We start from the raw sequence: 57,473 nt of genomic DNA, 5'->3' as shown, positions 1-57,473 counted from the left end.
TATGCACCTTGCGGGAATGGCTTCCACCGGAAAACATTTTCCCGGCCACGGTCATGTCATCGCCGATTCCCATCTGGAAACCCCGGTTGACGATCGTCCCCAATCCCTCCTGTTCGAACGGGATATACAGCCTTTCCGGCAATTAATCGCCGCTAATTTACTGGATGCGGTCATGCCCGCCCATGTAATCTATACAAGCTGCGATCCTCAACCCGCCAGCGGTTCCGCTTACTGGCTACAGAATGTGCTACGCCGTCAGCTCGGCTTCAAGGGTGCCGTCTTTTCTGACGATCTGGGTATGAAAGGCGCCGGTTTTATGGGCGATTTTGTTAGCCGCAGCGAACAGGCGCTGGCCGCCGGTTGCGATTTACTGCTGCTATGTAATGAACGGGAAGGGGTAATAGAGGTATTGGATCGGTTAAAACTCAACGAAAAACAACCGCACTTTGAACAACGTCAACAGCGTTTACAGCACCTATTTAAGCGTAAAGCGCGAAACTGGACGGAACTGGCCCGAAGCAAACGCTGGGCGGAAAGCAGCAAAAAACTGGAAGCCCTGCAACAGGACTGGCTGTGTGCGCGGGCATAACCATGATTGATTGTCCCTATTATCAACGCAACCAATGCCGTTCCTGCCAGTGGCTGGAAATCCCCTACCAACAACAACTGGCGCAAAAGGAAAAACACCTGAGCGACTGCCTACAAGGGCTTGAGCGCAATGCTTACCGCTACCCGCCTTCCCCTTCCGCACCAAGGGCATTTCGTAATAAAGCAAAAATGGTAATCGGCGGTACGGTAGAACGTCCGCTGCTGGGTATTTTGCTCTCTCAGGAAGAGGGCCAACAGGTAAGGGATCTCACCGCTTGTCCCCTTTATCCGCCCGCCTTCCGCCACTGTTTCCCGGTATTGAAAGATTTTATTGCGCGCGCCGGTTTAACCCCCTATAACATCGAGCGACGTAAAGGCGAGCTGAAATATATTTTGCTCACGGAAAGTCGTTATCGGCAAGAAATTATGCTCCGCTTCGTTCTGCGTTCCGAAACCAAGCTGGCGCTGATACGAAGAGAACTGCCCGCACTGTTGCAAAAATTACCTCAGGTCAAAGTGGTTAGCCTGAATATTCAGCCCCAACATGCGGCTATTTTGGAAGGGGAAAAAGAAATTTTCCTGACCGAACAACAGGTTCTGGAAGAAAGGTTCAACCGGATTCCGCTATTTATCCGCCCGCAGGGCTTTTTTCAAACCAATCCCGAAGTGGCGCAAGCTTTATATGCTACCGCCAGCCAATGGGTGGAAGCGCTACCGATTCGGCATTTATGGGATCTGTTCTGCGGTGTCGGCGGTTTCGGTCTGCACTGTGCCGAGGCCTTAAATAGGCGACAACCGAAGCAACCCGTACGCCTGACCGGGATCGAAATTTCACCTTCGGCTATTTTCTCCGCCGCTCTTTCCACCCGTCGTCTGGGCTTGGATAAAGGAAACGGCGAAGTGAGCTTCCAATCGCTGGATGCCGCCGCTTTCGCCTTAGACCGGAATGAAGCCCCGCCCGAACTGGTTATCGTCAACCCGCCGCGGCGCGGTATCGGCAAACCTCTGGCACAATTTCTAAACCGGATGCCGGCTCGTTTTATTCTGTATTCCAGCTGCAATGCAAGCAGTATGGGGCAGGATTTAAGCGAGCTTTCCGCCTATCGGATACAAAAAATTCAACTGTTCGATATGTTTCCCCATACAGCTCATTATGAGGTACTGACCTTGCTCGAACGCCATCAGGCCTAAAAAAAGTGCGGTTTAAATCACCGCACTTTTTATTATTACGCTCCATTACCGGAACTTTAAACTATCGGCAAAGCCCTTAATGCTCTATCTCTATCCCTATTCCCGACCTGTCAACGCAGTGGAATATTATCGCTCTAAGGAAGTTTAATCCGGTTGTTCACTTAAAAAGCCGCCGCTCTGATGGCGCCATAGTTTGGCGTATAATCCGTTTTTAGCCAGTAATTCGGTATGGGATCCCTGCTCTACGATACGTCCTTTATCCAGTACAATCAGCCGATCCATTGCGGCGATCGTGGATAAGCGGTGTGCAATGGCGATAACGGTTTTATTTTCCATCATCTTATCCAGGCTTTCCTGAATCGCCGCTTCCACTTCCGAATCCAGTGCGCTGGTAGCTTCATCCAACAGCAGAATAGGCGCATCTTTCAGCATAACACGGGCAATGGCAATACGCTGGCGTTGACCGCCGGATAACTTCACCCCGCGTTCGCCCACATGGGCGTCATAGCCGCGCCGTCCTTTAGCATCGCTTAAAAAGGGAATAAAATCTGCCGCTTCCGCACGCTTGGCCGCATTGATCATATCCTCTTCCGTAGCATTCGGACGCCCGTACAGGATATTGTCGCGCACCGAGCGATGCAGTAGCGAGGTATCCTGAGTTACCAAACCAATCTGGCTGCGCAGGCTTTCCTGCCGAATATCCATAATATTCTGCCCATCAATAGTGATGCTGCCTTGTTGTGCTTCATAAAACCGCAGCAACAAATTGACAATGGTGGATTTTCCCGCGCCGGAACGTCCGATCAACCCCACCTTTTCCCCCGGTTTAATCACCAGGTTAAAATCTTTCAATAAAGGTTTACTCGGGTCATAGGCGAAATCCACCTGATTAAACCGAATTTCCCCCCGACTCACTTCCAGTGTTGAAGCATTAGGTTTATCAATAATCGCTTGGTGCTTACACAGGGTTGCCATACCGTCATTAACGGTACCTATATTTTCAAACAGTCGCGCCGCTTCCCACATAATCCAGTGAGATAATCCGTTGACTCGCAACGCCATGGCAACGGCGGTAGCAATGGCACCGACGCCGACCAAACCGTGCTGCCACAGGAAAATACCGAGGATGGCGGTACTCAGGGTCAGAGCCACATTGGCGGCATAGGTTAAGGTATCCAAAGAAGTTCCCAGACGCATCTGAGCATGCACCGTCAGCATAAATTCCTGCATAGAGCGCTTGGCGTATGCGGCCTCGCGCGAACCGTGCGAGAACAGTTTCACCGTCATAATATTGGAATAGGCATCGGTAATCCGCCCGGTCATAAGTGAACGGGCGTCCGCCTGATTTTCTGCGGTTTTCGCCAATTTAGGAATCAGCAAACGTAAAATGGTACCGAAAACCAGTATCCATAGGACAAAAGGCAACAGAAACCAGGCGTCCAGCGCCACCAGCACCACGCCCGAAGTAATAAAGTAAACGGCGATATACACCATCATATCGGCGATGGTAAGTACCGTATCCCGCACAGCCAGTGCCGTTTGCATCACCTTGGCGGAAACCCGTCCGGCAAATTCGTCCTGATAGAAACTAAGGCTCTGTTCCAGCATCAAACGATGAAAATTCCAGCGCAGACGCATCGGGAATACCCCTTGCAGGGTCTGTAAACGTACCGCGGAAGCTAAAAATGACCACAGGATACTCAGCAACAACAGGATCGCCATGCCTATCAATAAATGGGATTTTTCCTGCCATAGCTGCTGCGGCGTATATTTATTCAGCCAGTCAATCAGCACCCCCATAAACTGAAACAGTACCGCTTCCAGTGCGCCGATACCGATCACCAGAATCGTAAGCAGCAGAATCCATTTTTTCATGCCGTCCACACTGGACCAGATAAATTTCAATAGCCCCCTTTCCGGTGTTTTCGGGGCGCTTTCCGGATAGGCATCAAGCCGATTTTCAAACCATGAAAAAATTTTATCGAACATATTTCCTACCTTAAAAAAAACAAAGGCAACATGGGATACGCCGATATTCGATATATTACCGGGTCCCTGACAACTGTTGCCTTAAAACCCGGTTATTATAGCGTTGATTAGTTAAGGGGTACAATAAAAAAGCTCGCCTCCGAATTGTAGGGCGAGCGAGATAAGAGATGCGGCGAATCACACGCCGCTTTATGCGGAATCAGATATAAGCCAGATCCAAATCTTTGGTTTCTTCGGATACATACAGCGCTACAAAGGTTATCAACGCATTGGCGGCCAAATATACCCCAACCCCGATAATACCGTAGGCGGCATTGATTTTAATGGCAAAAATAGCCGCTACTGTAGCACCGATAATAGACGCGAAATTATACGCCAGAGAAGAACCGGAATAGCGCACTTCCGTAGGGAATAATTCCGGCAGCAAGGCCGCCATCGGCCCGAAGGTCATCCCCATTAAAACCATACCCACAATTAAAAACGCCAGTACGCTGAGCGGGGTACCTCCGTCCAGAAATAAAGGCATGGCAAACCCGAACAAGGCCATGCCCGCACTAACCCACAACAGCCATTTACGCCGTCCGATACGATCCGCATAAATTCCCGACAGGCTGACGAAAATCCCGAAAACCACGGCGCTAATCAAGAGGAAGCCGGTAAAGGTATTGGCTTGAATACCCAATCCCATAGCATGGCCGTATTCCGACAAGGTTGCCGGCGTTCTGGAATAAATCTGGGCAAATGCCGTCATAATATAAAACAGAACATAGGTGGCGGTCATAATAAAGGTTCCCAGCACCAAGGGTTTAAAATGCTTGGTAAATACAACGCTTACCGGCGCCTTATGCTTTTTACCCTGCTGTTCCGCTTCTACAAACACGTTACTTTCATGCAGCGTCAAACGTACATAAAGACCTACGACGACCAACAGAATCGAAGAAATAAACGGAATACGCCAGCCCCATGCCACCAGTTGTTCCGCGCCGAAAATATAACTCACTAGGAAAAAAGACACATTGGCTAAAAATAATCCTATCGGCGCACCAAGCTGCGGAAAGGTGCCGTACCAAGCCCGCTTTCCTTCCGGGGCGTTTTCCGTCGCCACTAATGCGGCGCCGCCCCATTCACCGCCCAGGCCTATCCCTTGCCCAATACGACAAATACAAAGCGCCACCGTCGACCAAATACCGATACTCTCGTAAGTAGGCAGCAAACCGATCATCACTGTTGACAGCCCCATCAGCAATAAAGAGGCCACCAGTGTTTTTTTACGCCCGATTTTATCGCCGAAATGACCGAACAGTGCAGAACCTACCGGACGGGCGAAAAATGCCAGCGCCAAGGTGGAAAGAGAGGCGAGATCATTAGACAGGGGATCATCGCTGTGAAAAAATTGTGTGTTGAACACCAATACCGCCGCCGCAGCGTAGATATAGTAATCGAAGAATTCTATGGCGGTACCCACCATAGATGCCAATGCCACTTTACGCGGATCATTCTGGGCATGTGAAGACTTTAATGTTGCCGTCATATTTTGCTTTCCTAAATATTATTGATTTAAATTCGATAAAACGAACTATCGAATCCTATCGGTTTTTAATCCTTTGCGCAATAATGAAAAATCAATTTTTATCAATCAAATCAATCCATTACAAATCATAAAATATTTAATAACGGAAACAATTCAGCAAAATATTTTTTTATTTTAAACGGCGACAGAATTTTATTTTTTAGGATTAGCAGGCGACCGCAAAAAGTGCGGTCGAAATTCGGCAAGTTTTTTTACAGTTATCGGCCGGCTCAGTTCGCCAGCCAGGAGGTCAAAGCAATCACCAACGCGAAAACCAACAGCCAGATCAACTGTAATTTTGCGCTTTTACGGTTAACTTCGCGATTATGCAGCCGACGCTGTTCTAAGCGCTGGCGGTATATTTCCAGATCCGCCTCGGCAAAGGAAAAACCGCAATGAGGGCAAAATTTTGCGCTTTCACTGATCTTTTTACGACATTCGGGGCATCGTTGTAGCGCCATAGTTTTCCTATTTTTTTAATGTTCGATAAGTTAAAAAATAATAACAGATTACAGCGGCAATCACACAAGCGCCCATGGTTAGCAACATCGGTGTTGCACTGTCCATCTTCATCAAGGCAACCAGCGAACCTATAGCCGCCCCCGTGGCAAAACGTACGCTGCCGGCGATAGAATTTGCGGTTCCCGCCATGGTCGGGAATTTTTCCAATATGGAAGCCATGGCATTGGAAGAAATCAATGAATTCTGCCCCACAAACACAGCCACGCCTATTGCCATCGGCCAGAACCCTAAATCCAGCAAAGCTACCGCAATCAGCCATAAACCGGACAACAATTGAATCCCCAGCCCCAGCCGTAACATATTTTCCGCCCCGAGTTTAAATACTATACGTCCGTTCAGAAAAGAACCCAGGGTCATCACCGCAATATTCAGCATAAAGAAATAACCGAACTGCTCCACCTTAACCCCATACAACCCGATATATACAATGGAGCCTGCGGTTAAAAAAGCAAACAGCCCGCCAAATCCCAATGCCGAGGAAAACATATAGCCCAATACTTCTTTACGCTTCCATAAACTGACGAAATTGCGGGCAACCACATTTAAACGCAGAGGAATACGATTTTCTTTTTTATGGGTTTCCGGAACCACAAAAAATACCAGTAATATGCTGAATACCCCCATCATCGCAATCACATAAAAAATTGAATGCCAGTGAAAATGCACCACCAGATAACCACCGATAATAGGGGCGATTAGCGGAGCTATCATCAATACCAAGGTTACCATCGACATCATTCTGGACAACTCGTTTTTGCTGAACAGATCCCGTAATAGCGCGCCGACCAATACCACAGGGGCGGAGCCGAAAAATCCTTGGATAAAACGCAGCAGAGTAAAATTTTCAATGCTGCTTACTCCGGTAAGCACAAAGGCAACCGCCGCAGAAATCGCAACCCCCAGTAAAATAATGGGCTTGCGTCCGTAACTATCGCCCACCGGCCCCCAAAACAACTGTCCCGCCGCCATTCCGAAGGTAAAAAAGGTCAGAGTATGTTGTACCTTTTCCGCTTCGACATTCAGATCCCGGGCGATATTCAAAAACGCCGGCAGATACATATCTATCCCCAGCGGCGGCAACATGGAAAGAATGCCTAAGGTGGCAATAAAAATAAAACTGATCTTAGTTTGTGTTACAGAACTCACATCACCCCCGGTTAAAATAATTTATTTCGTCTGCGGTCAAGGCTCTGAATTCGCCTTCTTCCAATCCCTCGTCCAATATCAGATCGCCAATTCTCCAACGATGTAAAGCAATCACCTTATTCCCCAGAGCGGCGAACATCCGTTTAACCTGGTGATATCGCCCCTCCCGAATGGTCAGATTGACATTATAATCGTCCAGAATTTCCAGTTTTGCCGCCTGCGTGGGCGACTTTTCCCCACGCAGTAAAATCCCCTGCTCACAAGCCTGTACATAATGTTCTTCCACCGGATCCTCCAGCCCCACCAAATAAGTTTTCTCGCAATGATGCTTTGGTGCGGTAATTCGGTGCGACCATTGTCCGTCGTCGGTCAGCAGTACTAATCCCGTAGTGTCCGCATCCAGACGTCCGGCACAGTGCAATTTTGTTGCTAAGGGATAATCAAAAAACTGAAATACCGTCGGATATTCGCCCTCATCATTGGTGCAAATATAGCCCTGCGGCTTATGCAGCATAAAATACTGACCTTTTTCAAGCCATGGCAACAACCTGTCTTCAAAATAAACTTGATCCTGCGGGCTGATTTTGGCGGCACCGTTTTTAACCACCTCGCCATTACAGCAAACAAGCCCCTGACGAATCACCTTAGCGGACTGAGAACGGGTCAGCCCGCTGCTTTCAGCAATAAATTTATCTAAACGCATGGAAAATCCCAAATAAAACGGGAGGTATCCCCCCGGCGGACAATGAAAATATCCCTATTAAAGAGGAGATCCGCCGATAGACGTCCCTCGGCAGACCGGAATTAAGATTAACTTTTATTTTGTGTTTCCGTCGCTATTAGCGCGGAAAACAGAGAAAAGAGAAGAAATTAGTCTTGGGTATTGTAACCATTTTGCGTCAAAAACGATAGCCTGCGCTCTTAAATTGTAATCATTTTGTAAAAAACGGTTATATATCACATTATTTTTTCCCGATTGGCGCTATAATCTTTCCATTCGCTGAATTCATACCCTGCGAGCGAATATCGCGGACGGATTCGGTGTCTTTCCTGCAATAACTCCGAATATAACACGCAAAGAGGTTTATTATGGATGATCAATTACGTCAAGCCGCATTAGATTTCCACCAATTCCCCGTACCGGGAAAAATCGAAGTAACACCGACCAAATCACTTGCCACCCAACGGGATCTAGCCCTGGCCTATTCGCCGGGGGTTGCGGTTCCCTGCTTGGAAATTCAGTCGGATCCCGCCGCTTCTTATAAATATACCTCGCGCGGCAATCTGGTTGCGGTGATTTCAAACGGTACCGCAGTTCTGGGATTGGGTAATATCGGCGCGCTGGCCGGAAAACCGGTAATGGAAGGAAAAGGCGTACTGTTTAAGAAATTTGCCGGCGTCAATGTTTTCGATATTGAAATCGATGAAAAGGATCCGGACAAACTGGTGGACATTATCGCCGCGCTGGAACCTACTTTTGGCGGCATTAATCTTGAAGATATTAAAGCGCCGGAATGTTTCTATATTGAGCGTAAATTACGCGAGCGCATGAATATTCCGGTTTTCCACGATGACCAGCACGGTACTGCGATTATCAGTGCGGCGGCGGTGTTGAACGGTTTGCGTATCGTGAATAAAAAAATTGAAAAGGTGCGTCTGGTCGCCTCCGGTGCCGGCGCCGCTTCCATCGCCTGTCTGAATCTGCTGATTTCACTCGGCATGAAGCGCGAAAATATCACGGTTTGCGATTCCAAAGGGGTTATCTACAAAGGCCGCGACGAACGGATGGATGAAACCAAAAAATCCTACGCCATTGATGATAACGGCAGCCGCACCCTGGCCGACGTTATTCCCGATGCGGATATTTTCCTCGGCTGTTCCGCCGCGGGCGCACTGACCCAGGAAATGGTAAAAAGCATGGGGCCGAATCCGCTGATTCTTGCACTGGCCAATCCGGATCCGGAAATTACTCCGCCGGAAGCCAAAGCCGTGCGTCCGGATGCAATTGTTTGTACCGGTCGTTCCGATTACCCGAATCAGGTTAATAATGTCCTTTGTTTCCCGTTTATTTTCCGCGGCGCACTGGATGTATCCGCCACCACCATTAATGAAGAAATGAAAATGGCGGCGGTTCATGCCATTGCAGATCTAGCCTTGGCCGAACAGAGCGAGGTGGTATCCTCCGCTTACGGCGACAGCGAAGTCAGCTTCGGCCCGGATTATGTTATTCCGAAACCTTTTGATCCGCGCTTAATCGTTCGCATCGCTCCGGCGGTGGCAAAAGCGGCTATGGACAGCGGGGTGGCCACCCGTCCAATCCAGGATTTCGATGCCTATATCGAACAACTGACCCAGTTCGTATATAAAACCAATTTATTTATGAAACCTGTTTTCGCTCAGGCCAAACAGCAGAAAAAACGGGTAATTCTGACCGATGGCGAAGAAAACCGCGTATTACATGCCGTTCAGGAAATCGCCACACTGGGCATCGCCTCACCGGTATTGATCGGTCGTCCCGGCGTAATTGAACAACGGATTAAAAAACTCGGACTGCATATTCAGGCCGGACGGGATTTTGAAGTCGTGAACCCGGAAAATGACGAGCGCTACTACGAATGTTGGTCGGCCTACTACGAGTTGTTGAAACGCCGTGGGGTTACACCTGCCATCGCCAAACGGAAAATGCTGCATAATCCTACTGCAATAGGGGCCATTCTGCTCCATCTCGGCTACGGCGATGCCATGATCTGCGGTCTGGTCGGTTCCTTCTCCAGCCATTTAGGCACCATTAAAGACGTTATCGGTGTAAAAGAAGGGGTAACCGTACCTGCGACCGTAAACGGACTGGTTCTGCCTACCGGTAACCTGTTTATTGCCGATACCTTTGTGAATCAGGATCCTAATGCCCAGGAACTGGCGGAAATCACCCTTATGGCCGCCCAGGAAGTTCGTCGCTTCGGTATCGAACCTCAGGTAGCTCTGGTTTCCCATTCCAATTACGGCGCCTATGATCACCCAAGTGCGGTCAAAATGCGTGAAGTTTTACAAATCGTACGTAATAAAGCGCCGGAGCTGATTATTGACGGCGAAATGCACTGCGACGTGGCGCTATCGCCGACATCACGTCAGGAAATCATGCCGGATAGCCCGCTAAAAGGCGCGGCCAATTTGCTGGTTATGCCGAATATGGAAGCCGCCCGTATCAGTCTTAATTTGCTGCAAGGCACCACAACGCCTATTACCGTCGGCCCAATCCTGATGGGAATGAATAAACCGGCGCATATTCTGACCTCCGTATCCTCCGTACGGCGGATTATCAATATGGTGGCGATTGTTGCGGCAAAAGCACAACAAAACTAATAAAACCTACAGGCATACGATTTCGTATGCCTGTTTTTTTCGTCTCTGGCAAGATAAAATCGCCATTTTTAATGATCTTAATCAAATTTAGTGTTAATATCTTGTTAACTATTGGTGATATGCCAATTTATTATTCATTCAATCAATAAGGAAAAAATTATGGCTTATACTCTACCTGAATTAGGCTATGCCTACGATGCCCTTGAACCGCATTTTGACGCATTAACTATGGAAATTCACCATAGTAAACACCATCAGGCTTATGTGAACAATGCCAATGCGGCACTGGAAGCTTTGCCGGAATTAGCCGAATTAGCCTCCGGTTGTCCGGGTCAGTTATTAAAAAATCTGGATAAGGTTCCTGCCGATAAACTAACCGCTATCCGCAACAATGTGGGCGGTCATGCCAACCATAGCCTATTCTGGAAAAGCTTGAAAAAAGGTACCAGCCTACAGGGTGCGTTAAAAGATGCGATTATCCGTGATTTCGGTTCCGTAGAAGCCTTTAAAGCCGAATTTGAAAAAGCGGCCGCTACCCGTTTCGGCTCAGGCTGGGCTTGGTTGGTATTACAGGAAAACGGAAAACTGGCGGTGGTTTCTACTCCTAACCAGGATTCTCCGTTAATGGGCAAAGCCATCGCCGGTTGCGAAGGTACGCCTATTTTCGGTTTAGACGTATGGGAACATGCTTATTACCTGAAATTCCAGAACCGTCGTCCGGACTATATTAAAGAATTCTGGAACGTGCTTAACTGGGACTTCGCCAACGAACGTTTTGAGAAAAAACTGGCCGGTTGCAGTTGCGCCAAATAATCGAATCTAAAACTTAAAAAGCTGCCCCGCTTAATGCGGGGCATTTTTTATTCCTTATTCGCGCCGAGCGCCATGGTAAAAACGGGCTGAAAACAAGCGCACTTTTAGCCAAGGCCGGCAAACCAATGGCGCTATGCGGCTACAGTTTCATGCACAAATATTTGATTTCCAAAAATTCGTCCAGCCCGTGGCGTGAACCTTCACGCCCCAGCCCCGATTGTTTTACCCCACCGAAAGGCGCCACTTCATTGGAAATTACGCCCTCGTTAATTCCCACCAGTCCGCTTTCCAAGGCTTCCGCCACCCGCCAGATTCTCGCCATATCCCGAGTATAAAGATAGGAAGCCAGGCCGAATTCGCTGTCATTTGCCATTTCAATCGCCTCTTCTTCCGTTTCAAACGGAATCAGTGCAGCCAGCGGCGCAAAGGTTTCTTCATGGCAAACCAGCATTTGCTGGCTAACCTTTTCCAGCACGGTAGGTTGGAAGAAATTTCCCCCCAACTCATGAGGTTTACCGCCGACAATGATTTTTGCCCCTTTCTCTACCGCATCGGCAATATGGCGTTCTATTTTATCCACCGCCGCGGAATTAATCAGAGGGCCGATATCCGTATCTGAACTGGTAAAATCTCCCACCCGAAAGGACCGCACTTTTTCCGCCAGCCCATCGGCAAAAGCACGATAAATCCCGGATTGCACATAAATCCGGTTAGTACATACACAGGTTTGCCCCGCATTGCGGAATTTAGAGGCGATAACGCCCTGCAGGGCAGTATCCAGATCCGCATCGTTAAAAATTAAAGAAGGGGCGTTACCGCCAAGTTCAAGGCTGATCTTCTTCACACTTGCGGCACATTGCGCCATAAGTTGTTTGCCGACGCGAGTCGAGCCGGTAAAGGTAAATTTTCGTACCCGTTTATCCGAGGTAAGCACTTCGCCCACTTCCTGCGCCCGATCGCTGGTCAGAATATTAAATAAACCGGGAGGAATTCCCGCCTGCTGCGCCAATTCCGCCAGCGCCAGAGCGGATAAAGGGGTTTCCGCCGCCGGTTTAACAATAATACTGCAGCCGGCAGCAAGCGCCGGCGCCGCTTTACGCGTAATCATCGCATTCGGAAAGTTCCAGGGGGTAACCGCACCTACCACGCCGACCGGCTGCTTAATGACTAATAGCCGACGATCACTTCTGTCTTGCGGAATAATTTCTCCGTAAGCCCGTTTTCCTTCTTCCGCAAACCATTGGATAAAGCTGGCACCATAAGCTATCTCACCAAGGCTTTCTCTTAAGGGTTTACCCTGTTCCAAACTTAAAATATAGGCCAGCTGTTCCTGATTCTGCATAATCAACTCATACCAGCGGTTCAAAATGGCCGCTCGCTCTTTAGCAGTAGTATCGCGCCAGCGCCGCTGCGCCGCTTCTGCGCCGGCAATCGCCGCTAACGTATCCTCTTTACCTAAACAGGCCACTTGCGCGATTTGTTCGCCGTTAGCCGGGTTATATACAGCAAAGGTTCGCTTCTCCAGGCCCTCGGTAAAGGTACCGTTAATATAAGCCTGAGTTCTGAATAAAGTTAAGTTCTGCATAATCTATCCTTTTCCAATAACAATAATTTCAGGGGCGCATAACAAAACGGCTCCCGTCAAGGGAGCCGCTGCATATGCCGTATCAGAATAATTTTTCGGAAACTTTCATTAAATCTTCTTTAAACGGACGTCGCATATTATTTATCGCATCGATAATATCATGATGCACCAGTTGTTCGTTCTGGATACCCACACAATAACCGGCTTTCCCCTGCAACAGTAATTCCACCGCATAAACCCCCATACGCGAAGCCAGGATACGGTCGTAGGCGCAAGGAGTACCGCCGCGCTGAATATGCCCCAGTACGGTAGCTCGAGTTTCATGCTTAACCCGCGCTTCAATTTCTTTGGCCAGTTCATGCACATCGGTGATCAATTCGGTAATCGCCACGATGGCATGGCGTTTGCCGTTGGCGATACTCCGTTCGATTTGTTGGATCAATTCTTCGCGGTCGAAAGCATGCTCGGAGGCAACAATATATTCACAACCGCCGGCAATGGCCGCAGAGATAGTCAGATCACTACAATGACGTCCCATAATTTCCACAATGGCGATGCGCTGATGCGAACTACAGGTATCACGTAAACGGTCGATAGCTTCTACCGCGGTTTCCAGGGCGGTCTGATAACCAATGGTATAATCGGTGCCCGGTACGTCGTTATCAATGGTGCCCGGCAAACCGATACAGGCAACGCCGTATTCTTCGGTCAGCAATTTCGCTCCGGTATAGGAACCGTCCCCGCCGATAACCACCAGTGCGTCGATACCGTGCGAACGCAGTACTTCTGCACATTTCGCCCGCACTTCGCGATCCTTAAACTCCGGGAAACGGGCGGAACCTAAAAAAGTACCGCCGCGATTAATCACATCGGATACGCTATAACGGTTAAGCTGCTTAATTTTATTATGATATAAACCGTAATAACCGTCGTATACGCCGAATACTTCCAGTCCTTCCGACAATGCGCCGCGAACCACACCGCGAATGGCGGCATTCATACCCGGCGCATCTCCTCCGCTTGTCAATACTGCAATTTTCTTAATCATATAACCACCTTCAGTTAAAGTTTAAATAATCAATTCGGCCTAAGATTACACTATTTGCCAATCCGGCTCTAGCAAAATTTGTGATGGGGATCAAATTTTTATCGGCGGCTTTTGTGCCTGCTTTTCACTATTTCCCTCGGCGATGACTACACTGGTCGGTTCATGATGAATTACAATATCCACTTGGCTAAACAGCTGTTGCAAACGCTGCTCGACACTATCGGTAATCTCATGAGCCTGTAGAAAAGACAGGTGATCGTCCAGCTCCAGATGAAACTGAATAAAACGTACCGCACCGGAACGACGCGTACGCAGATCATGAAAACCCAATACCCTTTTATCACTTAAAATCGTGCGAGCTATAAGCGCTTCCTCCACTTCCGGCAAAGCGCGATCCAATAATAACTGAACCGCCTCAAACAGCATTTTCACAGCGCTGAATAAAATATAGAAAGCAATAAGAATAGCGAAAAAGGCATCCGCATGAATAAAACCGAATAGGCTTAAAAACAAGGATAGTAAAATCGCCAGGTTCATTAATAAATCGGTACGATAATGTAAACGATCGGCTTTAATCGCCGGACTATCGGTTTGGCGGATCACCTTACCCTGATAGAGTAACAACATCAGCGTCATCACAATAGCCAGCACTGTTACCCCGATACCTAAGGCCGTATCCTGCAAGGGCTGAGGTGCATTCAGACGGTGAACGCCCTGTAACAGCAGAAAAATCGCCGAACCGGAAATAAACGCGCTCTGAACCAATGCGGCAAGAGATTCCGCTTTGCCGTGTCCGAAAGAATGATTATGATCCGCCGGCATCAGAGCAAAGCGTAATATCAGCATATTCATAAAGGAGGCCAGCAAATCCAGCATAGAGTCCGTAATGGAAGCAAGCATGCTGACCGAGCCGGTTCTCCACCAGGCAATCCCCTTAGCCAGAATCAGTACACAGGCGGTAAATACCGCCAATAATGCCGCCTTTCTAACTTGGCGAGAATAAACAACTGCCATGGTTATCGCCGCTTACTTAGCGCCGGCGGGTTTAACGCATTCGAACCGCCAAGGTGTTTTTGCAATACGGGCCAGTTCTTTGTCCACCACATATTTTTTCAGGTAGCCAATCAGTTTTACCTGTCCCATATTCAGAATTTTTTTGCTTTTCGGAATCTTCAAGGAATACTGGTACTGCACAAAACCGCAGTTTTCCACCTCATGCCCTCTGGCCACATCGACCTGCCAGTCATTATGCAGGGGGGAAGGCTTATAAATGACGAAAGCGTACAAGTCGCCCTTTTCTTCATAGAGTTTAAAATGCTCTACACCGGTATTTTCGTATACCCGTTGGCGCAACTGAATACGGTTACTCAACGAGCGTTGTTCCGGATTACGATCAAGCAGCAATTCAACCGCACTTTTCCAGTTTTTCAGGTTTTCTTTACCTTCGAAATAAACATAACGGGCAATGGTCTGTAAATCCTGCTGTTCTTTAAGCTGATAATTCTTATCGTTATGTTTAATACTTTTCGGCAAAGCAAGCTCGGATAAACTATCCGTTTTCGCTGTTTTATCCATATTCGCCGCACAACCGCTCAACAGGCCGACGGACAATAGCACTAAAAATTTTTTCATACTTCGCTTACTCGCTAAGATCTCGTTTAAACACCAATTCCGTTTCCGTTGAAGCGGTTTGATCAAACCAATAACCGGCATAATCAAAAGCTTTTAGCCCTTCAATATCGGTCAGTCGGTTAAGGATCATATAGCGGCACATTAATCCGCGCGCTTTTTTGGCATAAAAGCTGATCACTTTATAGCGACCGCCCTTGTTGTCCAAAAAAATCGGTTTAACGATTTTTGCCTTTAACATTGGCGGACGTACCGATTTATAATATTCGTCCGATGCCAAATTCACCAAAATATCATCGCCCTGTGCCTGCAAATCCGCCTGTAATGTTCGGGTAATCACATCGCCCCAGAATTCATATAAATCTTTGCCTTGCTTATTGGCCAATTTAGTTCCCATTTCCAGACGATAAGGCTGCATTAAATCCAGCGGTCGCAGCAGCCCGTACAATCCCGAGAGCATTCTTAAATGCTGCTGAGCAAACAGAATATCCTCCCGGTTTAAAGTTTCCACTTCCAGTCCGGTATAAACATCGCCTTTAAAGGCATAAATGGCGGGACGGGAATTATCCTCGTTATGGGTTTCCCGCCATTCGGCGAAACGAGCGGCATTTAAACCCGCCAATTTGTCGCTGATCGACATTAGCGAGCCGATTTGAGCCGGAGTCAGCGTACGGCAAATATCTATAAGCTGCCGGCTGTAATCCGTCAGCTGCGGTTGCGAAATTGGTAATTCGGGTACTGTACCGGTATAATCCAGCGTTTTGGCCGGAGAAATAATAGCTAACATAGCGCCTCTTTATCGGTTATCCGTTATAAATATCGGTTAGCGGTTACAACCCGCTCATTATAGCTTAAAAGCATCTGCAAGTGCGGGTAATCGCCAGTCGATCTCCGCAATTCCCTGTGCGCGCAGATAAGCGTTGGCCTGAGAAAAATGTCTGCAACCGAAAAAGCCGCGATGGGCGGAAAGCGGAGAAGGGTGTGGTGCGGTCAGCACACAATGGCGGCTGCGGTCGATAAATTGTCCTTTGCGTTGCGCATGGCTGCCCCATAATAAAAATACGATATTCCGCCGCTGACGATTCAATTCCGCAATTACGGTATCGGTAAAGGTTTCCCAACCCAAATTGGCATGGGAATGCGCCCGCCCCTGTTCCACCGTCAATACCGTATTGAGCAGTAGCACCCCCTGTTGCGCCCAGGGAATTAAATAACCGTGGTTTGGAATCTGAAAGCCCTCGATATCATTGACCAATTCCTTATACATATTCATTAACGAAGGCGGAGGCGCAACCCCGGGTTTTACCGAAAACGCCAGTCCGTGAGCCTGATTCGGGCCATGATAAGGATCCTGCCCCAAGATAACCGCTTTTACCTGTTCGAATTCGGTTAATTTAAACGCACTGAAAATTTCGTTCTGAGGGGGATAAATAATTTTTCCCTGCGCCCTTGCCTGATGCACCTGCGCCAGGGCATTGCGAAAATAGTCTTTATCCTTTTCCGGCCCGATGATATCTTTCCAGGTTTTCATTTCGTCATTCCTTGTATTTAACCTTCACCACCCTATAGATTATAAAGAAGCCGGGCGGAAATGGAAATCTATAATCCCTTGAGCATCGCCTTACAAGTTTATGCTTAAAGCCGAAGCGGCATATTTTTTCGGAGTTTATATAAATCATGTCCGCTGTGGCGGCGGAATAAAAAATGGGAAACAGGGGATAGCCACCGCCCCGCTTTCCTGCTTTTCCCCCGATAAAAACCGATTAAATTAACGAAAAACGACCGCTCTAGAAAAGCGGTCGCCTGATTTCCGAGGCTATAAAATCAGCAATAATATCCAGCCTCTCTTATTGCTCTGTGAATGCCTTGAATAGAAAAATGTTCTTTTAAACCTTGGCTTATTTATTAGAACCTTCCGGATGTAACCCGATCCCCTGATGACGTTGTTTTAATTTCTCAATCACATCTTGCCAACCGCATTCGGCATCTTGCAGTAACACGCTGAGATGATAGACCAAATCCGCAGCCTCGGAAATCATTTCCGCACGATCTTTAGCCACCGCCGCCAAAGCGATTTCCACGGCTTCTTCTCCCACTTTTTGCGCAATCTTTTTAGTTCCCTTGGCATAAAGGGTTGCCGTATAGGAGGTGGCCGGATCCGCCGTTTTTCGTGCCGCTAACTCCCGCTCCAGTTTAGCAAACCAGCTCCAATCACCTTCCGACTGTGTTTCAAACTGATGAAAACAACTCTCTTCGCCCGTATGGCAAGTGGGGCCGATAGGATCGGCTAAAATCAATAGGGTATCCTGATCGCAATCCAAACTCATATCCACCACATTCAGAAAATGCCCGGAGGTTTCGCCTTTGGTCCAAAGCCGTTGCTTGGTGCGGGAATAAAAGGTAACCCGTTTTTCCGCCAGCGTTTTTTCTAAGGCTTCCGAGTTCATATAGCCCAACATTAACACCTCGCAGGTTTGGACATGTTGAACAATAACGGGGAGTAGATTATTGACTTTTTGCCAGTTGATTTTATTCAGCATTTGATTTCCTTTTTATCTAGCACGGCTAACCGATTGCCACGAATTCGCTATCGGTTATATACGAATCGCGACCTTTTCTTTAACTAAATAATTTTTTAGCTCACCAATATTGATAATCTGCTTATGAAACACACTTGCCGCTAATGCACCGTCCACATTGGCTTCTACAAAGGCATCGCGGAAATGAACCATTTCACCCGCCCCACCGGAAGCAATTAATGGAACATGGCAGACTTCTCGCACTTTTTTCAGCTGAACTAAATCATAACCCTTGCGTACACCGTCCTGATTCATCATATTCAGTACGATTTCACCGGCGCCGCGCTGCTGTACTTCCGCTACCCAGTCAAGCAACTGCCAATTGGTTTGACGGGTACGATTCTCATCGCCGGTATATTGATTCACCCAGTATTTACCGCTTTCCCCTTCAAACCAACTATCAATACCTACCACTACCGCCTGCACGCCAAAGCGATCCGCCAGTTTAGTAATCAGTTCGGGATCCGCCAATGCCGGCGAATTAATTGAAATTTTATCCGCACCGAAAGCGAATATTTGCTCCGCATCGGCAATAGTTTTGATCCCGCCGGCTACGCAGAAAGGAATATCAATCACCTTCGCCACCCGTTCCACCCAGCTTTTATCTACGGTACGGCCGTCGGAAGAGGCGGTGATATCATAGAATACCAATTCGTCCGCGCCTTCTTGCGCATAGCGTTGTGCCAGCGGCACAATATCGCCGATAATTTCATGATTGCGAAACTGAACGCCCTTTACCACCTGCCCGTCTTTAACGTCTAAACAGGGAATTATCCGTTTTGCCAACATTCCATCGCCTCCGCCACTGTAAATTTACCTTCCAATAATGCGCGCCCCACAATTACGCCCGCTACGCCCGTGCCTTTTAAAGCGGAAATATCCGCCAGCGAACCTATACCGCCGGAAGATTGGAAGTTTATCTCCGGGTATTTCGCGCAAATTTCAGTATATAAATCCACATTCGAGCCGGCCAGAGTACCGTCGCGGGAAATATCGGTGCATAACACATGCTGCAAGCCGACGGATTGATAATCTTCGATTAATTCTTCCAATGATACGCCGCTCGCTTCTTGCCAGCCGCTAATCGCAATAATTTTTTGCCCGTTGGCATCAATATTAACATCCAGCGCCAGCACAAATTTTTCTGCGCCGTATTTCTTAAACCAACCTTTCACCATTGCAGGCTCTTTCACCGCCGTTGAACCAATCACCACGCGATTGGCGCCCACAGCCAATAACTGTGCAACATCTTGCTCGCTACGAATACCACCGCCTACTTGAATTCGGCAATTTGTCGCCTCAATAATTTTGCCGATTAAGTCGGTTTGACGTTTGCTCGGATCTTTCGCCCCGGTTAAGTCCACCAAATGTAACTGCTGCGCCCCTTGCGAAAGATAGCCGGCGAATTGCTCAATGGGATTATCGGAATAGGTGGTTTGCTTAGCATAATCCCCTTGATGTAAGCGCACCACTTTGCCGTCAATTAAATCGAGGGCAGGGATAATTATAGATTGTTTCATTGTGTTTGTTCCTGTTTATGATTTCCCCTCGCCCGCTTGCGGGAGAGGGAGGAGAAAATACGCTAAGGATTTTCGGAAGGAGAGGGTAAATTCTGGTGAATAACATCAAAAATAACATCTAGCACCATATTTATATTCCTTAACACCTCGTCATTCCAAAAACGAATAACGGTAAAATTTTGTGCTTCCAAATATGCCGTACGAATATGATCATATTCCGCCTGTTCAGCATGTTGAGAACCATCTAATTCAATAATCAGTTTTGGCTTAAAAGAGAGAAAATCCACAATATAGTTACCAACGATTTTTTGTCGATAAAATTTAATTCCGCAAAAACGTTTTGCTCGCAAGTGATACCATAACGCCCACTCGGCTTCCGTCATATTAGAACGTAAATTTTTGGCATTTTGACATAATCGCTTGGTTTCCTTTTCTCGCATTCTGTCTCCTTTTACCAAACTTTTCCTCTCGCCTGTTTACGGGAGAGAGACCACCTAAGGATTCCTTCAGAATCCGTAGGCAGAGAGAGGGGAAAGCAGCCTTATTTCAGCAAAATTTACAAATTACCCCTCTCCCTCCGAAAAATGTGAAACATTTTTCTCCACCCTCTCCCGCAAGCGGGCGAGGGGAAGGGTTAGATATTCTCCACAAAATTCCGCAACAACTTCGCCCCATTTTTCCCCGATCTTTCAGGGTGAAACTGTACGCCGTAGAAATTTTTACCGGCAATTGCTGCTGAAAAAGGTACGCCGTAATCAGCGGTGGCAATGGTACTTTCATTCGGTAATACCGCATAACTATGCACAAAATAGAAATGGCTATCTTGCTCGATCCCTGCAAATAACGGGTGATCCGGTCGATAACTCACCTTATTCCAGCCCATATGGGGTAGCGGCAACCCCTGATCGGGAATTAGCTCGGTTCTACCGCCGATTAAATTCAGGGTTTCCACATTACCCTCGGTAGAAAATTCGGTCATTAACTGCATACCCAAGCAAATACCGAGCATTGGTTGCGTCGCATTTCTGATTGTTTCAATTAAATTGCGATCTTGCAAAATCTTCATCGCAGCCCGAGCCGTTCCCACACCGGGCAACAGCAACTTATCCGCCGATTTGATTTTATCTAAATCACAGCTAATCTCCGCTTGGATCCCTAGGCGATCGAATGCAAATTTTACAGATGACAGGTTTGCACAGCCTGTGTCAATGATGGTTAGCGCTGTCATTTTTTATCTCTTATAATTTTAGAAAACTCACTACGAATAGAATTGTGGAAGTTTTTATTTTTTTTATTATCTTGTTCAATAAATTCATCAATCCTTTCTTCTAATTCCGACATTAAATTATTGTAATCTTCAATTAACTCTCCATACGTATCCCACATTCTATTTTTATATAACTTTGTAAGTTCATATGTTAACTCTCCCTTACTCTCATGCCCAGTAAATGGGTCTAAGATCTTTGGTATAAACACTACATTCCAAGGGGAACAAAATAAATATGGATTTTTAGTATTCCCAAATATGTGAGAAACTTGATAATTCCTCAAATTAACACTCTTTCCTTTTTTAGTATATCCCGTTAAATTTTCTAATAATCTTGTAGGATAAATGTTATTACTTTTATCTATTATTACATTACAACTAAATAGTTCTTTATAAAGTTTATTATATAAATCATTTCCAGAACCATTTCGACCATAAGATCTTACATATACATCTTCATTTTCTTTATTTATTTTTTCTTTTAAACTTTTCCAGCTTTCACGTGCCTTATCCTCTGGTATTAAAATAATAGATAAAGAAGCAAATTCCAAAAATTTTTCATTCTCTATGTTAAATTTTTCAAAAAACTCCAAATATCCATCTTTCATAAATAAATCTCACTTATATTAAATACGCCAGCAGTTATCCAAAAAACTCCACAAAATCCAACCGCACTTTTTCTCTCTCCCGTTTACGGGAGAGAGACCGCCAAGCGAAGCGTTCAGCGAGCTGGCAGAGAGAGGGGGGAAAATAGTCTAATTTTATCAAAATTTTGCAAATCCCCTCCTACTTCCGAAAATCCCATGGATTTTCTTCCCTCTCACCTATAAACGAGCGAAGGAAAAAGGCATTACAACACCCCCTTACTACTCGGCAACTCATTCCCCTCAATTCGAATCGCTTGGCGTAGGGTTCTGCCGAACACTTTAAACAGGCTTTCGATTTTATGATGATCATTATCCCCTTTAACCGCAAGATGTAGGGTGCACATTAGGGTGTAGGTTAGCGACTGAAAAAAATGTTCGGTCATTTCGGTGCTGAAGTCGCCCACTTTATCCCGTTTAAATTTAGCTTTAAATTTAAAATAGGGGCGTCCGGATAAATCCAGCGTACATTCCGCTTTGCATTCGTCCATCGGCAATACGAAGCCGAAACGGGCGATGCCGCGTTTATCGCCGAGCGCCTGTTTTAGTGCGGTACCTAGGGCGAGGGCGGTATCTTCGACGCTGTGATGCTCGTCGATATGCAGATCGCCTTTACATTTTACATTCATTCTGAAGCCGCCGTGGGTGGCGATTTGATCCAGCATATGATCGAAAAAGCCGATGCCGGTATTAATTTGGTTTACCCCGCTTTCGTCCAGCCATACCTGAACCTTGATATCGGTTTCTTTGGTTTTGCGTTTCACCTCCGCATAGCGTGGCTCGTGCCGGCAAAGTGCGGTGGGTTTTGCCAATAGTTTTTCCGCAATCAGCTCCCAGTTCAGCTTTTCCCGATCATATTGTAATGCTCGAATCCCGAGATTTTCTGCCAGCTGCACATCCGTAGCCCGATCGCCGATTACGAAAGAGCGCTCGGGATCGAATAATTTTTTCTCAATATATTTTTTCAGCAATTTGGTTTGAGGTTTACGGCAATTGCAGTTATCTTCCGGTTTATGCGGGCAAATCAGCACCTGATCAAATTCAATTCCCTGGGATTTGAACAGTTCCATCATGGCGTTATGCGGTTTGTCAAAATCTTCCTTGGGAAAGCTTGGAGTACCGAGTCCGTCCTGATTGGATACCATAACAAAGCGATAACTGTCTTTGAGTTTAAGCAGCGCGGGAATCACATTGGCTTCGAATTTGAGTTTTTCTAAGCTGTCAATTTGGAAATCGGTTTTCGGCTCGTCAATCAGGGTACCGTCGCGATCGATAAAAAGGGTTGGTTGCATATTGTTCTCCTGTATTCGCCGGGGGTTACCCCGGTATCTATTCTGGTTTGTGCGACAAATCCCGATGAGGAAATATGCGGCACGGGTAATTTTTAGTCGCGGGATAAGGCGAGGATAGCCTCAACAACTTTCTGATTTTCTTCTTGGGTTCCCACCGTAATCCGAATGCAATTCTGTAAATTTAATGCCTTATGTTGATCGCGCAGGATAATCCCTTGCGCCCACAAGGCGTTGAATAGAGCCTCGCCGTCCAGGCATTTAATCAGCAAATAATTGGCTTCGCTCGGGTAAACTTTTTCCACTTGGGCTAAATCGGCCAGCGCCTGTGCCAACCATTGGCGGTTGGCTAAAATCTCACTGGTGCGGGTCTGAACCAGGGCGATATTATCGGCTTGCAGAGCCTGTTCGGCGATATCGGCACTTGGCACCGGGATCGGATAAGGCGCAATCACTTTGCTCAAAGTTTGGATTAGCGGCGGATTCGCCAATACAAAACCGCAACGCAGACCCGCCAGGGCGAAAGCTTTGGAAAGGGTACGGATAATGGCTAAGTGCGGGTAATTTTTCAGTTCGTTTACCAAGCTGGCTTCAGGGCAGAATTCGATATAGGCTTCATCTACCACCACAATGGCTTTGCCTTGAGTAATCTGCAAAAGCTCAAGTAAATCCGAGCGCTTGAGCAAATTCCCCGTGGGGTTGTTCGGACTGCACAGGAAAACCACCTTTACCTCCGCTAACCGCTTTTTGATTTCAGCCAGATTGAGCTGGAAATCCGCCGTTAACGGTACGGTCTTGCATGCCACATCCGCAGTTTCCGCACTTACGGCGTACATACCGTAAGTGGGCGGGCAGAACAAGATGGCGTCCCGACCCGGCTCGCAAAAGGCGCGAATCAGCAATTCGATTCCCTCATCGCCGCCGCGGGTTACCAGCACATTTTCAGGGGCAACTCCGGCGTAATTCGCATAGCCCCGCACCACTGCCTGAGGTTGGGGTTCGGGATAGCGGTTTAAATCTTTACCTGAAAGCCGGAACTGAGGCGAGCGGGGATATTCGTTCGCATTTAACCAAATGGTACCCTTACCGCCCAATTTACGGGCGGATTGGTATGGGGTAAGAGTTTGAATGTTTTTTCTTGAGAGTGATGCAATTGTCATGGCTTTTCCTGTTTGTGCTACTTTGAATAATTATCTTTGTTGAACTATCCTTTTAATCGACTTTTTTCAGCATATGCATAATTAGCCGAATCAAGGTGTCTTTTTGTTTCGGATCGGATTCTGCGACTAATAATGTCAGCGCCGCTAAACCGGTATCATTAATCACCGGCTGATTTTCAACATTGAACAGCCGCTGATTGCGATGTAAAAAATCCACAAATAAAAATGCGCCGCTTCGTTTGTTCCCATCTGAAAAGGGATGATTTTTTACGATAAAATACAGCAAATGAGCGGCCTTGGCTTCAATACTCGGATAAGCCGGCTCGCCAAAAACCGTTTGCTCCAAATTTCCTAAAATTGCGGCAAGTCCGTCCTCCCTTTCCCGTCCGAATAAATCCGAAGCTTCTCCGCGTGCGATAAGTTGTTGCTTAAAGTTCGCTAAAGCGGCACGGGCTTCAGCAACGCTTGGCAATATTCCCCCCTGTTGGGTTTTGGGTTCGATTAACAAGCCTTCATCATATTGTTGCAGCCATACAAAGGTTTGAGCATAACGGCTGACAATATCCACCAATCCTCGTCCGCTTTCTATGGTTAATGCTGAAGAGCTTGCCGTTTTTTGAATAAGCGCCAATGCCTGTTCTAATTCCAACGCATTTTGTTGTAACCGTTTTTGATTTAAGGCATAGCCTTTAACAAGATAATCCTTTAAACGGGCAGTCGCCCAAATACGAAATTGAGTAGCAGATGCGGATTTAACTCTATATCCTACAGAGATAATCGCATCTAAATTATAGTGTTTTAGGTATCGGGTAACATTACGTTTTCCTTCTTGTCGAACTACCGAGAAATTCTCGGTAGTTGAATATTCATCAAGCTCTCCTTCCGTAAAAATATTTTTTAAGTGCAAACTTATATTGTCCGAAGTAGTGCCAAATACATTTGCCATCTGCACCTGAGAAAGCCAAACCGTATCGTTATCAAAGCGCACTTCAACTTGGGTTTGTCCGTCTTCGGTCTGATAAATTTCAATAGGGTTTTGCATTGAATCTTCCTGTTAAATTTTACTTCCTTGTTAAGGCTTCAATTTCGCCAATCGAATTTCCACCGCTTGTTTGTGTGCATCCAGTTGTTCCGCCGCCGCCATTTGTATTACCGTATCGGCTAAATCTTTAAAACCGCGCGGGCTCAGTTCCTGCACCGTCATGCGCTTGCTGAAATCCGCCAAGCCCAAGCTGGAATGGGTTTTGGTATAACCGTAGGTCGGCAACACGTGGTTGGTACCCGAAGCATAATCCCCCATGGATTCGGGAGAATAAGCGCCGAGAAAAATCGAACCGGCATTATCCAGTCGATCCAGCAGTTCACGCGCATTTTGGGTCTGAACGATAAGATGCTCCGGTGCATATTGATTGCTGATGGCTACGCATTGAGCCAGATCCCCGGCAATAATAATCCGGCTGTGGGATAGCGCTTTCGCCGCAGTTTGCGCACGCGGTAAGCTGGCCAACTGAGCTTCCACTTCGCGATTAACCCGTAGCGCCAGTTCTTCGCTATCGCTGACTAAAATCACCTGCGAATCGGCGCCGTGTTCCGCCTGAGAAAGTAAATCACTGGCGACAAAGGCGGGATCGGCGAAGCGATCGGCGATAACCAGAACTTCCGAAGGCCCCGCCGGCATATCGATGGCCGCGCCATTAATGGCCTGACTGACCTGACGTTTAGCTTCCGTTACAAAGGCGTTACCCGGACCGAAGATTTTATCCACCTTAGTTACCGTCTGGGTACCGAACGCCATGGCGGCAATCGCTTGGGCGCCGCCCACCGCATAAATGCTGTTCACCCCGCACAGGCTCGCACTATACAAAATCTCATCGGCAATCGGCGGCGGCGTACAGAGTACGATTTTTTTACAACCGGCGATATTGGCCGGTACCGCCAACATCAGCACCGTTGAAAATAGCGGTGCGGAGCCGCCCGGTATATACAGACCGACGCGCTCAATAGGACGGGTCAGCACTTGGCAGCGCACGCCGGGCTGAGTTTCAATATCCACGCTTTGCGGACGCTGGGCGCGGTGAAATTTTTCAATATTATCCCTGGCGTTTTGAATCGCATCTTTCAGTTGCTGTGGCACCCGCTGCACGGCGGCATCGATTTGTTGTTGTGAAACCACAAGGCTTTGCAGCTTTATTTTGTCGAACTTCTCGGTCAGTTCAAACAGGGCGCTATCGCCGTCGTTAAGTACCGCACGCACGATATTTTCCACCGCAATTTTTATATCGTCCGAGGCGGAAACGGCCGGACGGGTTAAGGCTTGTTGTTTTTCCGTTTCGGTTAGGTTATTCCAAATCAAGGTTTGCATAATATATTCCCCCACTTTATTTATAATTCTATTGGTTTCCGCTCTATTCGTTTCCGTTCTCCCCTTATTCCGCCCTCTTCCTTTCTACTCGGGCGGTTCGGCATTTTCTTGCCGCAGGGTTAATCGCTTATTCCAACATTTTCTCAATAGGTAGTACCAGAATTGAGCTGGCGCCGGCGGCTTTCAGCTGTTCCATGGTTTCCCAGAACAGATTTTCCTGGCTAACCATGTGCAACGCCACATGACTGGTATCATGGGTTAATTGCAAAATAGTAGGATTTTCCACGCCCGGCAACAAGGCAACCACCTGTTCCACCTTATCTTTAGGAGCATGTAACATAATGTATTTAGATTCGCGTGCTTGGGAAACCCCTTGAATACGGGTGAGCAATCTGTCCACTAGCGCCTGTTTTTCCGCACTTAACGGGGCGGCACGCTGAATCAGGCAGGCTTTGGAACGATAAATCACTTCCACCTCGCGCAAACCGTTGGCTTCCAACGTAGCGCCGGAAGAAACCAAATCGCAGATAGCATCCGCCAACCCGGCGCGCGGAGCGACCTCTACCGAGCCATTGAGTAAACAGCTTTTAAAACGGACGCCCTGTTGGCTCATATAGCGTTTCAGCAACTGCGGATAGGAAGTGGCGATACGGCAATTCTGCAAATCCTGCACTCCCTGATAAGCCAAATCCCGCGGCAATGCCAAAGAAAGTCGGCAGCCACCGAAATCCAGACGGCGCAACATCTGGTAGTTTACCTGTTCACCGGCGGCGGTACGGCTGAGCTCTTCCTCTTCCAATACGTTCTCGCCGATAATGCCCAGATCCACCACGCCGTCAAAGATCAGACCGGGAATGTCGTCGTCGCGTACGCGCAGAATATCAATGGGCATATTTTCCGCATAGGCGAGTAAACGCTGCTCCTGTAAATTAATTTTCACTCCGCATTGCGCCAGTAATTCTTGCGATTCCTTGCTTAAACGCCCGGATTTCTGCATAGCGATTCTTAACCGATTGTTGTCTGACATAATTTTTTCCTTCTTGCTGATTTTAAACCTATAAAAAAACCTTTCGAAAGTTGCCTTCCGAAAGGTTTATGTTGTTTGTTTAACTGCACGTTTCCGGAAGGTTGTTCTATCTTCCGGACACCACCAAATCTCCGCAAGATTAATCGGGATAATGATGGTGATGAGAAGTGCGGTTAAATTTCATTATTTTTTCCTTATATGCTGAATAGAATTAAAACTACTGCAAAAAAAAACCTTTGGCAAGCATTTTTTTATAATCTTTCAGATTTTTCTGGCGCGAATAAATAAAAGCAAGGGGCGATGACGCAAATCCTTAAATTCCGCCTGTAACTGCGGGGATTCCGCCAACATAGGCTCCGCCATTTTTTCGATACGGAAGCCGCCATCGACCAGGGCGTTGACAATGGTCGCCATGGTGCGGTGATAGGTGGTGAAATCCCGGCCGAACCAATTTCGCTGCCGTTCCCCTTCATCGCGATAATAATTCAGCCGATAGGCGGTTTGTACTTTCTCGGCGTTTTTTTCCCAGCGAGCCCCCTCAAGATAAGCGGTTACTATGGGATGTTCCTGGGAAAACAGCAAAACTCCGCCGGGTCGCAGCTTGGCGGATAATGCGCTCAGCAAGGCGGAAAAGTCCGCTACATAATGAAAGGCAAAGGAACTGGTAATAACGTCAAAGGGCTCCTCCGCCAACTGCGCCGTTTGTTCCATCGCCAGATGGTAGAGGGCAAAGCTGTTCTTATCCCAAAAGTGCGGTTGATTTTGGCAGAGTTTTTTTAATTCCAGTCGCGCCTGATCCAGCATTTGCTGCGAAAGATCGATACCGGCGACAAAAGCCGCACCGCGCTGCAGATACAACCCCATATGCTCGCCGTATCCGCAGCCCAGATCCAATACCCGCTTGTGTTGTAAATCCGGCAACAGAGAAAGCATGGTCGGCTTTTCCACCATTTCGTTCAAACTCAGGGGATTGCTGCGCAGCCGGCGATATAATTCGAAAAAACCTTCACTGTCGTAAACGCTGGAATCCGCCATAGTTATCCCGTAAATTTCGGTAATAGGTCAAACTGCATACCAAGCTGTGCCAGAATATTCAGTAGGCCGAATAAAATAATAAAAAAGATCATAAAATTGCCGCCGAATACCTGATAAGGACTGTCCTTGAATTTACGGCGAGAAGCTCTTACCAATAACGCGGGAACAATGGCCGCCCACAGGGTTGCCGCCAGACCGGCATAGCCGATGGCAATCAGAAAGCCGAAAGGAAATTTCAGGCTTAACAACAAAGGGGGTAAAAAAGTGATTAAAGCGGCTTTGGTGCGCCCTGTCCGGCTATCGTCGAAATTCAACATATCCGCAATATAATCAAATAAGCCCAAGGTAACCCCAAGAAAAGAACTGGCTATGGCCATATAGGCAAAAAAGCGTAGCACTTCACCGATATAACCGGTTTGAATATATTTTCCCAATGCCTGCAATAACGCCGAAATATCACCGTCCTTTGCAATAACCGGGGCAAATTCGCTGCGCGGTAAATTCCCCTGCACCGCCAACTGCCATAAAATATAAATCAGCAGTGCAATTAGAGAACCGAGCAGAATAGATTGCACAACCCGGCGGGCATCACGCTGATAATATTTCACCAAGCTAGGTACGTTGCCATGAAAACCGAAAGAAACCAGGCATACCGGCAGCGCCGCTAAGGCATAAGGCAAATAGCGCTGCTCCCCCGGAGCAATACTGTTTAACAAGACCTCACCTTTTACCGAGCCGATTAAACCGCCGGTAGAAAGGAAGAACGCCACCACCATACCGGCAATCAGCACCGTAGTGAAACGATCCACCGCTTTCGTCGAAAACCAGACGAAAGTCGCCAGTACAATACAGAAAATCAACGAGCCGGCGGTTCGTCCAATTTGCACTTCATTTCCGTCCGAACTCATCAGCTGATTGAGAATGCCTTCGGTAATACCGCCGCCGGAAGTAATATAGGCATAGGTCAGAATATATAATACGAAAGCTACGGATAAGCCGTTTACCAGATTCCAGCCGCGTCCGAGCAAATCCTTAACCACCGTATCAAAACTCGCACCGCTCGGATAATGCAAATTAGCTTCCAGAATCATCAGGCCGGAAGTGGTCATACAGAACCAGGTGTAAAGCAAAACTATTAACGACCCGAAAAACCATACCCCTGCGGTAGAGGTAGGATTGGCTAACATACCCGCCCCCACGGCGGTTCCGGCGATAATCATTGCACCGCCAAATAAAGAGGGTTGTGTCTTCATACTATTATTCCCTTCAATTATCCTTTCAATTATTCTTTTAACCAAAGATGAACTATTATAATAGTACAAATTTAAAATAGACAATAAAAATCTTTAGCCAAAGGGAAATAAACAAAATAACTCATAAGACACAAACCGGGATTGCGGAAAAACTGAGCTTGTAACCGACTAAACAGGCTTATCCTCAAGGATAAAGGGGGAACGGGCAATTAACAGCAGGGTAACCTGCACCACCCACCCGATAGACAGAGCAAATAATAGGGTGCCGATGCCAACCACACCGCCGAGCAACCAACCCAACAAACAAACGCTGACTTCAATTGTGGTTCGAACCACCGCTACCTTCCAGTGGAAACGTTGGCATAAACCTACCATCAAGCCGTCCCGCGGTCCCGCTCCTTGGTGGCAGGTCAGATAAAATGCGGTACCGATTCCGAACAGTAAAACCCCGATCAGGGCATAGATAAAACGGCATATCAGCGTATGGGGAACGGGAGCGCAAGAGGTGGTTAAGCCCAGAAAAAAGGCTATCACCACCACATTCAGCAAAGTGGCTATGCCCATTTTTAAACGTAGCGGCAGCCAGGCCAGCATCACCGCACAGCTGATAAAGAAAGAAGCCCAACCGACACTAAAACCGCCCTGTATGGCAATTCCCTGCGACAAGGTAGTCCAGGGGGCGGAACCTAAATTCGATAGCAATAACACGCCCTCGCCGATACCGACGATAATCAGCGAAAAAAAGAGCATGGATAAAGATGGATATTCCAAAGACCAAAGTGAGGTCGCCGTCCATTTTGTATGCGGAATAAATTTTAGTTTTTGTTGCATAGCCGAGCGAAGTTAAAGGGATAGGCTCTTATCATAGATCAAGCCTTCCCTAAGTGAAACAAAAGAAAAGCATAATATATGTCGAAACAGACTAAAGTACCGCCTTATGAACCGTCTTTTTTGCATAAAAAATCAGAATAAGATCGCATTTTCTAAAAATCACGCAAGATTTTCAGCGCAAAAATCGGTATAGTAGCCCCGCATAATTTATACGGGTCGAACCATTTATTTTTGAGGTATTTATGAGCATATTAACCGGGATTCTCGGCATGATCCTATTACTGGCGATCGCTTATCTGCTTTCGTCCGATCGTAAGGCCATCAACTACCGCACCGTACTGGGTGCATTGCTGATTCAAGTGCTGATCGGCGCCTTTATTCTCTATGTACCGGCCGGCAGAAATATATTAGTTGCGGTAGCTGACAGCGTAGCTAAAGTGATCGCCTACGGTAACGAAGGAATTAAATTCGTATTCGGCGGCCTTGCTGGGGATAAAATCTTTGAACTGTTCGGCGGCGACGGCTTTATTTTCGCCGTGCGCGTTTTGCCGAGCATCGTATTCTTCTCCGCATTAATCTCGCTACTGTATTATATCGGCGTAATGCAGTGGATTATCCGCATTATCGGCGGTGCTTTACAGAAACTGCTCGGCACCTCAAAAGCGGAATCCATGTCCGCCGCCGCCAATATTTTTGTGGGTCAAACGGAAGCACCGCTCATCGTTAAGCCCTATATCAGCAAAATGACCGAATCTGAACTGTTCGCCGTGATGTGCGGCGGTCTGGCGTCAATTGCAGGTTCAGTGATGGCGGGTTATGCGGGAATGGGCGTTCCTCTTACCTATTTAATCGCCGCCTCCTTTATGGCGGCGCCGGCAGGTTTATTATTTGCCAAAATCATTATCCCGCAAACGGAAAAATTCAATGACGATATTGAAAAAGTCAGCATCGAAAAACCGGCCAATATTCTGGATGCCGCCGCTTCGGGCGCTTCTTCCGGTATGCAGCTTGCCCTTAATGTCGGTGCGATGTTAATCGCCTTTGTGGCCTTAATCGCCCTAATCAACGGCATTCTGTCCGGGATCGGCTCCTGGTTCCATATGCCGGAATTATCTCTGGGCGCCATTTTCGGCTGGATATTCAAACCCCTCGCCTGGGCTATCGGAGTACCTTGGGAGGATGCGGAAATTGCCGGACGTATGATAGGTACCAAACTGGCGATTAACGAATTCGTCGGCTATGCGGAATTTGCACCTTATCTGGGTAGCGACGCGCCGGTGCAACTGGCGGATAAAACCAAAGCTATTATTACCTTCGCCTTATGCGGCTTCGCCAACTTCAGTTCCATCGCTATTCTTATCGGCGGTTTGGGCGGTATGGCGCCGAATCGCCGCGGCGATATTGCCCGCCTCGGGATTAAAGCGGTGATCGCCGGCTCTTTAGCCAACCTGATGAGCGCCACCATCGCCGGCATCTTTATCAGCTTAAGCGGTGCCGCCTTAGGCTAAGAGAATAGTTAAATCCGGGGCAAAAGTGCGGTATAATCCCATACGAATTTTTAGTGCGGACATATTCCGCCCACAAAGATAAAAGCGCCCCCGAGCGCCTAGACACCACGAAATTTTCGTGGTGTCGTCATATTTACGGCAAGTAAACGTTTGCTTTTAATGAGGACAGAAAAATGAAACGTGTATTTATTATGATGCTGGATTCCTTCGGTATCGGTGCGGCGGATGACGCCGACAAATTCGGCGACGCCGGTTCCAATACTCTGGGACATATCGCCGAACGCTGTGCACGGAACCAAGCTGACAACGGCGACCGCAGCGGCCCGTTGCGTTTGCCCAATCTGGAAAAACTCGGCCTCGGCTTAGCCGCAAAAGCCTCCTGCGGTCAACTGCCGGCAGAATTTGAACCTAACCCGGAAATTATCGGCGGTTACGCCTATGCTCAAGAAATTTCTTCCGGCAAAGATACCCCCTCCGGCCACTGGGAAATCGCCGGAGTTCCCGTTCTGTTCGACTGGGGCTACTTCCCGCAACATAAAAACAGTTTCCCTCAGGAACTCTTGGATCGTATCGTAGAAAAAGCGGGATTACCGGGGTATCTGGGCAACTGCCATTCATCCGGCACGGTAATTTTGGACGCACTGGGCGAAGAACATATGCGTACCGGTAAACCGATTTTTTATACCTCGGCGGATTCCGTCTTCCAGATCGCCTGCCACGAAGAAAGCTACGGCCTGGAAAAACTCTACGAGCTTTGTCAGATCGTACGTCGTGAACTGGAAAGCTATAATATCGGTCGCGTTATCGCCCGCCCTTTTATCGGCGCCAAAGCGGGAGAATTCAGCCGTACCGGTAACCGCAAGGATTATGCGGTGGAACCGCCGGCTCCGACTGTATTGCAGAAGCTCACGGAAGAAAAACAGGGCGAAGTGGTTTCCATCGGTAAAATCGCCGATATTTACGCCCATACCGGCATCACCCGTAAAATTAAAGCGACCGGCTTGGAGGAATTATTCGACAAAACCTTGGTCGAAGTGCAAAGAGCGGGAGATAACAGCATTGTTTTCACTAACTTTGTGAACTTCGACTCCGATTTCGGCCACCGCCGCGATGTTGCCGGCTATGCCGCCGCACTGGAATATTTTGATCGCCGTCTACCGGAATTGCTGGCGCTGGTCAGCAACGAAGATTTACTGATTATCACGGCCGACCACGGCTGCGATCCGACCTGGTCGGGAACCGATCATACCCGCGAACATATTCCGGTATTAATCTACGGCGCACAGGTACCGAAAGAATTCCTCGGCAAACGTATGACCTTTGCCGACATCGGTCAGACCATCGCCGAATATTTCAAACTGTCGCCGATGGATTACGGTACGGCTATTATTAAATTCGACTGAGCGCCGGCAACGGCATAAAGGACAACTTGCTTAATCATTACAGAAGGAAAATACTATGACGCCACATATTAACGCGCCGGCCGGCGCATTCGCAGAAGTCGTATTAATGCCGGGCGATCCGCTCCGCGCCAAATATATCGCCGAAATGTTTCTGGAACAGGCTCAGGAAGTAACCAACGTGCGCAATATGCTCGGCTATACCGGCAGCTATAAAGGCCGTCGCGTATCCGTAATGGGGCATGGCATGGGGATCCCTTCCTGCTCTATTTACAGCAAAGAGCTGATCACCGAATACGGGGTGAAAAAAATTATCCGAGTCGGTTCTTGCGGTGCGGTGCGGGCGGATGTAAAACTGCGCGATGTTATTATCGGGCTGGGCGCCTGTACCGATTCCAAAGTCAACCGCATCCGTTTTAAAGATAACGATTTTGCCGCCATTGCCGACTTTAATCTGGTTCAGGCCGCCGTGCAAGCGGCGAAGCAGAAAGGAATCGAGGTTCGTGTCGGCAACCTGTTTTCCGCCGATTTATTTTATACCCCGGATGTAGAGATGTTCGACATCATGGAAAAATACGGTATTCTCGGCGTGGAAATGGAAGCGGCTGGTATTTACGGCGTCGCCGCCGAATACGGCGCACAGGCGCTGACCATCTGTACCGTATCCGACCATATCCGCAGAGGGGAGCAAACCACGGCGGAAGAACGCCAGCGCACCTTCAACGATATGATTGAAATCGCGTTGGAAAGCCTATTACTGCTCTGAGAGTAAAGGACCGGCGCTTGCCGCCGGTCCATACTTGATTGTCTTATTTGTAGTCCGCACAACAAAAAACTTAGGACAAAACCACCGCACTTTTTATCTTTCCGCTTTTCTTATTGATATTCGATCAGTTAAACTAACCACATTTTTTATTTCTTCGGAGTTGCATAATGCATTTTATCGGAAAATTACTGGGATTTATCATCGGCTGTAAATTCGGTTTTTTCGGCGCCCTGGCGGGGCTGATTCTCGGCCATCTGGCAGATAAAAAACTGTATGAACTGGGCAGCGTCAATTCTTCTTTCTTTAAAAAGAAACTGACCCGCCAATCCCTGTTTATGCAGACTACCTTCGCCGTACTCGGTCATCTGACCAAATCCAAAGGCAGAGTAACCGAAAACGACATTCAAATGGCCTCTAATCTCATGGCTCAAATGCAGCTGGACGACGCCAACCGCCGTCTGGCACAGGAAGCCTTTCAGCGCGGAAAACAGGCCGATTTTCCCATTCGGGAGGTGATCCGAGAATTTCGTATCGGTTGCGGTCAACGCGCGGATTTACTGCGTATGTTCCTACACGTTCAGCTACAGGCCGCCTTTGCCGATGATCATCTGCATCAAAACGAAAAAGAAGTGTTATTTCTGGTTGCGGAAGAATTGGGGCTATCCCGTTTTCAATTCGAACAGATGTTGGCTATGGAAATCGCCGCACGCCAATTCAGTCGCGGCGGTTTTTCTCAGCAACAGCGCCAAGGCGGTTACCAATATAACTACGGCCGCCAACAATACGGTAACGGCGGCGGTCAGGATTATGCGCGCAACACCTCCGGCCCGACCATTGAAGACGCCTATAAGGTACTGGGCGTTAGCGCCAGCGATGATCAGCAAACAGTGAAGCGGGCCTATCGTCGCCTAATGAACGAAAATCACCCGGATAAACTGGTCTCTAAAGGGTTGCCGAAAGAAATGCTGGAAATGGCAAAAGAAAAAGCTCAACAAATTCAAGCGGCCTATGATCTGATTTGTAAAACCAAAGGTTGGAAATAATGGCTTCCCTACGCCCTCTTTTCCCCGCGCTACTGGCGCTGATTATCGGCGCCGTCGCTCTCTGGTCCGGCATTGCGCCCTTTTCACGCGCCGTATGGTATGCGGAAGTGGCGCCTATTTTTATCGTGTTTGCCGCTCTGCTACTGAGCTATTCTCGTTTCCGCTTCAGTAACTGCGCCTATTTCCTGATGTCCCTATGGATGATTCTGCATCTGATCGGCGCCCACTACACCTTTGAACTGGTTCCTTTCGATTGGGCGAACGCTCTGCTTTCCCCTTGGCTCGGCGAAAATCGTAACCACTTTGATCGGGTGGCCCATTACATTATCGGCTTCTATAGCTTCCCCATGGCGGAATTTTTATTACGCCGCAAGTTAGCCGGCCCGATACTAAGCGGATTCTTTGCGCTGTTCTTTATTATGTCCGTTGCCGCCGCTTATGAAATTATCGAATGGCAATATGCGGTATTGGAAGGAGGAGAGGCGGGTATCGCATTCCTCGGCTCTCAGGGAGATATCTGGGACGCACAGAAAGATATGCTGGCCGATACTCTGGGGGCAATAACGGCGCTGATAATCTTCTATCTCCGTCGCCCGGATAAGCGCTATTCCTAAATCTATGCGTGTTATTCTAGCTCCTATGCAAGGCGTACTGGATCCGCTGGTACGCCAGTTGCTTACCGAAGTGAATGATTATGATCTCTGTATTTCCGAGTTTATCCGCGTTGTGGATCAACTTTTGCCGGAAAAAGTGTTTTACCGTCTTTGTCCCGAGTTAAAAACCGGTGGAAAAACACCGGCTGGCACGCCGGTACGAGTGCAGCTGCTGGGGCAATTTCCGCAATGGCTGGCGGAAAACGCCCATCGCGCCGTGGAACTGGGCTCTCAGGGCATCGATTTAAACTGCGGTTGCCCTTCCAAAACCGTTAACGGCAGCCAGGGCGGCGCCAGTTTACTCAAGGATCCCGAACTAATTTATCTGGCGACCCGTGCTATTCGTCAGGCCGTAACGCCGCAACAAACAGTAAGCGTTAAAGTTCGCCTGGGCTGGGACGATATTGCCCAGGCCTTTGAAATCGCCGATGCGGTACAACAAGGCGGTGCCGATGAGATCACGATTCACGGTCGCACCAAAAGCGACGGCTACCGAGCCGATCGGATTAACTGGCGGCAAATCGGTAAAGTGCGGTCAAAATTACGTATCCCGGTAATTGCCAACGGCGAAATTTGGAATTGGCAAGACGGCGAAAACTGCCGCCGAATCACAGGCTGCGAAGATTTAATGATGGGACGCGGCGCCCTTAATATTCCCAATCTGAGCCGGGTAATCAAATTTAATGCGGCTAAAATGCCCTGGGCGCAAGTTACCCTTATGCTACAAAAATATGCGCAACTGGAAAACATTCACGATTCCGGTTTTTATCATGTGGCTCGTATTAAACAATGGCTACAATACCTGAAAAAGGAATATGCGCAGGCGGAAACGCTTTTCCAGCAGATAAAAACCTGCCATGACGCCCTTCAGCTAAAACAGCTTATGGCGGAATACCATCGTTCTTTGCCGGATTCAATCGGGCTTTAGAATCAACAGAATAAAAGTGCGGTACTTTTCAGCCGAGTTTTTTAGCCCGGATATTATCACCACAAATAATAAGCTGACAGAATTGGAGAGATTCCATAATTCCCTTTCAAACAATAATACAGAGGGCATAAGATGCTTTCCTATCGGATTGTTTTTTACTTTTAAGCCCTAAACGAAAAGCGGGCTAATTCGCCCGCTTTCACAAAAATACTTGGTCAGCCTAAACATCCAAGCCTAAAACCTTACGGCCGTTAATACTGGCGATATTCACCATTTCGTCCAGATTCGGGAAACGGCAGCCGGCAGCCAGTAAGCTGAGTTCCTGCCACATATCGCCTTCGCACAGGGGAACCATATAATCGCAGATATTGTCCGTTCCCAGCGCTACCGTAATCCCTTCCGGAATCATTTCGTCCGCCGGCGTCAAAGCATTATGGAAAGGCATCAACTCTTCTTTGCGGTTACTGTCGATCCAGGCCATCGGGCAGGCGATAACCATCATTTGCGCTTCGCGCATTTTGCGGTACAGGGCATAGCGATACTCTTTCGGGTGCGCGCCGATGGAAATACCATGAATCGCCACCACCCGTCCTTGCATACCGTGTTCGATGGTTTTATCGCACAGCTGTTCGGTTTCTTTTTCTTTCGCACTGTTAAACTGATCCACATGCACATGGCACATAATGCCGAGGGATTTGGCCTTATCCAGCAGAATATCCATGGCTTCCAAACCGCGTCCGTAATCCAGCTCGTCGCGGTAAGGTAACCCGCCGATCATATCTACCATTTCCGAGCCTATATCGAACCATTTACGCGCGGTGGGCTCAATTACCCCTTTCAAGGTCTGATTGGCGAATTTCAGAATAATATCGTTTTTATACACTTCGCGCGCCTTATGGGCGGCGATAATTGCGCGATCTTCACAGATGGGATCGATATCCACAAAGGTGCCGAAAGCGGTAACCCCTTGCGAGATCATCAGTTCGATGGCTTGGCAGAAGCGGGCGTAATAATCCTCTACGCTGGAGGTGCGTTTTACTTCGTCCACTAAATCCCATTTCTGCTGCAGATTACTATTATGGTAGATATGGATCTTCTCCGGCGTCATGGTGAAAGCACGGTCGGCATGCGCATGAGTATTCACCCAACCGCCCTTTTTAATGATTTCATCTCTGATATAGGTTTTAAAGCTACGAACGTGATTCTTCATAATTACTCCGTGAAAGCATTTGAATCAAACGGGCGGACAAGCGGAAATAATGATTAATTAAAAAGAGAAAAGCGGCCAGTGGCTGCGCACTGACACCGATGATGAAGAAAGGGATGTTATAAAAAATTCTCTGATTTTTCATTAATAACATGTAATTCAGTCCTGACCGGGTACTGGTGCGATAGTATAAATTGTTAGCAGCTAAAAATATAATCGGTTTTGGCTATCGCTTGACCGATTTTACGGCACTAATTGGCAATGAAAGAACGGCTCTGGGTAAAGGCTTCGAGGAATAACCCCAGCGGCGGCCGCTCTGAAGACTGCGGCTGATAATTGCTGTCATATTTCCGATACTGACCTTTTTTATCCAGATGATATTGGGTACCTTCCGGCGTAATAATCACATTGGTACGGTAATCCGCAACCAGAACCCAATCCGACTGCCGTAACGGATTTTGCAGATTTTCGCCCTGAGCATAATCCGAAACCGGATTCTGTCCCTGAAATACCGACTGTATCAGAGTTGGCAGCACGTCCGTATGCGAGGTGAGCTTATCCGATATCTGCCGTCCCAATTTATCCCAGCGGATAATCAGCGGCACCTGAATTTCTTCCCTGCCGAAATAGCCTTCCGTAATATTTTCCGCCGCACCAAAACGATAGCCCCGCTCGGCGCTAATCAGCACAATGGTATTATCCTCGGGATCCAGATCATGTAACTGCTCAAATAGTTGCCCTAAGCGACGATCCAACTCCGCCAGCCGGGCAAAATAAAATTCTTTTTCCTGTTCCGGTTTTTTGTCCTTAAAGTTGCGTACCTGCTCGACCAGGTCAAGATCCAGGAAACCGAACCAAGGCTGATGCTGATCTCTATGCTGCAGCCAGTTCATCCAAGCATCCAGGGCATTTTCATTGCCGGTTTTACGTTTCGGTAATCCCATTCCCTGGAATACCGCCTGTCTGAGCATACTGGCTTTAAAATTATCCGCCGAGAACAACCCGAAGGCGTAGCCCTCGCTACGCAGTTTTTCTATTAACGGGGAGGCTTTCTTATCATTCAGCAAACTATCCGTATAGTTGGCGTTCAGGCCGTAAAACAAACCGCTCAGGCCGCTGTTATCGGTATAACCCGTACTGTAGTGATTGGTAAAACGGGCGGCATTATCGGCAAAAGCCGACAGATTCGGCATATTTTCCCGGTTCACAACGTCCGCACGCAAACCGGATAGGGTGATTAACAGAATATTCGGGCGCTGTGGCATAGCGGCGAACTGCAGAGGATGTTTCGGATATTCGATATTGAGAGCGTCCGGGCGGCCTTCCTGTGCTAATGTCTGTGCGTATTCATCTTTATCCAGCAGACCGTTTTTCTCCAGGAAGGTGCGGGCCGTCATCGGATAGGAAAGCGGGAAATTCGATTTTTGCATGGTGATCGGCCGATAAATATAGGCGTCCGCCCAAGCATAAATAAGATGGGTGGCGATAAACATGGTTACAAAAAATACTCCGACGCCACGCAACCATTTCTGCCGTTCCAGGCTGCGCAAGCGGTACCATGACCAGCGCGAATATAACATCTGAACCAATAACAACAGCGGCATCGGAGCGAAAAAAATCTGCCAGTCGCGCGACAGTTCGCCATTATCCGGATTAACCAACAGATTCCAGACAACGGAGGACAAGTGCAGATTAAACCGGGAGAAGACTTCCGTATCCAGCAATAATAAGGTCAGCAGAACCGTGGTAATAATTACCGATATACCGCGGAAGGTACGTTCGTTTTTAATCAGAAAACTAAGCGGGAAAATAATCAATAGATAGAAGGCAAAGGCGACAAAACTAAAATGCCCCAGAATACTGATGAAAAAATACAGCTTACCGAACAGGCTGTGGGGCCAATCGATAATAAAGGCATAGCGCGAACCTATAACAATGGCCCAGAGTACATTAAAAAAAGCAAACCAATGTCCCCATGAAATTTTCTGAGACACTGATTCGCGATACTGTCCGCCGTTTCCGATAAATCTCATTGCACCCGGGCCCTTATGCCGCTCAGTCTTTCCCGCTCACCGATTTCAGTAAGCTGTCGGAAAAGGCTTTGGCCAATGCAATCCGCTGACTGCTGCCGACATTGGCGGTTAAAAGATGAGTTACCATATTCCCCAGAACCATTAACGAGAGATCCACCGGCGTATTATGCTTTTCCAATACTTCGATCATGTCGTTTAAAATAAGGTTGACCTGTTTGTCCTGATATTTTGAATGAAGCGCCATGCTGTTACCGAATTCCGTTAGCTTTTATTTAGAATCAAATATGATACCCGATAATTTTGCAGATCCTAGCATATTTTCCGCTTTATCGTGAAAAAAGTGCGGTTATAATGAAGCACTTTTTTATTTTATGTCTATCGGACGAAAAAATGAGCATTAGCGTTAATCAAATTGTTTTACACCAGTTGATCAAAAACCAACAGGACGAAAATATCCGTCTGGATACCCGCCTACGCCAACATTTACTGCCGGTCAGTGCCGAAGCGGAACAACTGATGCTGGAACTGCATCAAGCCTATCAGGGCAAAAGTAAAGGTTATGGCATTTTCCGCCCCCAATCGGATTTCGCCCGCGCCCTTAACGAATTGCTGGAACAGGAAACGGATTTTCTGCCCTTCAGCTATCAAACCGCCGCCCTGCTATGCAATGAACTGAGCAAATACGCCTTTGCCGAAACCGGCACCTTGATTCTGTGCCAATATAATTTTCTTGCCACCGATTACTTATTTATCGCATTGCTGGATAACCGTCTTAGTATGTTGGTGGATGAAAATCTGGAAATTCACCGCACCCAGTATTTAAATATTGCTCAGTTTGATATTGCGGCTCGAATTAATCTGACCGATCTGCGCCTTAACGCCGACTCCAACCGCTATCTGACCTTTATTAAAGGACGGGTGGGACGTAAAATCGGCGATTTCTTTATGGATTTTCTCGGTGCCGAAGAAGGCCTTAATCCGCGCCTGCAAAACCAATGCCTGCTGCAAGCGGTTGAGGATTACTGTACGCATAACGAACTGAACCAAAATCAAACCCGGGAAATAAAAAAACAAGTATTCGATTACTGTAAAGGACAACTGAACAACGGCGAAGAAATTGCCCTAACGGAACTTTCCGAGGAGTTACCCGCTCTAAACCAACGGACTTTTGCCGAATTTACCGCCGAACAGAGTTATGAGCTGGCGCCAAGTATCCCCCCAGTGGCAGCCGCACTGAAATCTTTAACTAAATATTCCGGCTCGGGAAAAGGGATTAGCTTGAGTTTCGATGCCGCTTTACTGGACGAACGGATTCTGTGGGACGAGGAAAAGGATATGCTGACCATCAAAGGGTTACCGCCGAACCTCAAAGATCAGCTGCGCCGTCGGCAAAAAACGGATATTTAATTTGGCAAGGCCGGCAAGTTTAGGTATTATCAGCAAGAATTTACTTTGCACAACATATGTAAAAAAGGGTTAACATAATGCAAATCAAATCAATTATGACCGCACTTATTCTCGCATTAAGCGCAACCGGCTGTTCCACCGTCAGCAAAGTGGTGTATCGAATTGATGTGCCGCAAGGAAATTATCTGGAAGCGGGAACGGTTTCGCAGCTACAGGCGGGAATGACGCGTCAGCAAGTGCAGTACTTATTGGGTACCCCGGTCTTGCAGAATCCCTTTGAGCAACATACCTGGTATTATGTTTTCCTACAGCAGAAAGGCTATGAAACCCCGCAGCAACATATGTTAGTAATAAACTTTAACCCGCAGGGGCTGGTATCCGACTTTAAACTGGATAAACCTTTAACCGAAGATGAAAAACAAATTATCAATAATTCCATTATCAGCGCTCCGCCGCAACCGGCGGCAAGTTGGTGGCAGTTCTGGAAATAACTTCCCCTTTCCCTGCTTTTTAAGAAACCGGCAACCGCCGGTTTTTTTATCTTAATGCCGACTTAGCGCCAGTCAATCTCCGCTTAATTTTTTTACCGCCCGCCAACAGCTCGTCCATAGGGGCATCGCTCCTCTTTTCCGATCCCTATCGAAAAAGAACGCTTAAAATCCGGGACAGCTGTATAAAATTGATAGATTATGGCGCGGGAAATGCGTAAAATGTCGCCCTTTATTAATGTCGCAAGGTGTAATAACGAGACAAAAGAGGAACACATGTCGGAAAAAATCAACCTGATGAATCTCACCCGCCGTCAGATGCGCGAATTTTTTCAGCAACTGGGCGAAAAACCTTTCCGTGCCGATCAACTGGTCAAATGGATCTACCATTTCGGCGAAGATAACTTCGATAATATGACCAATATCAATAAGGCGCTACGTGAAAAGCTGAAAGCCGTCGCCGAAATTAAAGCGCCTGAAGTGGCGGTGGAACAGCGTTCTGCCGACGGCACTATAAAATGGGCGATGCAGGTCGGCGATCAACAGGTAGAAACCGTTTATATTCCCGAACCGGAACGAGCCACCCTGTGCGTATCCTCTCAGGTCGGCTGCGCTCTGGCATGTACCTTTTGCTCCACCGCCCAACAAGGTTTCAACCGTAACCTCAGCGTATCCGAAATTATCGGCCAGGTCTGGCGCGCCTCAAAAATTATCGGTAATTTCGGCGTTACCGGCGTACGTCCGATTACCAATGTGGTAATGATGGGAATGGGCGAACCTTTGTTAAACGTCGCTAACGTGGTACCGGCAATGGAAATTATGCTGGACGATTTCGCCTACGGCTTGTCCAAACGGCGGGTAACTCTTTCCACCTCGGGGGTGGTACCGGCCTTGGATAAATTAAGCGAGATGATCGATGTCGCCCTTGCCGTATCCCTGCATGCGCCTAATGATGAATTGCGCAACGAAATCGTACCTATTAACAAAAAATACAATATCCGAAGTCTAATTGATTCGGTCAATCGCTATCTCAGCGTATCCAACGCCAACCATGGTAAAGTAACCATTGAATATGTGATGTTGGATCATGTGAATGACGAAATCGAACATGCCCATCAGCTGGCGCAGTTGCTGAAAAATACCCCTTGTAAAATTAACCTGATTCCGTGGAACCCCTTCCCGCAGGCGCCTTATGCCAAAAGTTCCAACAGCCGCGTCGATCGCTTCCAGAAAACGCTTATGGAATACGGCTTCACCGTTATTATCCGCAAAACTCGCGGCGATGATATTGATGCCGCCTGCGGACAATTGGCGGGCGAGGTTATAGATCGCACCAAACGTACTGCGGAAAAAAAACGTTTCGGGCAAAATATCGATATCCGCCTTTCCTGAGGTAATACTGCCGAAAAATAAAGAAGCGATGCAATAAAGCAAGCAGCCAGCATAGGGAGAACAATATGTATATTAAAAAAACTTATCTGATTTCCACCGCACTTTTCTCCCTGCTGGTATCCGCCTGCGTATCACGGCAGGACGCCGCTTTCCCTTTCGATCGACATCAGGCGGCGAAAAGCCGAGTGGAACTGGCCCTTGCCTATATGCAGCATCAGGACTATGTACAAGCGCGGATTAATCTGGATAAAGCCCTACAGTATGCGCCGGAAGATTATCTGGTTCATTCCGCATTCGCCTATTACCACCAACAGCAAGGAGAAACCGAGCTGGCGGAACAAGCCTATTTAAACGCCATCGGAAAAAACAATAAGCGGGGCGATGTACTGAACAACTACGGGGCCTTTCTGTGCCGGCAGGGAAAGTTTGCAACGGCTTACCAACGCTTTGAACAGGCCCTGAATACCCCGGGTTATTATCAGCGTGCGGATACCTACGAAAATATCGCCCTCTGCGCACTGAGCGAACAAAATTCCGAACGCTATCGACAAAGTTTACTTGAACTGGAGAAATTGGAACCCGCCCGTGCCGAAAAGCTGAAACTGCTAGTATCCGACCGGGGCATACGGAAAAACGGAACGGCGAATAAATAAGCATTCCGCCCCCTGCTCCGCAGGAAAGCAGAATAACTGTTGCAAAAGGTAGCATACGACTTTAAACTTTAGCCAATTTATTTGACTCCAGCCGCCGAATATTATCGCTTATGAACACAGAAACCGCACCGGAACACACCGAACTTACCCTCGGCCAGCAATTCCGCCGGGCCAGAGAAAACCTGAATCTTTCCGTGGAAGACATCGCCGCCGAATTAAATCTCAGACCGGCCGTTCTGCGCGCTATCGAACAAGATGAATTGATCCAGAAAACCATTGCGCCGACCTTTATGAAAGGTTATCTGCGCAGCTATGCCCGTTTTCTGAAACTGCCCGATAGTCTGTGGGCAAAGGAAGCGGCAGCCTTGGACGCCTCGCAACCCGTCGAATTACATAAAAAATATACCACGCCGAAAGTGCTGAATACGGCCTCGCACGGTCGTTGGATCGGCTATCTCAGCCTAATCGTCCTCCTCTTTGTACTCGGTATGACCGCACTCTGGTGGTGGGAAAACTACCAGCAATCCAATAATGAACGGGATAACCTAGTGCAGAATTATGTCGCAACGGAAAATACCGAAAGCGGCGATAATAAGCTAATAAGTACCACGCAGGATCAGGATAAAGCGGAAAGCGGCTTGGAAAATCCTTCTGCCGAATTACCCCTAACCCCGCATAGCTCCGCCGCGGAATTCCCTGCCGCAGAGGATAACGTCGCTCCGACACAAAATGAAAGTACGGGCGGGGCCAATCCGGCACAGGCCATGCTGATTCAGCACAGTGCGCAACCCGATACCGTCTCGGCGGAAGGAAATCCGGCAACTCAAAACTCCGAACCGGAGCAAAGCGCGCCGATGCTACAGGGTGATTTACAAATTGAAGTGAAGGGTAACTGCTGGATTAGCGTTAAAGATGCTAACAACCGAGTACTGGCGCAAAAAGAATATCGCCGTGGCGAGACTCTGAGTTTTAATCAGGGCGCGCCTTATTCCCTGATTATCGGCGCACCGGGCAATGTAAAAATCACCTATAAGGGTGAAGCCTATCCGTTAAAAATCGACGGCCGAGTGGCTAAATTTAAATTGCAGTAAGAAAAAATGTCATCATTTAAACCAAGTATTCAACGTCGTCAATCGACCAAAATTTATGTGGGTAACGTCCCTGTCGGCGGTGATGCGCCGATAGCGGTACAGTCAATGACCAATACGCGTACCACCGATGTAGAAGCCACAGTGGCTCAAATAAAATCTCTACAGCGGGTCGGCGCCGATATAGTGCGGGTTTCCGTACCCACCATGGATGCCGCCGAAGCCTTTAAGCTGATCAAACAGCAGGTACAGGTGCCTTTGGTCGCCGATATTCATTTCGATTACCGTATCGCCCTGAAAGTGGCGGAATACGGCGTCGACTGTTTACGCATCAACCCTGGTAATATTGGACGCGAAGATCGCATCCGCGCCGTGGTGGATTGCGCCAAAGATAAAAATATTCCGATCCGAATCGGTGTAAATGCGGGCTCGCTGGAAAAAGACATTCAGGAAAAATACGGCGAACCTACGCCGCAGGCACTGTTGGAATCCGCCTTGCGTCATGTGGAAATTCTGGATCGATTAAACTTCGATCAGTTTAAAGTCAGCGTAAAAGCATCCGATGTATTTCTGGCGGTAGAATCTTACCGTCTGTTGGCCAAAGCCATTAAACAACCACTGCACCTCGGCATTACCGAAGCGGGCGGTGCCCGTGCCGGTGCGGTAAAATCCGCCATCGGGCTGGGAATGTTGTTGGCGGAAGGCATCGGCGATACGCTCCGGGTTTCCCTGGCAGCGGATCCAACGGAAGAAATCAAAGTCGGTTTCGATATTCTGAAATCCCTGCGTATCCGCTCGCGCGGTATCAATTTTATCGCCTGCCCGACCTGCTCGCGTCAGGAATTTGATGTGATAGGAACGGTTAATGCGCTTGAACAGCGCTTGGAAGATATTATTACCCCGCTCGACGTTTCCATTATCGGCTGTGTGGTAAACGGCCCCGGCGAAGCCTTGGTCGCCGATCTCGGCGTTACCGGCGGCAATAAAAAGAGCGGCTATTATTTAAACGGAGAACGCCAGAAGGAACGCTTCGATAATGAAAATATCGTGGATCAGCTGGAAGCCCGAATCCGGGCCAAAATAGCCCGACAGGATCCGAAAAACCGCATTCTCTGATCCCCTTACAGGGCCTCGAATATTTAAGCGTTCACCCTTTTATATATTTGATTATAGGAAAACTATTGTGGCAAAAACTATTCAAGCTATCCGCGGTATGAACGATTGTCTGCCGAACGAAACCCCCTTATGGCAATGGGTGGAAACGCAGATTCGTAACGTTCTGGCCGGCTACGGCTATGCGGAAGTGCGTATGCCCATCGTCGAAAGCACACCATTGTTTGCCAGAGCGATCGGTGAAGTAACCGATGTGGTAGAAAAAGAAATGTTCACCTTTGAAGATCGCGATAACGAAAGCCTGACCCTGCGTCCGGAAGGTACCGCCGGTTGCGTACGCGCCGGTATTGAACGGGGTTTACTTTACAATCAGGAACAGCGCCTATGGTATATGGGGCCGATGTTCCGCTACGAACGTCCGCAAAAAGGTCGTTACCGCCAGTTCCATCAAGCCGGTGTGGAAATTTTCGGCATTGCCAATCCCGAAATCGATGCGGAATTAATTATACTGACCGCTCGTTTATGGAAAGCTTTGGGAATCGCCGATCATGTCAGCCTGCAGCTGAATTCCATCGGCTCCCCGGAAGCCCGTCGAAATTATCGCCAGGCACTGGTGGATTTTCTCCAATCTCATCTGGAGGTATTGGACGAGGATTGCAAACGCCGTCTGCATACCAATCCGCTACGGATTCTGGACAGCAAAAATGAAGCGGTGCAGGAGGTGCTGAACCATGCCCCGAAACTGCATGATTATTTAGATCAGGATAGCCGCGAACATTTCGCTCGCCTATGCGCATTGTTGGAAGAAATGGGCATTTCCTACCAGGTAAATCAGAAACTGGTACGCGGATTGGATTACTACAATAAAACCGTTTTCGAATGGGTTACCACCGCACTCGGCGCACAGGGAACCGTATGCGGCGGCGGCCGTTACGACGGACTGGTAGAACAGCTTGGCGGTCATGCCACCCCGGGAGTCGGTTTCGCTATGGGATTGGAACGCTTGGTTCTGCTTGTCCAAGAAGTTAATCCTAATATCAGCCTGCCGGCGGCGGTGGATATTTATGTGGTTTACAGCGGCGAAGGCACCACCCGAGCGGCCTTCCGGCTGGCGGAAAAATTACGCTCGGAATTACCTCATCTGCGTATTCAAACCCATTGCAGCGGCGGTAACTTCAAGAAACAATTTAAACGTGCGGATAAAAGCGGGGCCAAATACGCCCTGGTAATCGGCGAAAGCGAGGCGCAGAACGATCAGGCTCTGATCAAAAACCTGCTGCAGGGCGGCGAACAGCAAAGCCTGCCTACGGACGATATTGTCGGCTATTTTAGAGATTCATTTTAAGAGGAACAGCTTATGGCTTACACCAGTATGGAAGAACAAGAGATCAATGCGATCAAGTCTTGGTGGAATGAAAACTATAAAACCGTAATCCTGTCTTTGGCGATAGGCATAGGGGCGGTATTCGGTTGGCGTTACTGGCAGGATCATCAGGCTAACCGAATGCAGGTGCAATCCGCCCAATATGAGCGCCTGATGGCCGACTATGCCCGCGACCCTAAGCAGCAGGCGGAAAATTTCGACGCCTTTATTCAGGAACACGCCAATAGCGCCTACGCCGCTTTCGCCCTACTGGAAAAAGCAAAAATCGCCGTGCAGCAAGAGGATTATGCAGCGGCTCAAGATGCCCTGACTCAGGCCATAAATCAGGCGCCGGATCAGATTATTTCTTCTGTGGCGGCGCTGCGTCTGGCCTCTGTTCAATATCAGCAACAACAGTATGATGCCGCGGTGGAAAGCTTAAAACAGGTCAAAGATCCGGCCTGGAACAGCCGTAAGTTACTGATTAACGGCAATATTCTGTTAGCTCAAGGAAACAAAGAAGGGGCTAAAAACAGCTACCAGGAAGCCATGAAAACCGCCTCCGAACAAGAAAATCGCTGGTTGCAGGTGCGCTTAAATAATCTGTAATGCCGCGCCCAAGACAACAAAGCCCTGAGATTCTCAGGGCTTTTATTATGCGATACCGATAAGTTTATGGGTTTGAATGCTTAGCTGCCAGTGCGGCTGTTGCCGTGCCTGATTCAATATACCCAGCTGGGTAAGGGTTTCCAGCAAATTCATTTCTCCGCCCTTTTCACAAGGCGAAAGGTAATAATGCCGTGCTTTGATTTTCGTTTCGATTTGCCGACAGAATTCAATCACATCGCCGTCAGCAACAATACGAACCTCATCGGCAGAACCGATACAGCGCCGTCCATATTGCCGGCTGTACAGCGCCTTCGGACTGACCGCAATATAATCGATCTGAGGCGGAACCGGTTTCAGTCCGTTGGTTTCAATAGCCAAAAAATAGCCTTCCGCCTTCAGACAATCCAGCAATAGGACAATCTTCGGCTGAATAGTGGGTTCGCCGCCGGTAATAATAATATTCTTAGCCGAAAAGGACCGCACTTTTTCCAAGATCTCCGCCAAAGCCATAGGCTCAAAGCGTTGATAGTCCGTATCGCACCAAGGACAGGCCAGATTACATTTGCCGAAACGGATAAAAATACTCGGCATACCGGTATTGGCCCCCTCTCCCTGTAGACTTTCGAAAATCTCGACAATGGGATAGCGGGGATTCGAGATAAGTTCGCTTCTCACACAATTATTCCCGGTATTCGCAGAAAGAAGTCGGCGTTTCCCACAGGCGTACGGCGGAAACCGGCAGCTGTGCCTCTCGGCTCAGACGCTGGAAAATAAAACGCGCCATTTCCTCCGCCGTAGTACGTACCGGAATACCGAAGGTTTTGGAATCCAGCTCCTGCAACAATGCGGCGATTCTGCATTCGCGCTCGCTACTCGTATCATAAATAAAGGCATGATCCATAGGATCCAAAATCAGCCTTTGCACCAGAGCTTTAATATCGGAAAAATCTGCAACCATGCCTTTTTTGGCACCGCTGCCGTGCAGCTCGCCGCTGATTTCCACCTGCAGACGGTAGGTATGACCGTGCAGATTTCGGCATTTACCATCGTGGCCGTCCAAAATATGCGCCATATCAAAACTAAATTCTTTAGAAACTCGAAACATAATCACCGCTCTTTTTTTCGCTCTGTGCGCCCGCTTTCCGGGCCAGATATTCCCGCAGCCCTTTCTCGCGTAATACGCAACTCGGACATTTACCGCAACCGCCCTCGATTCCTTCATAGCAGGTATGAGTATGGCGACGGACATAATCCAACGCCCCCAGTTCATCGGCCAGTTGCCAGGTCTGCGCTTTGGTTAAATACATTAAGGGGGTATAAATATTGAACTGATAATCCATCGCCAGATTCAAGCTGACGTTCATGGATTTAATAAAAACATCGCGACAATCCGGATAACCGCTGAAATCCGTTTCGCATACGCCGGTAATAATATCTCGAATCCCCTGCCCCTTGGCATAAATGGCGGCATATAGCAAAAACATTGCGTTGCGCCCGTCCACAAAGGTATTCGGCACCCCTTGCGAAGGTGCGTTAATGGGCTGATGCGAATCCATCAGCGCATTGGTTGTAATCGCCTGAATGACCGAAGTATCTATTACAATTTGCTTCACGCCGAGATCCTGCGCAATCCACCGAGCTTTTTCCAACTCAATGGCGTGGCGCTGACCGTAACTGAAGGTTACCGCTTCCACATTGGCAACGCCGTAATCGGCAATAGCTTTAATTAAACAGGTGGCGGAATCCTGTCCGCCGGAAAAGATAACGATCGCCCTGCGATCGCCGTTAGGATTTGCAATATTCATTTTGTTTCCTTAGTTTTTTTGCGTGGGAGGATTTCGAACCACGATAACGGAGCGCTCTATTCTACCCGCTTCCGCCCTGAGTTGCAAAATAGGCCAAAAAACTTTTGAATTTTCCACCGCACTTTTCTTTCCGCTTAACGGGAGGAACAGGGAACGGCGGCAATGAATTTCAGGCGTAGATGGTCATAAATCCAATTAAAAATCACGGTATAAACCAAAACCGCCAGCGTTAAACCTATATCCATCACAAAAGCGGTTAACCAGTCAACCTGCAGCATATAGGCAATAAAGGGAATGGTAAAAATCAGCAGTCCGCCCTCAAAGGCGACGGCATGAAACAGGCGCAGCGTAAGACGACGATTTTCCCTTGCACCGGTAAAAAAGCGATCAAAAATCCAGTTAAAAATAAAATTCCACAACATAGCGATAAGCGAAATTATCACCGTCATATGCAGTAAATCCCTGGAATCATGCTCGGTTAACCAGGCCAGCCCGATAACGGATAACACAATCAGAATCAGCTCGAACAGGGCCGCATGAAATATCCGCTCTTTGGTGTGCATCTTCAATACCTCTTTGTAAATATCATGTCTAAAACCCGCATTATGCCTTGATAAAATAAATGATAAAGTTAGAATCTATCAGTATTTCTGATAGGAGAAAGAATGTACAGTTTTGAACAACTGAAAATTTTTGTCAGCGTCTGTGAAACCGGTTCCTTTTCTGCTACTGCTCGTCGCTTGGGCAAAGTACAATCGGGAATCAGTCAATCCATTGCCAACCTGGAAATCGAACTAAATCAGCTTCTGTTTGATCGCAGCGGGCTAAAACCGGTACCTACGGAAGCGGGAAATTATTTATTACCCGTTGCCCGTTCCATTTTGCAACAGAAGAATTATTTCGATCAAAAAGTCGAGGCGCTGGAAAATAAACAGGAAAACCAACTGGTTATAGGTATTGAAGAAAGCCTACCTTTAACAAGCTTAACGCGGATTCTGCAAAATACGGCGGAAAAATATCCGACGACCAATCTTGAACTTATTTCCGCCACCAGTGCAAATATCGAAACTATGGTAAAGCAGGGAGAGGTGCAATTAGGCATTATTTATCTAACGCCGGAATTTAAAATCGACTATGATTTTTTCGTTTTGGAGCATAATCGCTTTATCACTGTCGCCGCTCCCGACCACATACTGGCAAATCAAGAAAAAATCACCGCCCAAATGCTAAAAGAACAGCGCCAACTGCTATTACGCAGCAACCGGCAAGAGCTTTGGTTTAACCCGCAAATCTGTCCGCAAGCTTGGTTTGCCAACAACCACGGCACGCTGCTCGAACTGGCCTGTCTGAATATCGGCTGGGCCTTTGTGCCGGCGGCACTAGCCGCTCCCTATATCGATGCGGGAAGATTAATCGAACTGCGTCCGGAATTTGAAAAATCGGGATTATTGGCCGAAATGGCCGCCATTGTTTCGCGCCGGATTAAACGCGGCCCCGTGCTGGAAAATTTACTGACCCGCATAAAAGGGCTAAAACTTTAAGCGGCAAAGCTCATTGCGGCAAAAATAAAGATTAAGCGCAGGCGGATAAGCACAAATACAATTACGCCGCTAAGCCGATACCGCTTGCAAAACTCTTGAGATTTAATCGATTGAAGTAATTAATGGCACGCCCTAAAGGATTCGAACCTTTGACCTACGGCTTAGAAGGCCGTTGCTCTATCCAGCTGAGCTAAGGGCGCAATACAATGGACAGGAAAGAAGTGGTCGGCGAGATAGGATTTGAACCTACGACCCACTGGTCCCAAACCAGTTGCGCTACCAAGCTGCGCTACTCGCCGAAAGTGTTATGCATTATAGTTTTTTATCTCCGCCAGTCAATGAATTTTTTACACTTTCTGTCCGATCGCCTAAATTTCTTCCGTTCCGGCTTACATTCAGGCGCTTTTTTTGCGAAAATAGCAAACGTTTACATTTCTATAACAGCAAAGGAACATCTTAATGCCAGCACAGGTAATTTCAGGCACTCATCTTGCCAAAAAGATTAAAGCCGATATCGCGCAAAAAATCTCCGCTCACCTCGCCAACGGAAAGCGAGCACCGGGTTTGGCCGTTATTCTGGTCGGCGCCGATCCCGCTTCTCAGGTTTATGTGGGCAGCAAACGCAAAAGCTGTGCCGAAGTCGGTATTCATTCCCGTTCTTATGATCTGGCGGAAAGCACCGGCCAGGAAGAACTGCTTGCTCTTATCGATCAGCTGAATGCGGATGCGGAGATCGACGGTATTCTGGTGCAGCTCCCCTTGCCGAAACATATCGACAGCACCAAAGTGATTGAGCGTATTGCGCCGCATAAAGACGTAGACGGTTTTCACCCTTATAACGTCGGCCGCCTGTGTCAGCGTATTCCAACCCTGCGCGCCTGTACCCCCTACGGTATTATGAAACTGCTGGAAACTACGGGCAAAGATCTGCACGGACAGCATGCGGTAATCGTCGGCGCCTCAAATATCGTCGGCCGCCCGATGGCGCTGGAATTATTACTTGCCGGTTGCACCGTTACCGTAACCCATCGTTTTACCAAGGACTTAGCGCAGCATGTGCGGCAGGCGGATATTCTGGTGGTTGCGGTCGGCAAAGCGGAATTTATTCCCGGCGACTGGGTAAAAGAGGGAGCTATCGTTATTGATGTGGGTATTAACCGCTGTGCCGAGGGTAAGCTGAAGGGCGATATTCAATATGATACGGCGGCACAAAAAGCGGCATTTATCACCCCGGTACCGGGCGGTGTCGGGCCGATGACCGTAGCCATGTTAATGTTTAATACCCTGGCCGCCTTCGAAGCTCGGAACGCCGCATAATCCTCCTATCCGAAAGGGCGGGTCTAATCCCGCCGTTTATGCCTATCCTCAGGTTGGGTAAGTTAAAAACAGGGAAAGGTTCAATCCTTTATAGTGCGCAAAAAAGCCAATTCCCCGAGCCAATAACGCTATCGGATAATTTCTTATTGAGATTGCGCATTTTAGGCTATAACCCCAAACCGAGCTGCCATTTTGGCAATATCAAAGCCAAGTTATCCGAGCAAGGGCAAATTATCGGAGAAAATAATATTCATATGGCGGCTCATGCTTATAATGAAAACTTGGTTTTTGTTAGCGAGAATTTACCTGGCTTTGAGAGCTTGGAGGGCTTACCTTGCGCTCATTGGGTTTAACTCAAGGCTTACTGTCATCTTCTTATTATTTCAGCTTATTCCGACTTTTACCGGTTAAAAAATAAGCAAGTATTCCGTTTTCTGCGCCATTTCCTCGACGACATGGCGATGTCTCGCTATAATTCACCAGTTTATTTTCAATTAAAACCCCATGTTCGGTGTAATAAGCGTTCGCCGAGTGTAAACCAATTCGAGGTAAAAAAGAATGACAACTATTGAAACAACTCAAGGTCTTGAGCGTCGTGTAAACATCAGCGTTCCATCAGAAACCGTAGAACAAGCGGTGCGCGAAGAATTGAAACGTGTGGCTAAAAATGCTCGTGTGGACGGTTTCCGTAAAGGTAAAGTGCCTGCGCAGATTATTGAAAAACGTTTCGGTGCCTCCGTACGTCAGGACGTATTGAACGATTTATTACCCCGTCATTTCTTTGATTTAATGTTCCAACAGAAAGTCAATCTGGCCGGTCGTCCTACCTTTACCGTAGAAAGTTTTGAAAGCGGTAAGGATTTACAATTCAGCGCAACTTTCGAAGTTTATCCTGAAGTTAAATTACAGGGTTTGGAGCAGATTAAAGTAGAAAAACCTGTTGTGGAAATCAGCGAAGCAGATGTGGACAAAATGATCGAAGTGCTGCGCAAACAGCAAGCGAACTGGATTGAATCTCAGGCTGCGGCTGCGGCGGAAGATCGCGTAACTCTGGACTTCACAGGTTCTGTCGACGGTGAAGAATTCGAAGGCGGTAAAGCTTCTGATTTCGTTCTATTAATGGGACAAGGCCGTATGATTCCGGGTTTTGAAGAAGGTATTATCGGCCATAAAGCCGGTGAACAGTTCGAGATCGACGTAACCTTCCCGGCGGAATATCATGCCGAAAATTTAAAAGGCAAAGCGGCGAAATTTGCAATCAACCTGAAAAAAGTTGAAACCATGCAGCTGCCTGAACTGAATGATGAATTCGTTGCTAAATTCGGCCCGAATACCAAAACCGTGGAAGATTTACGCAATGAAATCCGTAAAAATATGCAGCGCGAGCTGAAAAACGCCCTGACCTCAAGAGTAAAAACTCAGGTGATCGACGGCTTACTGGCACAGAATAATATTGATGTTCCTTCCGCTGCCGTTGAACAGGAAATCGAAGTATTACGCGATCAGGCGGCACAGCGCTTCGGCGGCAACCGTCAACAGGCCGCTCAGCTGCCGCGCGAATTATTCGAAGAGCAGGCAAAACGCCGTGTTCAGGTAGGTTTATTATTGTCCGAAGTCATCTCTTCCAATGAGTTAAAAGCGGACGAAGAACGGGTTAAAGCGATGATCGAAGATATCGCCTCCGCTTATGAACAACCGGCTGAAGTGGTTGAACATTATTCTAAAAATAAAGAATTAATGAACAATATCCGTAATGTAGTACTGGAAGAACAAGCGGTCGATGCGGTATTAGCCAAAGCCCAGGTTACGGAAAAAAGCGCCACTTTTGATGAAGTGATGAACCCGCAAGCTTAATTGCGCCATTTGTCTTTATTTTCAAAGGTGCGGTCGTTTTTTCGCGGAAACGACCGCACTTTTCTTTCGGCTAAGGCTCTGGCATCACAGTGTCCGGACCATCTGCGCCTACTCATCGCAATATTTTTCAGGTAAAATAGCCGGACGCATATTATCCGCGCCCTCAATCCGGTGCGGCACAAACGAATACGAGGTATATATGTCAGTTATTCCTATGGTGGTCGAACAAACGGGACGCGGCGAACGTGCCTACGACATCTATTCGCGCCTGTTAAAAGAACGGGTCATTTTCTTAAGCGGCGAAGTGGAAGATCGCATGGCCAATCTTATTGTCGCCCAACTGTTGTTCCTGGAATCGGAAAATCCCGATAAGGATATTAATATCTATATCAATTCCCCCGGCGGCTCGGTAACCGCGGGTATGGCCATTTACGATACCATGCAGTTTATTAAACCGGACGTGCGTACATTATGTATCGGTCAAGCCTGTTCCATGGGCGCTTTTCTGCTTGCCGGCGGTACGGCCGGAAAACGTGCGGCGCTGCCCAATGCAAGGGTAATGATCCATCAACCGCTGGGCGGATTCCGCGGACAGGCGTCGGACATTCAGATCCACGCACAGGAAATTCTGAAAATCAAAACTACCCTGAACGAACGTTTGGCTTTCCATACCGGTCAGTCGATTGAAAAGGTGGAGCGGGATACGGATCGCGATAACTTTATGTCCGCCGAAGAAGCCAGAGAATACGGATTAATCGACAGCGTACTGAACAAACGCTGATTAGAACAGGATTTGGAAAGATAAAATGACACAAGAAACAGAGATGCACTGCTCCTTCTGCGGAAAATCCCAGGATGAAGTCGGTAAACTGATCGCCGGCGTATCCGGCTATATCTGCGGCGATTGTATTGAACTATGCCATGATCTGCTACAGCAGCAGGAACAACCTGAAGACGCGGAAAGCAACTCGGCGCAGGAACAGGAAAGCCTACCTACCCCCCATGAAATTCGTGCCCATCTGGACGACTATGTTATCGGTCAGGATTATGCCAAAAAAGTACTGGCGGTCGCCGTTTATAACCATTACAAACGCCTGCGTGCCGCAGACAGCCGGCTTAACGACGTCGAGCTAGGGAAAAGTAATATCCTACTCATCGGCCCTACCGGCAGCGGGAAAACCTTACTGGCGCAAACCATGGCGCGTATGCTCAATGTTCCCTTTGCTATCGCCGACGCCACTACCCTAACCGAAGCGGGCTATGTGGGCGAAGACGTGGAAAACGTTATTCAGAAGCTACTGCAAAACTGCGATTACGATACGGAAAAAGCTCAGCAAGGGATTATCTATATCGATGAAATCGATAAAATTACGCGTAAATCGGAAAATCCGTCCATCACCCGCGACGTATCCGGCGAAGGCGTGCAGCAGGCACTGCTGAAACTTATCGAAGGTACTCTTGCTTCCGTTCCGCCGCAGGGCGGACGCAAACATCCGCAACAGGAAATGCTGCGTGTGGATACCTCAAAAATTCTGTTTATCTGCGGCGGCGCCTTTGCCGGCCTGGATAAAATCGTACAAAAACGAATTAACGTAGGTACGGGCATAGGTTTTGACGCCGAAGTCAAAGGCGAAGATGATGAAGAAAAACTAACGGATCTGCTGAAACAGGTGGAAACTGAAGATCTGATGAAATTCGGTCTTATTCCGGAATTTATCGGCCGCCTGCCGATTGTCGCACCGCTCAGCGAACTGGACGAAGCGGCTCTGATTCAGATTCTGACCGAACCGAAAAACGCCCTGACCAAACAATATCAGGCATTATTCGGTCTGGAAGAGGTCGCGCTGGAATTTACGCCGGAAGCCTTGCAATCCATGGCGAAAAAAGCCCTTGAACGCAAAACCGGTGCGCGCGGATTACGTTCCATCGTAGAAAACGTACTGCTGGACACCATGTACGATTTGCCTTCCTTAGAAAATCTGGCCAAGGTTGTGGTTGACCAGAGCGTTATTGACGAACAGCAGCCTCCGAAGCTGGAATATCACCAATAACCGAACAAAAGTGCGGTAAAAAAAACGATATTTTTTTATATTTACAATATTCTTACCGCACTTTCTTTCCGCCTGCCGCCTTGAAGTTTTTCCTTTCACCCCCATATCGGCTAAATCAATCCAGATAGAAACAGATAAAGAGTAAATTATGAACGCAAAAAGAATTCCGCAGCGAGAATTACCGGTACTCCCGCTAAGAGACGTGGTGGTATTTCCTTTTATGGTGATGCCGCTGTTCGTCGGCCGAGAAAAATCCATTCGCAGCCTTGATGCGGCTATGGAAAACGATAAACAGTTATTATTGGTATCGCAGAAAGAAGCGGATATCGAAGAACCTTCCATTAACGACGTTTATGAAGTCGGAACCATTGTAAATATTATCCAGCTGCTAAAACTGCCCGATGGTACGGTAAAAGTATTGGTAGAAGGTTTACAACGGGCCAATATTTTAAAATTGGACGATAAGGATTATTTTTCCGCCACAGTAACTCCGTTGGAAAGCCGTTTCGGCGACGAAAAAGAACTGGAAGTATTACGTCATGCGGTGCTGACGGAATTCGACAACTACGCGAAACAGAATAAAAAAATTCAGCCGGAACTCATCAAAGCCCTAGCCGAAATCAGCGAAGCGGATCGTCTGGCCGATACCCTTGCGGCCCATCTTCCGGTCAGCGTACAAAACAAACAGGCGGTATTGGAACGAGATGAAGTTATCGCCCGTCTTGAATATTTACTCGGTATGATGGAAAGCGAAGCGGATTTAATGCAAATTGAAAAACGCATTCGCGGCCGGGTGAAAAAGCAAATGGAAAAAAGCCAGCGCGATTATTATCTGAATGAGCAAAT

At 47.8% G+C, this 57,473-nt stretch carries 56 protein-coding genes, 2 tRNA genes, 1 riboswitch and 1 other annotated feature (2 of these 60 running past the window's edge); of the genes, 24 read left to right on the top strand and 34 right to left on the bottom strand.

The features are described from left to right. Together nagZ and rlmC are read left to right on the top strand one after the other, a co-directional pair. Positions 1-589: the 3' portion of a beta-N-acetylhexosaminidase gene (gene nagZ, locus EDC45_RS01020; RefSeq protein ID WP_133542590.1), read on the top strand. 458 nt of this gene lie to the left of the window's left edge; the window shows 589 of its 1,047 coding nt (coding positions 459-1,047); its start codon lies off the left edge, out of view; its stop codon occupies positions 587-589. A 2-nt stretch (positions 590-591) separates the two neighbouring features. Next, entirely contained in the window at positions 592-1,779 is a 1,188-nt protein-coding gene (gene rlmC / locus EDC45_RS01015; protein ID WP_133542587.1) for a 23S rRNA (uracil(747)-C(5))-methyltransferase RlmC, read from the top strand. A 144-nt stretch (positions 1,780-1,923) separates the two neighbouring features. Here rlmC and EDC45_RS01010 read toward each other — a convergent pair whose 3' ends face one another. The 5 genes from EDC45_RS01010 to rsuA all read right to left on the bottom strand — a co-directional run bounded on the left by EDC45_RS01010 (position 1,924) and on the right by rsuA (position 7,709). Then, a complete protein-coding gene (locus EDC45_RS01010; RefSeq protein ID WP_133542585.1) occupies positions 1,924-3,768 on the bottom strand; it encodes an ABC transporter ATP-binding protein in 1,845 nt (614 codons plus the stop codon). Positions 3,769-3,967: 199 nt separating this feature from the next. Continuing rightward, positions 3,968-5,299 carry an MFS transporter gene (locus EDC45_RS01005; protein WP_133542583.1) on the bottom strand — a complete coding sequence of 444 codons (1,332 nt, stop codon included), beginning with the start codon at positions 5,297-5,299 and terminating at the stop codon, positions 3,968-3,970. Positions 5,300-5,568: 269 nt separating this feature from the next. Beyond that, positions 5,569-5,799 carry a zinc ribbon domain-containing protein gene (locus EDC45_RS01000; RefSeq protein ID WP_133542581.1) on the bottom strand — a complete coding sequence of 77 codons (231 nt, stop codon included), beginning with the start codon at positions 5,797-5,799 and terminating at the stop codon, positions 5,569-5,571. Positions 5,800-5,806: 7 nt separating this feature from the next. Continuing rightward, positions 5,807-7,006 (bottom strand): Bcr/CflA family multidrug efflux MFS transporter, encoded by a 1,200-nt coding sequence (locus EDC45_RS00995; protein WP_133542579.1) that lies wholly within the window; start codon positions 7,004-7,006, stop codon positions 5,807-5,809. Between the two features lies 1 nt (position 7,007). Then, entirely contained in the window at positions 7,008-7,709 is a 702-nt protein-coding gene (gene rsuA, locus EDC45_RS00990) for a 16S rRNA pseudouridine(516) synthase RsuA (RefSeq protein ID WP_133542577.1), read from the bottom strand. Positions 7,710-8,095: 386 nt separating this feature from the next. Between rsuA and EDC45_RS00985 the strand changes: the two genes are divergently transcribed. Both EDC45_RS00985 and sodA read left to right on the top strand, forming a co-directional pair. Beyond that, on the top strand, positions 8,096-10,366 hold the full coding sequence (locus EDC45_RS00985) for an NADP-dependent malic enzyme (protein WP_133542575.1): 2,271 nt from the start codon (positions 8,096-8,098) through the stop codon (positions 10,364-10,366). 159 nt (positions 10,367-10,525) lie between these two features. Continuing rightward, positions 10,526-11,179, top strand: coding sequence for a superoxide dismutase [Mn] (sodA, locus tag EDC45_RS00980; RefSeq protein WP_133542573.1), 654 nt, complete (start codon positions 10,526-10,528; stop codon positions 11,177-11,179). Positions 11,180-11,318: 139 nt separating this feature from the next. Here the strand turns inward: sodA and EDC45_RS00975 are convergent, their stop codons facing one another. From EDC45_RS00975 to yczE, 20 genes are all read right to left on the bottom strand, one after another. Further along, positions 11,319-12,764 (bottom strand): NAD-dependent succinate-semialdehyde dehydrogenase, encoded by a 1,446-nt coding sequence (locus EDC45_RS00975; protein WP_133542570.1) that lies wholly within the window; start codon positions 12,762-12,764, stop codon positions 11,319-11,321. An 82-nt stretch (positions 12,765-12,846) separates the two neighbouring features. Continuing rightward, positions 12,847-13,812: a 6-phosphofructokinase gene (gene pfkA / locus EDC45_RS00970; RefSeq protein WP_133542568.1), complete on the bottom strand. Its 966-nt coding sequence runs from the start codon at positions 13,810-13,812 to the stop codon at positions 12,847-12,849. Positions 13,813-13,902: 90 nt separating this feature from the next. Then, positions 13,903-14,826: a cation diffusion facilitator family transporter gene (locus EDC45_RS00965; RefSeq protein WP_133542565.1), complete on the bottom strand. Its 924-nt coding sequence runs from the start codon at positions 14,824-14,826 to the stop codon at positions 13,903-13,905. Positions 14,827-14,838: 12 nt separating this feature from the next. Continuing rightward, on the bottom strand, positions 14,839-15,444 hold the full coding sequence (locus EDC45_RS00960) for a 6-phosphofructokinase (RefSeq protein WP_133542563.1): 606 nt from the start codon (positions 15,442-15,444) through the stop codon (positions 14,839-14,841). Positions 15,445-15,451: 7 nt separating this feature from the next. Beyond that, complete coding sequence (gene yaaA / locus EDC45_RS00955; RefSeq protein ID WP_133542561.1) at positions 15,452-16,228, bottom strand: peroxide stress protein YaaA; 777 nt, start codon at positions 16,226-16,228, stop codon at positions 15,452-15,454. A 57-nt stretch (positions 16,229-16,285) separates the two neighbouring features. Next, a complete protein-coding gene (ung, locus tag EDC45_RS00950; protein ID WP_133542559.1) occupies positions 16,286-16,972 on the bottom strand; it encodes a uracil-DNA glycosylase in 687 nt (228 codons plus the stop codon). A 367-nt stretch (positions 16,973-17,339) separates the two neighbouring features. After that, a complete protein-coding gene (gene hisIE / locus EDC45_RS00945) occupies positions 17,340-17,981 on the bottom strand; it encodes a bifunctional phosphoribosyl-AMP cyclohydrolase/phosphoribosyl-ATP diphosphatase HisIE (protein WP_133542557.1) in 642 nt (213 codons plus the stop codon). A 54-nt stretch (positions 17,982-18,035) separates the two neighbouring features. Beyond that, positions 18,036-18,809 carry an imidazole glycerol phosphate synthase subunit HisF gene (gene hisF / locus EDC45_RS00940; protein WP_133542554.1) on the bottom strand — a complete coding sequence of 258 codons (774 nt, stop codon included), beginning with the start codon at positions 18,807-18,809 and terminating at the stop codon, positions 18,036-18,038. Further along, the gene (gene hisA, locus EDC45_RS00935) at positions 18,791-19,540 is read right to left on the bottom strand and encodes a 1-(5-phosphoribosyl)-5-[(5-phosphoribosylamino)methylideneamino]imidazole-4-carboxamide isomerase (protein WP_133542552.1); all 750 of its coding nucleotides are present in this window, start codon (positions 19,538-19,540) and stop codon (positions 18,791-18,793) included. The genes hisF and hisA overlap by 19 nt, the downstream gene beginning before the upstream one ends. A gap of 62 nt (positions 19,541-19,602) precedes the next feature. Further along, the gene (locus tag EDC45_RS00930; protein WP_133542551.1) at positions 19,603-19,980 is read right to left on the bottom strand and encodes an endonuclease domain-containing protein; all 378 of its coding nucleotides are present in this window, start codon (positions 19,978-19,980) and stop codon (positions 19,603-19,605) included. Positions 19,981-20,174: 194 nt separating this feature from the next. Then, complete coding sequence (hisH, locus tag EDC45_RS00925; protein ID WP_133542549.1) at positions 20,175-20,768, bottom strand: imidazole glycerol phosphate synthase subunit HisH; 594 nt, start codon at positions 20,766-20,768, stop codon at positions 20,175-20,177. Then, positions 20,765-21,415 (bottom strand): hypothetical protein, encoded by a 651-nt coding sequence (locus EDC45_RS00920; protein ID WP_133542547.1) that lies wholly within the window; start codon positions 21,413-21,415, stop codon positions 20,765-20,767. The genes hisH and EDC45_RS00920 overlap by 4 nt, the downstream gene beginning before the upstream one ends. Before the next feature lie 242 nt (positions 21,416-21,657). Next, positions 21,658-22,743, bottom strand: coding sequence for a bifunctional histidinol-phosphatase/imidazoleglycerol-phosphate dehydratase HisB (hisB, locus tag EDC45_RS00915; protein ID WP_133542545.1), 1,086 nt, complete (start codon positions 22,741-22,743; stop codon positions 21,658-21,660). Positions 22,744-22,835: 92 nt separating this feature from the next. Further along, positions 22,836-23,900, bottom strand: coding sequence for a histidinol-phosphate transaminase (gene hisC, locus EDC45_RS00910; RefSeq protein WP_133542543.1), 1,065 nt, complete (start codon positions 23,898-23,900; stop codon positions 22,836-22,838). Between the two features lie 52 nt (positions 23,901-23,952). After that, complete coding sequence (locus EDC45_RS00905) at positions 23,953-24,942, bottom strand: virulence RhuM family protein/type II toxin-antitoxin system death-on-curing family toxin (RefSeq protein ID WP_133542541.1); 990 nt, start codon at positions 24,940-24,942, stop codon at positions 23,953-23,955. Between the two features lie 30 nt (positions 24,943-24,972). Beyond that, complete coding sequence (gene hisD / locus EDC45_RS00900; RefSeq protein ID WP_133542539.1) at positions 24,973-26,262, bottom strand: histidinol dehydrogenase; 1,290 nt, start codon at positions 26,260-26,262, stop codon at positions 24,973-24,975. A 127-nt stretch (positions 26,263-26,389) separates the two neighbouring features. Next, positions 26,390-27,289 (bottom strand): ATP phosphoribosyltransferase, encoded by a 900-nt coding sequence (gene hisG / locus EDC45_RS00895; RefSeq protein WP_133542536.1) that lies wholly within the window; start codon positions 27,287-27,289, stop codon positions 26,390-26,392. A gap of 31 nt (positions 27,290-27,320) precedes the next feature. Further along, positions 27,321-27,453 (bottom strand) — a sequence feature (His leader region). Positions 27,454-27,550: 97 nt separating this feature from the next. Beyond that, positions 27,551-28,324, bottom strand: coding sequence for a class I SAM-dependent DNA methyltransferase (locus tag EDC45_RS00890; protein WP_133542534.1), 774 nt, complete (start codon positions 28,322-28,324; stop codon positions 27,551-27,553). Between the two features lie 2 nt (positions 28,325-28,326). Continuing rightward, positions 28,327-29,577, bottom strand: a complete 1,251-nt coding sequence (locus tag EDC45_RS00885) for an aromatic amino acid transporter (RefSeq protein WP_133542532.1) — start codon at positions 29,575-29,577, stop codon at positions 28,327-28,329. 168 nt (positions 29,578-29,745) lie between these two features. Then, a complete protein-coding gene (yczE, locus tag EDC45_RS00880; protein WP_133542530.1) occupies positions 29,746-30,408 on the bottom strand; it encodes a membrane protein YczE in 663 nt (220 codons plus the stop codon). A 242-nt stretch (positions 30,409-30,650) separates the two neighbouring features. Here yczE and EDC45_RS00875 point away from each other — a divergent pair, with 242 nt between their 5' ends. The 6 genes from EDC45_RS00875 to dusC all read left to right on the top strand — a co-directional run bounded on the left by EDC45_RS00875 (position 30,651) and on the right by dusC (position 36,706). After that, positions 30,651-31,916 (top strand): NupC/NupG family nucleoside CNT transporter, encoded by a 1,266-nt coding sequence (locus EDC45_RS00875; protein WP_133542528.1) that lies wholly within the window; start codon positions 30,651-30,653, stop codon positions 31,914-31,916. Between the two features lie 173 nt (positions 31,917-32,089). Further along, positions 32,090-33,319: a phosphopentomutase gene (locus tag EDC45_RS00870; protein WP_133542526.1), complete on the top strand. Its 1,230-nt coding sequence runs from the start codon at positions 32,090-32,092 to the stop codon at positions 33,317-33,319. Between the two features lie 55 nt (positions 33,320-33,374). After that, positions 33,375-34,082, top strand: a complete 708-nt coding sequence (gene deoD, locus EDC45_RS00865) for a purine-nucleoside phosphorylase (RefSeq protein WP_133542524.1) — start codon at positions 33,375-33,377, stop codon at positions 34,080-34,082. Between the two features lie 167 nt (positions 34,083-34,249). Then, positions 34,250-35,125 carry a co-chaperone DjlA gene (djlA, locus tag EDC45_RS00860; protein ID WP_133542522.1) on the top strand — a complete coding sequence of 292 codons (876 nt, stop codon included), beginning with the start codon at positions 34,250-34,252 and terminating at the stop codon, positions 35,123-35,125. Beyond that, positions 35,125-35,739: a DUF2238 domain-containing protein gene (locus EDC45_RS00855; RefSeq protein ID WP_208107229.1), complete on the top strand. Its 615-nt coding sequence runs from the start codon at positions 35,125-35,127 to the stop codon at positions 35,737-35,739. Before djlA ends, EDC45_RS00855 begins: the two co-directional genes overlap by 1 nt. A gap of 4 nt (positions 35,740-35,743) precedes the next feature. Continuing rightward, positions 35,744-36,706 (top strand): tRNA dihydrouridine(16) synthase DusC, encoded by a 963-nt coding sequence (gene dusC, locus EDC45_RS00850; protein WP_133542520.1) that lies wholly within the window; start codon positions 35,744-35,746, stop codon positions 36,704-36,706. Between the two features lie 220 nt (positions 36,707-36,926). On the opposite strand, the gene EDC45_RS00845 is transcribed toward dusC, so the two are convergent. The 3 genes from EDC45_RS00845 to EDC45_RS00835 form a co-directional block, all read right to left on the bottom strand. Beyond that, positions 36,927-37,916 carry an amidohydrolase family protein gene (locus tag EDC45_RS00845; RefSeq protein WP_133542518.1) on the bottom strand — a complete coding sequence of 330 codons (990 nt, stop codon included), beginning with the start codon at positions 37,914-37,916 and terminating at the stop codon, positions 36,927-36,929. A gap of 248 nt (positions 37,917-38,164) precedes the next feature. Then, positions 38,165-39,946: a DUF3413 domain-containing protein gene (locus EDC45_RS00840; RefSeq protein WP_133542517.1), complete on the bottom strand. Its 1,782-nt coding sequence runs from the start codon at positions 39,944-39,946 to the stop codon at positions 38,165-38,167. A 22-nt stretch (positions 39,947-39,968) separates the two neighbouring features. Beyond that, positions 39,969-40,190 (bottom strand): YejL family protein, encoded by a 222-nt coding sequence (locus EDC45_RS00835; RefSeq protein WP_133542515.1) that lies wholly within the window; start codon positions 40,188-40,190, stop codon positions 39,969-39,971. Positions 40,191-40,336: 146 nt separating this feature from the next. Here EDC45_RS00835 and yejK point away from each other — a divergent pair, with 146 nt between their 5' ends. The 8 genes from yejK (at position 40,337) to EDC45_RS00795 (ending at position 48,059) form a co-directional block, all read left to right on the top strand. Beyond that, positions 40,337-41,353, top strand: coding sequence for a nucleoid-associated protein YejK (gene yejK, locus EDC45_RS00830; protein WP_133542512.1), 1,017 nt, complete (start codon positions 40,337-40,339; stop codon positions 41,351-41,353). Positions 41,354-41,430: 77 nt separating this feature from the next. Then, positions 41,431-41,844 (top strand): outer membrane protein assembly factor BamE, encoded by a 414-nt coding sequence (gene bamE, locus EDC45_RS00825; protein ID WP_133542510.1) that lies wholly within the window; start codon positions 41,431-41,433, stop codon positions 41,842-41,844. A 273-nt stretch (positions 41,845-42,117) separates the two neighbouring features. Continuing rightward, positions 42,118-43,233 carry a dual-specificity RNA methyltransferase RlmN gene (rlmN, locus tag EDC45_RS00820; protein WP_208107228.1) on the top strand — a complete coding sequence of 372 codons (1,116 nt, stop codon included), beginning with the start codon at positions 42,118-42,120 and terminating at the stop codon, positions 43,231-43,233. Positions 43,234-43,298: 65 nt separating this feature from the next. Beyond that, on the top strand, positions 43,299-43,886 hold the full coding sequence (gene pilW, locus EDC45_RS00815) for a type IV pilus biogenesis/stability protein PilW (RefSeq protein ID WP_133542508.1): 588 nt from the start codon (positions 43,299-43,301) through the stop codon (positions 43,884-43,886). A gap of 110 nt (positions 43,887-43,996) precedes the next feature. After that, a complete protein-coding gene (locus EDC45_RS00810) occupies positions 43,997-44,977 on the top strand; it encodes a RodZ domain-containing protein (protein ID WP_133542506.1) in 981 nt (326 codons plus the stop codon). Between the two features lie 6 nt (positions 44,978-44,983). Next, positions 44,984-46,090 (top strand): flavodoxin-dependent (E)-4-hydroxy-3-methylbut-2-enyl-diphosphate synthase, encoded by a 1,107-nt coding sequence (gene ispG, locus EDC45_RS00805; RefSeq protein ID WP_133542504.1) that lies wholly within the window; start codon positions 44,984-44,986, stop codon positions 46,088-46,090. A gap of 67 nt (positions 46,091-46,157) precedes the next feature. Continuing rightward, positions 46,158-47,432 carry a histidine--tRNA ligase gene (gene hisS, locus EDC45_RS00800; RefSeq protein WP_133542502.1) on the top strand — a complete coding sequence of 425 codons (1,275 nt, stop codon included), beginning with the start codon at positions 46,158-46,160 and terminating at the stop codon, positions 47,430-47,432. Positions 47,433-47,444: 12 nt separating this feature from the next. Then, the gene (locus EDC45_RS00795; RefSeq protein WP_133542500.1) at positions 47,445-48,059 is read left to right on the top strand and encodes a YfgM family protein; all 615 of its coding nucleotides are present in this window, start codon (positions 47,445-47,447) and stop codon (positions 48,057-48,059) included. 45 nt (positions 48,060-48,104) lie between these two features. Here EDC45_RS00795 and EDC45_RS00790 read toward each other — a convergent pair whose 3' ends face one another. From EDC45_RS00790 to EDC45_RS00775, 4 genes are all read right to left on the bottom strand, one after another. Next, positions 48,105-48,734, bottom strand: coding sequence for a 7-carboxy-7-deazaguanine synthase QueE (locus EDC45_RS00790; protein WP_133542498.1), 630 nt, complete (start codon positions 48,732-48,734; stop codon positions 48,105-48,107). A gap of 4 nt (positions 48,735-48,738) precedes the next feature. Beyond that, on the bottom strand, positions 48,739-49,164 hold the full coding sequence (gene queD / locus EDC45_RS00785; protein ID WP_133542496.1) for a 6-carboxytetrahydropterin synthase QueD: 426 nt from the start codon (positions 49,162-49,164) through the stop codon (positions 48,739-48,741). Beyond that, positions 49,148-49,864, bottom strand: coding sequence for a 7-cyano-7-deazaguanine synthase QueC (gene queC, locus EDC45_RS00780; protein ID WP_133542494.1), 717 nt, complete (start codon positions 49,862-49,864; stop codon positions 49,148-49,150). The genes queD and queC overlap by 17 nt, the downstream gene beginning before the upstream one ends. 3 nt (positions 49,865-49,867) lie before the next feature. Beyond that, positions 49,868-49,912: riboswitch (PreQ1 riboswitch) on the bottom strand. 86 nt (positions 49,913-49,998) lie between these two features. Beyond that, positions 49,999-50,433: a PACE efflux transporter gene (locus EDC45_RS00775; protein ID WP_424960651.1), complete on the bottom strand. Its 435-nt coding sequence runs from the start codon at positions 50,431-50,433 to the stop codon at positions 49,999-50,001. A 96-nt stretch (positions 50,434-50,529) separates the two neighbouring features. On the opposite strand from EDC45_RS00775, the gene EDC45_RS00770 reads away from it, so the two are divergent. Beyond that, on the top strand, positions 50,530-51,405 hold the full coding sequence (locus tag EDC45_RS00770; RefSeq protein WP_133542490.1) for a LysR family transcriptional regulator: 876 nt from the start codon (positions 50,530-50,532) through the stop codon (positions 51,403-51,405). 123 nt (positions 51,406-51,528) lie between these two features. Here EDC45_RS00770 and EDC45_RS00765 read toward each other — a convergent pair. Next, positions 51,529-51,605, bottom strand: a tRNA-Arg gene (locus EDC45_RS00765). 22 nt (positions 51,606-51,627) lie between these two features. After that, positions 51,628-51,704 (bottom strand) — tRNA-Pro (locus EDC45_RS00760). Positions 51,705-51,864: 160 nt separating this feature from the next. Between EDC45_RS00760 and folD the strand changes: the two genes are divergently transcribed. From folD to lon, 5 genes are all read left to right on the top strand, one after another. Beyond that, entirely contained in the window at positions 51,865-52,722 is an 858-nt protein-coding gene (gene folD / locus EDC45_RS00755) for a bifunctional methylenetetrahydrofolate dehydrogenase/methenyltetrahydrofolate cyclohydrolase FolD (RefSeq protein WP_133542488.1), read from the top strand. 558 nt (positions 52,723-53,280) lie between these two features. Next, positions 53,281-54,576 (top strand): trigger factor, encoded by a 1,296-nt coding sequence (gene tig / locus EDC45_RS00750; protein ID WP_133542486.1) that lies wholly within the window; start codon positions 53,281-53,283, stop codon positions 54,574-54,576. A gap of 199 nt (positions 54,577-54,775) precedes the next feature. After that, positions 54,776-55,357, top strand: a complete 582-nt coding sequence (gene clpP / locus EDC45_RS00745) for an ATP-dependent Clp endopeptidase proteolytic subunit ClpP (RefSeq protein ID WP_133542484.1) — start codon at positions 54,776-54,778, stop codon at positions 55,355-55,357. 25 nt (positions 55,358-55,382) lie between these two features. Then, the gene (gene clpX / locus EDC45_RS00740) at positions 55,383-56,627 is read left to right on the top strand and encodes an ATP-dependent protease ATP-binding subunit ClpX (protein ID WP_133542482.1); all 1,245 of its coding nucleotides are present in this window, start codon (positions 55,383-55,385) and stop codon (positions 56,625-56,627) included. 148 nt (positions 56,628-56,775) lie between these two features. Then, on the top strand, positions 56,776-57,473 hold the beginning of the coding sequence (gene lon, locus EDC45_RS00735) for an endopeptidase La (protein ID WP_133542480.1). Its footprint extends 1,729 nt past the window's final position; only the first 698 of its 2,427 coding nucleotides appear in the window; the start codon lies at positions 56,776-56,778; the stop codon falls past the right edge of the window.

Source organism: Mesocricetibacter intestinalis (assembly GCF_004363295.1).
Lineage (GTDB): Bacteria > Pseudomonadota > Gammaproteobacteria > Enterobacterales > Pasteurellaceae > Mesocricetibacter > Mesocricetibacter intestinalis.
The sequence above is the reverse complement of the archived record's forward strand: the minus strand, read 5'-3'. Positions and strand labels throughout refer to the sequence as shown.

What these genes read in the sequence shown, in the direction of transcription:
- rlmC (WP_133542587.1), top strand. Translation starts at nt 592, where the DNA reads ATGATTGATTGTCCCTATTATCAACGCAACCAATGCCGTTCCTGCCAG.
- EDC45_RS01010 (WP_133542585.1), bottom strand. Translation starts at nt 3,768, where the DNA reads ATGTTCGATAAAATTTTTTCATGGTTTGAAAATCGGCTTGATGCCTAT.
- EDC45_RS01005 (WP_133542583.1), bottom strand. Translation starts at nt 5,299, where the DNA reads ATGACGGCAACATTAAAGTCTTCACATGCCCAGAATGATCCGCGTAAA.
- EDC45_RS01000 (WP_133542581.1), bottom strand. Translation starts at nt 5,799, where the DNA reads ATGGCGCTACAACGATGCCCCGAATGTCGTAAAAAGATCAGTGAAAGC.
- rsuA (WP_133542577.1), bottom strand. Translation starts at nt 7,709, where the DNA reads ATGCGTTTAGATAAATTTATTGCTGAAAGCAGCGGGCTGACCCGTTCT.
- EDC45_RS00985 (WP_133542575.1), top strand. Translation starts at nt 8,096, where the DNA reads ATGGATGATCAATTACGTCAAGCCGCATTAGATTTCCACCAATTCCCC.
- sodA (WP_133542573.1), top strand. Translation starts at nt 10,526, where the DNA reads ATGGCTTATACTCTACCTGAATTAGGCTATGCCTACGATGCCCTTGAA.
- EDC45_RS00975 (WP_133542570.1), bottom strand. Translation starts at nt 12,764, where the DNA reads ATGCAGAACTTAACTTTATTCAGAACTCAGGCTTATATTAACGGTACC.
- pfkA (WP_133542568.1), bottom strand. Translation starts at nt 13,812, where the DNA reads ATGATTAAGAAAATTGCAGTATTGACAAGCGGAGGAGATGCGCCGGGT.
- EDC45_RS00965 (WP_133542565.1), bottom strand. Translation starts at nt 14,826, where the DNA reads ATGGCAGTTGTTTATTCTCGCCAAGTTAGAAAGGCGGCATTATTGGCG.
- EDC45_RS00960 (WP_133542563.1), bottom strand. Translation starts at nt 15,444, where the DNA reads ATGAAAAAATTTTTAGTGCTATTGTCCGTCGGCCTGTTGAGCGGTTGT.
- yaaA (WP_133542561.1), bottom strand. Translation starts at nt 16,228, where the DNA reads ATGTTAGCTATTATTTCTCCGGCCAAAACGCTGGATTATACCGGTACA.
- ung (WP_133542559.1), bottom strand. Translation starts at nt 16,972, where the DNA reads ATGAAAACCTGGAAAGATATCATCGGGCCGGAAAAGGATAAAGACTAT.
- hisIE (WP_133542557.1), bottom strand. Translation starts at nt 17,981, where the DNA reads ATGCTGAATAAAATCAACTGGCAAAAAGTCAATAATCTACTCCCCGTT.
- hisF (WP_133542554.1), bottom strand. Translation starts at nt 18,809, where the DNA reads ATGTTGGCAAAACGGATAATTCCCTGTTTAGACGTTAAAGACGGGCAG.
- hisA (WP_133542552.1), bottom strand. Translation starts at nt 19,540, where the DNA reads ATGAAACAATCTATAATTATCCCTGCCCTCGATTTAATTGACGGCAAA.
- EDC45_RS00930 (WP_133542551.1), bottom strand. Translation starts at nt 19,980, where the DNA reads ATGCGAGAAAAGGAAACCAAGCGATTATGTCAAAATGCCAAAAATTTA.
- hisH (WP_133542549.1), bottom strand. Translation starts at nt 20,768, where the DNA reads ATGACAGCGCTAACCATCATTGACACAGGCTGTGCAAACCTGTCATCT.
- EDC45_RS00920 (WP_133542547.1), bottom strand. Translation starts at nt 21,415, where the DNA reads ATGAAAGATGGATATTTGGAGTTTTTTGAAAAATTTAACATAGAGAAT.
- hisB (WP_133542545.1), bottom strand. Translation starts at nt 22,743, where the DNA reads ATGCAACCAACCCTTTTTATCGATCGCGACGGTACCCTGATTGACGAG.
- hisC (WP_133542543.1), bottom strand. Translation starts at nt 23,900, where the DNA reads ATGACAATTGCATCACTCTCAAGAAAAAACATTCAAACTCTTACCCCA.
- EDC45_RS00905 (WP_133542541.1), bottom strand. Translation starts at nt 24,942, where the DNA reads ATGCAAAACCCTATTGAAATTTATCAGACCGAAGACGGACAAACCCAA.
- hisD (WP_133542539.1), bottom strand. Translation starts at nt 26,262, where the DNA reads ATGCAAACCTTGATTTGGAATAACCTAACCGAAACGGAAAAACAACAA.
- hisG (WP_133542536.1), bottom strand. Translation starts at nt 27,289, where the DNA reads ATGTCAGACAACAATCGGTTAAGAATCGCTATGCAGAAATCCGGGCGT.
- EDC45_RS00890 (WP_133542534.1), bottom strand. Translation starts at nt 28,324, where the DNA reads ATGGCGGATTCCAGCGTTTACGACAGTGAAGGTTTTTTCGAATTATAT.
- EDC45_RS00885 (WP_133542532.1), bottom strand. Translation starts at nt 29,577, where the DNA reads ATGAAGACACAACCCTCTTTATTTGGCGGTGCAATGATTATCGCCGGA.
- yczE (WP_133542530.1), bottom strand. Translation starts at nt 30,408, where the DNA reads ATGCAACAAAAACTAAAATTTATTCCGCATACAAAATGGACGGCGACC.
- EDC45_RS00875 (WP_133542528.1), top strand. Translation starts at nt 30,651, where the DNA reads ATGAGCATATTAACCGGGATTCTCGGCATGATCCTATTACTGGCGATC.
- EDC45_RS00870 (WP_133542526.1), top strand. Translation starts at nt 32,090, where the DNA reads ATGAAACGTGTATTTATTATGATGCTGGATTCCTTCGGTATCGGTGCG.
- deoD (WP_133542524.1), top strand. Translation starts at nt 33,375, where the DNA reads ATGACGCCACATATTAACGCGCCGGCCGGCGCATTCGCAGAAGTCGTA.
- djlA (WP_133542522.1), top strand. Translation starts at nt 34,250, where the DNA reads ATGCATTTTATCGGAAAATTACTGGGATTTATCATCGGCTGTAAATTC.
- EDC45_RS00855 (WP_208107229.1), top strand. Translation starts at nt 35,125, where the DNA reads ATGGCTTCCCTACGCCCTCTTTTCCCCGCGCTACTGGCGCTGATTATC.
- dusC (WP_133542520.1), top strand. Translation starts at nt 35,744, where the DNA reads ATGCGTGTTATTCTAGCTCCTATGCAAGGCGTACTGGATCCGCTGGTA.
- EDC45_RS00845 (WP_133542518.1), bottom strand. Translation starts at nt 37,916, where the DNA reads ATGAAGAATCACGTTCGTAGCTTTAAAACCTATATCAGAGATGAAATC.
- EDC45_RS00840 (WP_133542517.1), bottom strand. Translation starts at nt 39,946, where the DNA reads ATGAGATTTATCGGAAACGGCGGACAGTATCGCGAATCAGTGTCTCAG.
- EDC45_RS00835 (WP_133542515.1), bottom strand. Translation starts at nt 40,190, where the DNA reads ATGGCGCTTCATTCAAAATATCAGGACAAACAGGTCAACCTTATTTTA.
- yejK (WP_133542512.1), top strand. Translation starts at nt 40,337, where the DNA reads ATGAGCATTAGCGTTAATCAAATTGTTTTACACCAGTTGATCAAAAAC.
- bamE (WP_133542510.1), top strand. Translation starts at nt 41,431, where the DNA reads ATGCAAATCAAATCAATTATGACCGCACTTATTCTCGCATTAAGCGCA.
- rlmN (WP_208107228.1), top strand. Translation starts at nt 42,118, where the DNA reads ATGTCGGAAAAAATCAACCTGATGAATCTCACCCGCCGTCAGATGCGC.
- pilW (WP_133542508.1), top strand. Translation starts at nt 43,299, where the DNA reads ATGTATATTAAAAAAACTTATCTGATTTCCACCGCACTTTTCTCCCTG.
- EDC45_RS00810 (WP_133542506.1), top strand. Translation starts at nt 43,997, where the DNA reads ATGAACACAGAAACCGCACCGGAACACACCGAACTTACCCTCGGCCAG.
- ispG (WP_133542504.1), top strand. Translation starts at nt 44,984, where the DNA reads ATGTCATCATTTAAACCAAGTATTCAACGTCGTCAATCGACCAAAATT.
- EDC45_RS00795 (WP_133542500.1), top strand. Translation starts at nt 47,445, where the DNA reads ATGGCTTACACCAGTATGGAAGAACAAGAGATCAATGCGATCAAGTCT.
- queD (WP_133542496.1), bottom strand. Translation starts at nt 49,164, where the DNA reads ATGTTTCGAGTTTCTAAAGAATTTAGTTTTGATATGGCGCATATTTTG.
- queC (WP_133542494.1), bottom strand. Translation starts at nt 49,864, where the DNA reads ATGAATATTGCAAATCCTAACGGCGATCGCAGGGCGATCGTTATCTTT.
- EDC45_RS00770 (WP_133542490.1), top strand. Translation starts at nt 50,530, where the DNA reads ATGTACAGTTTTGAACAACTGAAAATTTTTGTCAGCGTCTGTGAAACC.
- folD (WP_133542488.1), top strand. Translation starts at nt 51,865, where the DNA reads ATGCCAGCACAGGTAATTTCAGGCACTCATCTTGCCAAAAAGATTAAA.
- tig (WP_133542486.1), top strand. Translation starts at nt 53,281, where the DNA reads ATGACAACTATTGAAACAACTCAAGGTCTTGAGCGTCGTGTAAACATC.
- clpP (WP_133542484.1), top strand. Translation starts at nt 54,776, where the DNA reads ATGTCAGTTATTCCTATGGTGGTCGAACAAACGGGACGCGGCGAACGT.
- clpX (WP_133542482.1), top strand. Translation starts at nt 55,383, where the DNA reads ATGACACAAGAAACAGAGATGCACTGCTCCTTCTGCGGAAAATCCCAG.